The sequence below is a fragment of the Pigmentiphaga sp. NML080357 genome (assembly GCF_002188465.1).
Lineage (GTDB): Bacteria > Pseudomonadota > Gammaproteobacteria > Burkholderiales > Burkholderiaceae_B > Pigmentiphaga.
The window spans coordinates 1-55,037 of record NZ_NINW01000045.1 but is presented as its reverse complement, the minus strand read 5'-3'; the positions used below and the strand labels follow the sequence as shown (position 1 = coordinate 55,037).

The window sequence follows — 55,037 nt, the reverse complement described above, 5'->3', positions numbered from 1 at the left end:
CCGTGCCACGATGGGGTCGGGCGTGCCCGCCGGTGCATACAGCCCCACCCAGACCGCGAGCTGATAATTGGGGTAGCCCAGCTCGGCCAGTGTAGGCACGGCGGGCAAGAGGGGCGAGCGCGCGCCGCCGGTCTGGGCGATGGCCTTGAGCTTGCCGGAGGCGACCAGGGGCCGCGCCGCCTCGATGGGAGCGATCATCATGTTCACGCTGCCCTGGACCACATCCATGATTGCCGTATTGAGGCTGCTGGCGGGAATGTGCCGCATCTTCACGCCAACCATGTTCTGCAGCACCGTGGTGTACAGGTGCGCCGTGGACGCGATGCCCGGCGATGCGTAGGAGGCGTCGTCGCCGCGCGATTTGAGATGAGCGACCAGCTCCTTGAAGTCCCGCGCGGGCGTGGCCGCCCCGGTAATGACGACCTGGGCGCTCTCGGCGATCTGGCCGACGGGGACAAAGCTCTTGACCGGATCGTACGGGGTGGGGCGGAAAGCGGGCGTGATGACGAGTGTCGTCGGTCCGACCATCAGCGTATGGCCGTCCGGCGCCGCGCCCGCCGCGTAGGAGGTGCCGATCACGCCGCTGGCACCGGGCCGGTTCTCCACGTAGACGTTCTGGCCCAGCCGCTGCGAGAGCTGCTCGGCCGCGCGCCGCGCGATGGTGTCGGCGCTCGTTCCGGGGCTGTAGGGGACCACGATCTTGACGGTTCGCCGGGGATAGGACGGCATATCCTGGCTTGCCTGGGCGTGCGCGCTCCCGCAACAGGCGAGCAGCAACGCCGCGGCCAGCGACGGGGCGGCGAGGGGGAATGCGTGTTTCATGCTTGTCTCCTGGTTTTCTCTTTTCCTGCGGCAAGGCTGGCGCAGGTCCACCCGTGGCGGTCCGGTCGGGCAATGCCCCGCCTCCGGGGGCAGCAGGTGCCGTCCGCCATTTAACTATGATATATAATATATATAAATTACAGGAAGGCCAGCGCGTTTGTAAAGCGCGCGCGAGCGCCGGCGGGCCGCCTCCAAGAAGTGGCCCGCCGGCAACTGAAAAAAACGCTAGGGCCCGTGCGAGGCTCTTTTGAATGTGGGAAGACCCTAGTCCGGCACCTGGGAGGCAGGGTCCGCTTCCTGCGACAGCGTCTTGCTGCGCTGATACGCCAGCCGTTCCCGCATGAGGCGCGCTGCTTCGGTGCCGTCGCCCGATTCGATCGCGGCCAGCAGCATCTTGTGATGGCGGACGATGCGCACGGCCGATGAAGGCGTAAGGTTGGGACGCAGCACCGGTTCGAGGACGATGCTCAGGGCATGGAATTGCGCAAGCAGGATGCGGCTGTGGGAGGCTTGCACGATTGCCTCGTGAAAACGCATCGAGGCGTCCGCGAAGCGGTTGAGCTCTCCCTTGAGCGAGGATAGCTCGGCAAGCACCGCGTGCAGGCGTTCCAGGTCGGCGTCTTCGCGCCGCTCGGCGGCCAGTTTGGCGGCCATTTCTTCGATCGCCATCTGGGCATCGAACACTTCGCCCGAGGTGATGCCTATGAGTTTCAGGTGTATGGCCAAGGCATCGGCCAGGCGATCCGGGTTGCCTTGGGCCACCCACACGCCGCCGCGCGCGCCCATCCGGATCTCGACGATGCCAAGCCCTTCCAGCGTGCGAAGGGCATCGCGCGCCGCCATGCGGCTGACGCCGAACTGTTCGGACAGCGCCGCTTCGCTGCCGAGAAATTGACCCGCCACGATCTCCCGGTTGAGAACCGCAGCCCGTATCTGCGCCACGATGCCCCCGGAGAGCGTTTCATTGGGGACGGCTGCCCAGGCACGGGTCGATGGGGAGAACTTGCTGGCCAATCCTGATCCTTTGCGCGCGGTGGTGACGACGTATAGGCCGCATTATAGGTCGCCCCCCGCTGCTGGTTCCTGCCGTCTTGCGCTTCGATCGCCGCGCATCGAGGGAGGGAAGGGTGTGGCCTCGGCACCCTAAGTATGATATATAATATATATAGGCGTTGCGATGTTCAGTGTCGCCCCTGCCGTGTTCCCTTCTGATCTCCGAGTGATTGGCCATGCTGAATCAAGAAAAGAACGAATTGCTGACCCGGGTGGGGCCGGGCACGCCCATGGGCGAGCTGCTGCGGCGCTACTGGATGCCGGTCGCGGGCGTGACCGAATTCGACGGCCGCGCCACCAAGGCCGTGCGCATCATGGGCGAAGACCTGGTGCTCTATCGCGACCTGAGCGGCAACTGGGGCCTCGTCGACCGGCACTGTCCGCACCGCCGGGCGGACCTGAGCCATGGATTCCCCGAAGCCAGGGGACTGCGGTGCAACTATCACGGCTGGTGCTTCGATGGCGACGGCGCCTGCCTGGAGCAGCCCTACGAGGATGTCGCCCATCCGGAGGCCCGCATGAAGGACCGGATACGGATCAAGGCCTACCCCGTCGCCGAAAAGGCCGGCTTGCTGTGGGCGTACATGGGTCCGGCCCCCGCGCCGCTCCTGCCCGACTGGGAGGCGTTCTCGTGGCCCAATGGCTTTCGCCAGATCGTGCTTTCCGAGATTCCCTGCAACTGGTTCCAATGCCAGGAAAATTCCATCGATCCGGTTCATTTCGAATGGATGCATAACAACTGGAGCCTGCGTCAGCGGGGGGTGCTGCATCCCTATTCGCCGTCGCACAAGGAGGTCGGGTTCGAGGAGTTCGAGTACGGCTTCCTCTACAAGCGGATCCGTGGCAACGCAAAGAAGGAAGACCCGCTCTGGGCGGTTGGGCGTGTCTGTCTCTGGCCCAATGCGGTTTTCCTGGGCGATCACTTCGAGTGGCGCGTACCGGTGGACGATGAACGCACGCTCAGCGTCTGCTGGTCTTTCACGAGGGTGCCGAAGGAGCGCGAGCCATACGTGCAGGAGACGATCCCGACCTGGCATGGGCCGATATGCGATGCCGACGGAAACTGGATCACCTCGCACGTCATGAACCAGGATTTCGTGGCCTGGGTGGGGCAGGGCACTATCGCCGATCGCAGCCTCGAGAACCTGAGCGCCAGCGATCGCGGCATCACGATGATCCGCAAGAAGTTCTTCGAGGAACTGGAGGCAGTGGCCGGCGGCGCCGATCCCAAGGGCGTGCTGCGTGATCCGGAGAAAAACCGGCGCGTCGAGTTGCCGCTGGCCTTCCGGGAAGTGCTGACAGAGGGGATGACGTGGGCGGAATTGAAAGCGCATCCGATATTCGGCCGCCATTTGCACGATTACATCTTCCAGGCCGGGCAGCCGGAAGCGGTTGCGCAGGCTTACCGCGAGGCCATGGGTCTGGACGGCGACTCCGGCCTAGGCGGCGGCCATTGAGCCCTCGGCCGCATCGCCGGTGCCGCCGCGAAGTCTACAGGCAGCCCCGTCGCGCCGGTGGTGTCCTGGTGCACGATATGTATAATACTGTATGAGTGTTATCTGACAGGTTCAGCCACATGGAACCCGAAGGCGGACACGGAACGCAGAACGCACGCAGGCGGCGCGAACCCGCCTGACCACGAGGAGACACGACTATGATCATCGATTGCCACGCCCACGTGAGCGCCCCAACCGAACTCTGGGCCTACAAGGCCAGCTTGCTGGCCAGCCGAGGCAGCCACGGGCGCGGGAAGGTCAAGGTCACGGACGACGAGATCCGGGCCGCCGCCAACAAAGCGGAGACCTGGCCCATGGGCCATCTCGACTACCTGAAAAAGCACGGCACCGACCTGCAATTGGTATCGCCGCGGCCCTTCCAACTCATGCAGTCCGAGCGGCCGGCGCGCATCATCGACTGGTTCACCGAGGAGTGCAACAACATCATCTACCGGCAGACCCAGCTCTTTCCCGACACCTTCGCCGGCGTGGCGGGTTTGCCGCAGGTGGCGGGCGAGCCGGTCGAGCGCGTGCTGCCCGAACTCGAGCGCTGCATCCGCGAGCTGGGATTCGCCGGTTGCCTGCTCAATCCCGACCCGTTCGAGAACGGCACCGAGGAGGCGCCGCCGCTGGGCGACCGGTACTGGTATCCCCTGTACGAGAAGCTGTGCGAGCTGGATGTGCCGGCGCACATCCATGGCACGGGGTCCCGATCGGAGCGGGTGCCGTACTCGCTGCATTTCATCAATGAAGAAACGGTGGCGGTGTTCGGGCTGCTCAATTCCAACGTCTACAAGGACTTTCCCGACCTGAAGGTCGTGGTCAGCCACGGCGGCGGAGCCATTCCCTACCAGCTCGGCCGCTTCCAGGCGCCTTCGCTGCGCCGCCCCGAAGGGGAGCGCTTCACGGACCGGATGCAGAAGCTCTATTTCGACACAGTGCTGTACACCGAGGAGGCCTTGCGCCTGCTGATCAAGACCGTGGGCGTTGACCGCTGTCTGTTCGGCACGGAGTGTCCCGGGGTCGGATCGGCGGTCGACCCGGCCACGGGCCGCTCCATGGACGACGTCAAACCGCTGATCGAGGGCTTCGATTGGCTGAGCGCCGGAGACAAGAAGAAGATTTTCGAGGACAACGCCCGCAAGGTCTTCAAGCTGCGGCCGGTCTGAGCGGGGCGAGCCGGCCCGGGATCTGCGAAGTATGGACATGAGCGCAACAGGACGCGAGCCGCCGCAGCGCATTCCGGTCTCGTTGCTGACGGGGTTCCTGGGCAGCGGCAAGACCACGCTGCTCGGCCGCCTCGTCCGGCATCCCGGCATGGCGGATACCGCGGTCGTCATCAACGAGTTCGGCGAGATCGGCCTGGACCACCACCTGGTCGAGGCGGTCGATGGCGAGGCGGTCCTGCTCGCCAGCGGCTGCCTGTGCTGCACGATGCGCGACGATCTGGCCGCCACTTTGTGCGAGCTGCACGACAAGCGCGAACGCGGCGAGATTCCCGCATTCCGCCGCGTGGTGATCGAGACGACCGGCCTTGCCGATCCGGCGCCCGTCATTCATTCCCTGCTCAGGCATGCCGGAGTACGCCAGGCATACGTGCTGGACGGCGTCATCACGACCGTTGACGCGGTGCATGGCGGCACGCAGCTCGACAGGCAGCCCGAGTGCGTGAAACAGGCCGCCGTGGCGGACCGGCTGGTGCTGACCAAGACCGACCTGGCCGATCCGCGGCAGACGGCGGCGCTATTGCGCAGGCTGGCGCACCTGAATCCCCAGGCGGAGGTCATCGTGGCGGAGCAGGGCCAGGTGGATCCGGCGCGGCTGTTCGACGTGGGCGTGCTCCCTTCGCGCAAAGGCCTGGAGGAGCAGCGGGACGAACAGGACGGATCCGAGGGAAGCTATCTTGGGGATTCGGTGCGCCACGTCTGCGGACCGGACTGTGAAAAGGCGCTGGGCGCAGCGCATCACGACGCCGACATCCGCACCTACGCTTTTCGTTTCGAACAGCCCCTGGAGTGGGAGCAGGTCAGCGCCTGGCTCGGGGGGCTGGCGTATTTCCATGGAGATGCGCTCTTGCGGATGAAAGGCATCCTGAACCTCAGGAACGAGACCGCTCCCGTCGCGGTCCATGCCGTGCAGCACCTGTTCCACGAACCCGTGACGCTGTCGGACTGGCCCGACGACGATCGGGCTTCGCGTGTGGTCTTCATTACCAGAGGCCTGGACAGAGAGGTAATCGCCGAAGCATTCGCGGCCTCGGCGATGGCGTAATGATGAGGCGGGCCTTCCTTCGCGCGCATGGCCAGGCCGGTGGGCGCCGGCGGAAAAGGACGGCCGGGCCGGATATCCCGCGCCGCCTAGCCCCCCGCCAGGCGTTTCTCCACCAGCCCCTGCACCGCCTTGTCGTACTCCTGCGCAAAGCCGGAGAACATGGCGTCCGCGCTGATGGTCTTCCACCATTTGCCGAACCTGCCGTTGCCCAGCGTGGGATCCTGCAAGCCGAACATCGGCGCCGCGACGCGCTTAATCTGGACGATGGGAGGCAACAGCGCGCAATCGGCGAGCGATGGCCGGGCGCCGGCCGCGTAGGCCGCATCGGCCATCAGGCGTTCGACATGCCCGAGCCCGGCCGCCAGGCCCGCGAGCGCCGCTTCGCGCGCCTTCGGATCGGCATCGGCAACGCCTATCTGCCGCATCAGGGTCGTGCTGCGCGCCGCCGCGTACAAATCGTAGACGCGGGCGATCAGCCGCGCGCGGGCCTTGTCCGGTGCCGAGCCGGGCAACCCCGGCACGGCCGGATGGACGTCTTCCAGGTATTCGCAGATGACACTCGACTCGGGCAGGAGCTGGCCGTCGTCGGTCTGCAGCACCGGGATCTTGCCGATGGGATTGATGGCCTTGAACTCCGGCGAGTGCAGGCCGCCCGGAGGCGATTCCCGGACCAGGTCGAGTCCCTTGAGCCGCGCGAACAGCATGACGCGCGCGGTGTAGGGAGAAGGCGGAAAGCCGATCAGTTTCATGGAGGTCTCCTGGGAGGCGTGCCTGCCGCGTTGGCTTGCACTTTGTTATATAAACTCATACAGTATGCGTATTAGAACGAAGAAGTCAAGGTAGGGGACAGCCATGCACATCGAGTCCGCCTCGTGCATAGACGACCTGCGGCGCGCGGCGCAGGCCCGCATTCCGCGGTTCGCCTATACGTTCCTGGCCGGCGGCGCGGGCAACGACGCGGGCGTGCGGCGCAACGAGTCGGCGCTGGCCGCCTTGCTGTTCGCACCGCGCAGCATGGCCACCGGCCGCATCGATACCCAGGTCGAACTGTTCGGCAGGCGCTATGCGCAACCCATCGGATTCTCCCCGGTGGGCATGGCCAACCTCGCCTGGGCCGGCTGCGACCTGATGCTGGCCGAGGCGGCCCAGCGCGAAGAGGTGCCCTACGTCATCAGCACGGCCGCGTCCACCGAGATTGAAAGGCTGGCCGAGCAGGCGCCCGATGCCTGCTGGTTCCAGCTCTACATGCTGCGCGACGACGCGTTGAACGCCGCGTTGCTGGACCGGGCGGCCGCGGCCGGAATAGAAGTGCTGGTAGTCACGGTCGACACGCCCGCGCGCTCGCGCCGCAACGGATCCATTCGCGAGCGCTTCGAGCAGCCCTTCCAGGCACATCCGCGCTTCATACTCGACGTGATGCGCCATCCGCACTGGGCCTTGCGCACCGCGCGTCATGGCATGCCCAATCTGAGGAACTACGTCCGTTATGTGGACGGAGACGTCCACAAGGTAGCGGCCTTCATGAAGGAGCAGGCGCGCGGCGGCGTGGGCTGGGACGACATCCGGATGCTGCGCCGGCGCTGGAAGGGGCCGCTCGTCGTCAAGGGCATTCTGGATGCCTGCGATGCGCAACGCGCCGTCGAGGAAGGCGCAGACGCGGTATGGGTGTCCAATCACGGCGGGCGGCAGCTCGAATCGGCGCCGGCGGCCATCACCATGCTCCCGGCGGTGCGGCAGGCCGTCGGAACGAGGCCGGTTCTGTTCGACAGCGGTGTGCGCGGCGGCGAGGACATCGTCAAGGCCGGCGCGCTGGGCGCCACCATGGCGTTCTGCGGGCGTGCGCCCATCTTCGGTGCCGCGGCGTTCGGAGCCGCCGGCGTGGCCAAGGCATTCGCGGTGCTGGCCGACGAGGTCCGGACGACGCTGGCGCAGATCGGCTGCCGCCGGTTCGCGGACCTGTCGCCGGCATTCATTCTCGACCCCGTCGCCGCGGGCCGCATGCCGGAGACGGCCACGCCCGCCGTCCGCGCGGCATGAACGCCGCAATGAAAACAGGAGATAGACATGGCTGAATTGGTGTGCGCGCTGGCGTGTTCGCACGGCCCCCTGCTGGCGACGCCGCCGCAGATGTGGGACCTGCGGGCCGGAGCCGACCGCGAGAACAAGCGGCACTGGTACCGCGGCCGGCAAATGGATTACGCGTCGCTGCTGGCGGCACGGCAGCCGGGGTTTCATGAGGAGGCCAGCCTGGCCGAGCGGCAGCGCCGCTATGACGCCTGCCAGCGGGCGCTGGACGAGATGGCCCGGCGTTTCCGGGCTGCACGGCCGGACGTGGCCATTATCCTGGGCAACGACCAGCGCGAGGTGTTCCGCGAAGACCTCACCGCGGGCTTCACCGTTTATGCCGGCGAGCAGATCCCGAACATCCCCCTGTCCGAGGAGCAGGTACGGCGCCTGCCGCCGGGCGTGGCGGTGGCCGAGGAGGGGCACTGCCCACCCGGCGGCGCGGTCTACCCGGGGGCTCGCGAGGTGGCGGAGGGGCTGGTGGAAACGCTGGTCGGCGAATCCTTCGACGTAGCGGTTTCGTACCGGCTGCCGGGGGGCGTGGATCGCCAGCACGGCATCCCCCACGCCTTCGGTTTCATCTATCGGCGCATCATGGAGGATGCGCCCCCGCCGTCGGTGCCCCTGTTCACCAACGTCGGCGTGCCACCCAACCGGCCGCGCACCCGGCGCTGCCTGCAGATGGGCCATGCCCTGGCCAAGGCCATCCGGGCCATGCCCGAGGGCCTGCGGGTGGCGGTGGTCGCGTCCGGAGGCTTCACCCACTTCGTGGTGGACGAAGAGCTGGACCGGCGGATTCTCGATGCCATGCAGCGTGGCGACGAGGCGGCGCTGGCCGATGTGCCGGAGGCTTACTTCGAAGGCAATACCTGCGAGATCAAGAGCTGGTATCCGCTGGCGGCGGCCATGAACGACCTCGGCAGAAAAATGGAGTTGATCGACTACGTGCCCTGCTACCGGACAGAGGCGGGCACGGGCAGCGGAATGGCATTCGCGTCGTGGCGATAGGCGCGGCGGCATCAGGACAATCGGCGAAGGAAGAATCATGGATAGCAGAGACATCGTGCGGCGCATGCGGCAGATCGACAGCTGCGCGTTTTCGGATGCGCTCGACAAGCTGGGCCTGAAAGGCACGGTCACGGGGTTGCCGCGGCGCTCCGCCCACCGGCGTATTGCCGGCCGGGTCGTCACGCTCAAGCTGGTCGAGGCCAGCCAGGCGCCCAGGCACGACGGACCGCCCCGGCACCTGGGCACCACGGCCATCGAGACCGCCCAGCCCGGCGACATCGTCGTCGTCGAGCAGCGCACCGGACTGGATGCGGGCTCCTGGGGCGGGATCCTTTCGCTGGGCGCGAAGGTGCGGGGCCTGGCCGGCGTGATCGCCGACGGGCCGGTGCGCGACGCGGACGAGGCGCACGAGTACGACTTCCCCATCTATGCCCGGGCCACCACCGCGTTCACCGCGCGCGGCCGCGTGGCCGAGGCAGGCACCAACATACCCGTGCAGATCGGCGACGTGACGGTGGCCCCGGGCGATTATGCGGTGGCCGACAGCAGCGGCGCGGTGTTCATCCCCGCGGCCCAGGCCGAGGCCGTGCTGCGCGTGGCCGAGGACATCGCGGCGCGCGAGGCCGCGATGTCGCGCGCGCTGCTGGCGGGGCGGCCCATCACCGAGGTGATGGGGGCCAATTACGAGAACATGCTGGCCCGCTGAGCGGGCCGCGAGACCGCGAGGTCCTTCCGGCCCGCCATCGCCGCACCGGCGGAAAGGCGGACGAAGGTCTTCGTCGCCAACGACGATCAATCGGGAGACGACATGGATCAAAACGTAGAACGCATCGCGAAACTCGATACCGCGACCCTCAGCGATGCGCTGGACAGGCTGGGCATCGCCGGCCAGTGCCACGGCATCAAGCCGAGGACGACCGATTTCAGGCTGGCCGGCCGCGCATTCACGATTCTTTACGGGCCGGCGTCCAATCCGCCCGGCACGGTGGGCGATTTCATCGACGAGGTGCCGGAAGGCCACGTCATCGTGCTGGACAACGGCGGCCGCGAGGACTGCACCGTGTGGGGCGACATCATGACCGAGATCGCCCATCGCCGCGGGCTGGGAGGCACCGTGATCGACGGCATCTGCCGCGACGTATCGCTGTGCATGCAGCTCGGGTATCCGGTCTTTAGCCGTGGCCACTGGATGCGCACGGGCAAGGATCGGGTACAGGTGGAGGCCAGCAACGTGCCGGTCAACATCGGCCAGGCCCGGGTCGCGCCCGGCGACCTGCTGCGCGGCGATGCCGACGGGCTGGTAGTGGTGCCGCAGGCGCACGAAGCCGCCGTGCTCGACGCCGCGGAAGAGATCGCCATGGTGGAAGACCGCATCCGCGAGGCAGCCCGGGGCGGCATGCGCCTGGACGAGGCGCGCCGCCAGTTCGGTTACCACACCTTGCAGACGAGGAAGAAATGAGCGCCGCCCGTTTTCCGTTCATGTCGCTGCCCACGGTCACCATCGATATCGACCGGCCGACCCCCGAGCAGCTGCGGCAAGCGGCGCAACTGCCCAGCTCGACGCTGCACGAGGCCGCCGGCAAGATCGGCGCACTGCCGTCGGCGATCAAGCCGGTTCATCCTTCGTTCCGCATTTGCGGCCCGGCCGTGACCGTGCAATCGCCGCCGGCGGACAACCTGTGGCTGCACCGCGCCATCGTGGCGGCGCAACCGGGCGACGTGCTGGTCGTGCATGTGGGCGGGCATTACGAAGCCGGCTACTGGGGGGAGGTCATGTCGCAGGCGGCCCGCGCGCGCGGGCTCGCCGGCCTGGTCATCGACGGTTGCGTGCGCGATGGCGCCATCCTCGAGCGCTTCGGGTTTCCGGTCTACGCACGCGGCCTCTGCATACGCGGCACGGGCAAGGACTTCGAGGCCAGGGGCTGGATCAATGCGCCGACGCTGTTCAACGACGTCGTCGTACACCCGGGCGACCTGATCGTGGGCGATACGGACGGCGTGGTGGCGATCCCTCGCACGCGCATCGACGAGGTTCTGGCCAAGGCGCGCCAACGCGAGGAGGACGAGGCACGCATTATCGAACGATTGGCGGCGGGAGAGAATTCGCTGGATATCTACGGCTGGAATAGGTGACCCCCCTACGCCCTGACGGGCGCCCCCCAGGGGGCGATGCGGGTGGACCGGCGGAGCCGGATCCACCGCATCCTGGGTCTAGTAGGGTTATCTTGGGTTGGGGCACCTGTGCTTCGCTGGCTGCCAGCGGTAGCAACGGTGCCATTATCCATGAAAGCCGTACTAGACCCAGGGCGCCCGAAGGCCGCTTGGGGGTGGGCCCTACATCAAGAATACGGTCGCCAAGCCCAGGAAGATGAAAAAGCCCATCGTGTCCGTGGCGAAAGTCAGGAGCACCGACGAGCCGATGGCGGGGTCCTTGCCGAAGCGGCTCCGGGTCAGCGGCACCAGCATGCCTATGCTGGCGCCGACCAGCAAGTTCAGCACCATGGCGGCCATCATGACCAGTCCCAGCGAGTAGCGGCCGGAAATCGCCCACGCGAACAGCGCGGCCACCGCGCCGCCGCCCAGCCCCACCAGAAAGGCGATCTGCAACTCACGCCGCACCAGCTTGCCGACGTTGGCGGCGTTGATGCGGCCCACGGCCAGCGCGCGGATGATGAGCGTCATGGTCTGGTTGCCGGAGTTGCCGCCTATGCCGGCGACGATGGACATCAGGAAAGCCAGGATGACGATGTGCCCGACGGTGTCCTCGAAGCGTGAGGCGACGAAGGCCGCGATCGACGCCGTGCACAGGTTGACCAGCAGCCACGGCGCCCGGTTGCGGATGGCCTGCGCGATCGGCGCGAAGATGTCTTCCTCCTGCAGGCCGGCCTTGGACAGCACCTGCTCGTCGGAGGCTTCGCGGATCACGTCCACCACCTCGTTCACCGTTACGCGCCCGATCAGGCGGCCGACGGCGTCCACCACCGGCGCCGACACCAGGTCGTAGCGCTCGAACGCGGCAGCGGCTTCGTCGGCCTCGTCCAGCGGGGCCAGCGTCAGGATCTCGGTATCCATGACGTCGGTCACCTGCGTCTCGGGATCGCTGACGATGAGGCGATTGATGGGCAGGCTGCCCATCAGCTTGTCGAGCCTGTCCACCACGAAGATCTGGTCGGTGTGGTCGGGCAGTTCCTGCAGGCGGCGCAGATAGCGCAGCACGACTTCCAGCGTCACGTCGTTGCGTACGCGGACCATTTCGAAGTCCATGATGGCGCCCACCGAATCCTCGGGGTAGCTCATGACTTCGGTCAGCCGCGCCCGTTCCTCGTCGGTCAGGCCCTTCTGGACCTCGGCCACCACTTCAGGCGGCAGGTCGGGGGCGAGGTCGGCCAGTTCGTCGGCTTCCAGGTTCTCGGCCGCCGCCACCAGCTCCTGCTGGTCCATGGTGGCGATAAGCGATTCGCGCACCCAATCGGCCACCTCGAGCAGGATCTCGCCTACGCGCTCGGGACGAACGAGTTGCCATACCGCCTGCCGGTCTTCCTTGGGCAGGGATTCGAGGATGAAGGCAATGTCCGCAGGGTGCAGGTCATCCAGCAGCGCGCCGAGTTCGGCTTCGTGCTGTCGATGGACCAAGGCTTCGATCAGGGGGGCCCGGGTATCGCCGGCTTCCTGCCGGTGGACCAGTTCTTCGACCAGGTGCTGGCGTCGCAGCAGCTCCTGGACGTGTTCCAGGGCTTCCTGGGCGTCCTCGGGCTCGAGCCGGTTGCGCTCGAGGGATTTGGGTTGCGTTGCTTGTTCGACCATCGCGCGGGAAAACACAAAACGGCCCCGCACGGGCCTGGGGTCTGGCGCCTGACGCGGGCGGACTCAGATGTGGCTCGAACGGGTGCCGGAAGACAAGGGGCCGGCTGGTAGTAAGGGTCTAGGTCGTGGCTGTGAGGCCATACCGGAAAAACAGTGCGCAGGCACTGCGGAGTTGACGACGCCGCAATTGTACGCGCGCCGAAAGGCATTCGTCAGCGCGCCCGCGCCGCTTGCCGTCTTTGGTTGCAATTGCGTCACGGAATGGCGGTGCCCGGCATCCAGCGCAGCAGCCTGTCGGTGCGCGAGGCGAGGTAGGCCGAGCCCCGGTTCTTGTCGTAGAAGCGCGGCCGGGGCAGCATCGAGGCAAGCCGCGCCGCCTGGTAGGCCGAGAGGTTGGCGGCCGAGGTACGGAAATAATGGCGCGCGGCGGCCTCGGCGCCGAAGACGCCTTCGCCCCACTCCGCGATGTTCAGGTACAGCTCGAGGATGCGCTGCTTGCTCATGACCAGCTCGATCATGTAGGTGATGACCACTTCCTGGCCCTTGCGCAGGTAGTTGCGCGAGTTGGACAGGAACAGGTTCTTGGCGACCTGCTGGGTAATGGTGGAGCCCCCGCGCATGGGCCGCCGGGGCGGCTTGCGGCCCCGCGCCAGCGCCCGTTCCGTGGCCTCGGCCAATTGCCGGTTGTGGGCATAGGCCCGTTCGACCGCATCCCAGTCGATGCCGCCGTGTTCGAGGAAATTGGCGTCTTCGGCCGCGACTGCGGCGCGCTTCAGGTTGTTGCTGATACGGTCGTAGTCCACCCATCGGTAGTCGAGCCGGCGATGCGGGTCGGTTTCCTGCAGGCGGGACAGTTCGGCGCGCATGACCGAGGTCGAGCCGGGAGGCATGTAGGCATACCAGACCACCCAGCCGAACAGCCAGACCTGATACAGCAGCACCAGCGCCACCGCGACCAGACAGAGGCGCAGGCCCGCCACGACGATGCGTGCAGGCACGGAGCGGCGACGGCGAGGCGGTCGGCGGGCGGCCATGTCAGTCCTCCATGACGCTGTGCGCCAGGTGCGACGCAGGAAAGTACGCTGCCCGATCCAGGGCACAGCGGATCCGGCTCCGCCGGTCCGCCAGCAGAGGTCCCCCAGACCCGGATTCGGCAAGAGCCCGACGCTCCATACCGAGAAACTCTCCCAGACCCAGGGCACAGCGGATCCGGCTCCGCCGGTCCGCCAGCAGAGGTCCCCCAGACCCGGATTCGGCAAGAGCCCGACGCTCCATACCGAGCAGCTCTCCCAGACCCAGGGCACAGCGGATCCGGCTCCGCCGGTCCGCCAGCAGAGGTCCCCCAGACCCGGATTCGGCAAGAGCCCGACGCTCCATACCGAGCAGCTCTCTCAGACCCAGGGCACAGCGGATCCGGCTCCGCCGGTCCGCCAGCAGAGGTCCCCCAGACCCGGATTCGGCAAGAGCCCGACGCTCCATACCGAGCAGCTCTCTCAGACCCAGGGCACAGCGGATCCGGCTCCGCCGGTCCGCCAGCAGAGGTCCCCCAGACCCGGATTCGGCAAGAGCCCGACGCTCCACACCGAGAAACTCTCCCAGACCCAGGGCACAGCGGATCCGGCTCCGCCGGTCCGCCAGTGCCGCCCCCTGGGGGGCGCGCGTCAGCGCGTAGGGGGGGGCTTTCATCTCAGGCCAATAGGTCCCGCAAGGCGGCCAGCACCGGGGCCGGATCCGGCCGCACGCCGCGCCAGATGAAGAAGCTCTCGGCCGCCTGTTCCACCAGCATGCCGAGCCCGTCGGCCACGGCGGCCGCGCCGTCGGCCGAGGCCTGGCGCATGAAGGCGGTGGGCCGGGCGGCATACATCAGGTCGTAGGCCAGTGCGCCCGGCGCGTATGCGCCGGCCGGCAGCGGGGGCGCCTCGTCCTCAAGGCTGCTCGCGGTCGCGTTGATGACCAGGTCCCAGTGTCCGTTCGCGGGCAGTTCGGCATAGCTGCTTCCGCGCAGGACGGCCCCCGCCGCAGAAGCGGAGAACGAAGCCGCCAGTTCCACCGCCCGTTGGGGCGTGCGGTTGGCGATGTCTATGCCGGCGCAGCCCGCTTCGACCAGCGGCAGCAGGATGCCGCGCGCCGCTCCCCCGGCTCCCGCCAGCAGCACGCGCGCGCCGGCCAGGCGCGCGCCCAGCCGGCGCAGGTCGTTGAGCAGGCCGACGCCGTCGGTGTTGCAGCCGTGCAGCCGGCCGTCCGCCATCCATAGCGTATTGACCGCGCCGGCGGCCTGGGCGCGCGGGCTCAGGTGGCCGCGCGCCAGGTCGAACGCCTCCAGCTTGAACGGCACGGTGACATTCAGGCCTCCGCCGCCGGCGGCGAAGAAGCCCTCGACTTGCGCCGCGAATCCGTCCACCGGCGCGCAGATCGCCTCATACGTGATCGGCTGCCCGGTCTGCTCGGCGAACCTGGCATGTATCCAGGGAGACTTGCTGTGGGCGACGGGATGGCCGATGACGGCGTAGCGGGTGTGGGAGAGGGAAGGCATCAGCCGGGTTTCGCGAATAGCTTGTCGTTGGTGAAGTACCAGGTGCGCGTGATGGCCAGCACGTCGGTGTCGCGCGCGATCTGGGGCGGAAAAGGCGCGAACGGCGTGGCGAGCGCCACGATGCGCCTGGCGGCATCGTTGAGTATTTTATGTTCCGAAGGCTTGTCGATGTCTATGCTTTCCACCGTGCCGTCGCTGCGTATGTATACCGTCATGCGCAAAGAGCCGTACACCTTTCCGCGCGCGGCCGCGGGATAGTTCTGGGTGCCGAGGGTCTCGATGCGCTCGCGCCATTGCTCGACATAGACCGCGAAACGGTATTCCGAGGTCGAAGGCGCGAAGAAATGCCGGCGCGGCCGCTTGTTGTAGTCCTCGATGCGCTGGGAGATCTCGGCGAACTGGCGCGCGAGCTGCTCGGCCCTGGCCTGCGAGGCGCTGCGTTCGCTTGCCGGCACGCCCAACGGGCCGGGCGGCGTGGGCGCGTGTCCGCGTTGCCGGGAGAGGGCCGCGGCCAGGCGGCGCTGCTCGGCTTCCAGCGCCGCCTGGCGCTGCTCGAGTTCCGCCAGCAGCTTGCCGTTGCGGTCGGCCGCGGCGTGCGGCACGGGCGCCTTGGCATGTCCGGCCATGGCGTCGCCGCCGCCGTCGCTTGCCACCTGGGCGCGCAGTTCGGCCTTGGCCGGCGCCTGCCGCGTGCCGGCATTGAGCAATACGACTTCGAGCCCGGCATCCCGTTCCGGCCGCTGCGGGCGGGGGGCGGTGAAATGCAGGATGAAGAGGATGCCGTGCGCCAGCAGGGAAATCACGATGGCGCTCATCAGGTAGCGCCGTTCGGGCCGGGTCGTCCAGTCTTCCGCCAGCCGGGCGATCATCCATGCAAGGGCGCGCCGGAACCGCGCCGGCAGCGACGTCCGTGCGGCGGCCGGCCGCGTGCCGGAGGCCGGCGCGGGCGGGGTTGTCGAGGGGGAGGGAGGAGCGGGGCGATGCGACACCCCGCGATTGTAAATCGTCAGGCGGCGGCGGTTGCCGCCTGCACGGCAAAGCGCAGCGGGCGGCCGGCCAGCCCATCGCCCAGGCTTTCCAGCATGATCTCTAGCTGTGCCAGCACCGCGGCCGGCGACCGCCCCGAGATGTGCGGCGTTACCACGACGTTGTCCAGCGCGGCCAGCTCCGCCAGCAACGCGGCCGGCGGATCGGGTTCTTCCTCCAGTACGTCCAGGCCGGCGCCGGCCACCGCGCCGCGGCGCAGCGCATCGAGCAAATCGCCCGTTTTCAGGACCGAGCCGCGCGCGACGTTGATGACAAAGCCTGCCGGGCCGAGTGCCTCGAAGACTTCCCGGTTCAACAGGTGGCGCGTGCGGGGGCCGCCGGGACAGCAGGCGAAGAGGAAATCGCTGCGCCGGGCGAGATCGAGCAGGTCGGGACAGTAGACCCCGGGCGCATCGGATTTGGGCGAGGGGTTGTGGTAGGCGATGGTGGCCCCGCATGCGGCGGCTCGCGCCGCGATGAGCCGGCCGATCTGGCCCATGCCGACGATGCCGACCTGGGACTTGTTCAGGCTGGGCCGCGGCGCGCGCAGCGAGGTCCAGCCTTCGCCGCGTGCCAGCCGTTCCGTCAGGGGCCGATAGCCGCGCGCCAGGGCCAGGGCCATGCCCAGCGCGTGATCGGCCACCGTCGCGGCGTTGGCGCCCGGCGCATTGGTGACCTGGATGCCGCGGGCATGGGCGGCGGCGACATCGATGTTCTCGGTGCCTGCGCCCATCGAGCAGACGAGCCGCAGGTTCGGCAGCGCGTCCATCTGGGTAGCGGTAAAGCCGGTCGAACCATTGGTGATCACTGCCCGTACGTCGGCCGGGGAGGCATCGTGCCAGTCGGGCGGGGACGTCGCGCCGTCGTGCAGCCGGTAGTGGCGGGCCAGGCCATCGCGCAGGCCTGGAGGCAGGGCGATGATGGATAACACGTGCAGGGTCATGAACGCTTCCTGGAATGTTCGCGGGCCGCCGCGCCGGGCGGCCACGGCGCGGCCATGAATGGTCAGGCGGGGGTGACTTCCTTCACGGCGCCTTTCCACCCATTTTCCGTGATGTCGAAGACCGTCCCGTCCGGCATCCGGTATTTGACCTCGTAGAACACGTTGGGGTCGGTCTCCTTGCGCCCCGTCAGGTAGGTGCCGCCAGCCTGGGTGATGCGTTTCTCCGCTTCCTCGAGGTTGTCGACCCACATGCCGAAGTGGATCACGCCCCGCACGTCCTTCAGGCCGGCGTAGCCGGGCACCGTTTCGTCGGCGAAGTTGAGCAGCGCGACGTTCATCACGCCGTCCGTCATATAGATGCCACGCATGGCCTTGCCGGCACGCCGCATGCCGAAGGCCTGTTCGAAGAATTGCGCCGCGGCTTCGGGATCTTCGACCGAGAGGGCGATATGCCTGAGTTTTTCCATGAGATCTCCTGGTGGTGAGGGGCGAGAGATGGGGCTTTCCATTTGTTGGTGTTCCATTTTATATTACAGGTATACCAAATACAAAAATTGATTTTTATTAATTGTTATGTGAATACCTAACGTAATTTTGGCATGTAAGTTGCATGGGATGCCGCGTGTGGTCGGTACCTGGGCGCAGCCGCGCCCGCCGGCCATCTAACCAATCGGGAGCTCAGCATGGGAAAGCAACTCAGGTCTTTCGTGGCGGCAGCGGCATTGGCCGTGTCCGCAACGGCGGGGGCGTCGGCCACCGCGGCACCATGGCCGGTACGGCCCATCACTATCGTGGTGCCGTATGCACCCGGGGGGAACACCGACCTGATGGCGCGCCTGATCGGCGAACGCCTGGCCAAGGCGTTCCAGTCGCCCGTGGTGGTGGACAACAAGGCCGGCGCGGCGGGCCTGATCGCGGCGGAGTTCGTGGCGCGTTCGCCCGCCGACGGCTACACCCTGTTCATGGGCACGCTGACCCAGATATCCACGGCGCCCTTCACCAACAAGATCCGCTATGACCCCGTCAAGGATTTCGTGCCCATCGCCAACGTGGGGGGCAACCCGTTCGTAATCACTGTCAATGCGCGCGTGCCTGCGCGCGACGTGCAGGAGCTGGTGGCCTATGCCAAGCGCAATCCCGGCAAGCTGAACATGGGCAACGCCGGCGTCGGCGGCCTCACGCACCTGTCCGGGCTGGTCTTCGCCAAGTACGCAGGCATCGACGTGGTGGAGGTGCCGTACAAGGGCGCGTCGCTCGCGCTGGGCGACGTGGTGGCGGGGCAGATCGACATGTATTCGGGCAACCTCTCCGAGGTCGTGCCCTATGCCGCCGACGCCCGCGTCCGGCTGCTGGGCGTGTCGAGCAAGAACCGGGTCAAGCAGTTGCCCGCCGTGCCGGCGCTGGCCGAATCGCTGCCCGGGATCCCCGTGGTCGAGACCTGGAATGGCCTCTTGGGGCCGGCGGGCATGCCGGCGGACGTGGTGGACAAGATATCGGCCGCGGTGCTGGCCGCCCAGGCGGATCCGGCATTCCGGAAAAAACTCGAGGACGTGGGCATCACTCCGCTGCCCGAGGCCAAAGAGCAGTTCGCCGAACGCATCCAGCGCGATATCGCCGCCTGGAAACCCGTAATCGAAATGGCCGGCATCAGGCCGGAGTGAGGAGACGAGCACCATGACGCAGAAAGACAAGCAGCGCGTGCTTATCGTCGGCGCCGGACCCGTGGGCATGGTCTGCGCGCTGGCGTTGAACAGGCAGGGCATCCCGGTGACGGTGTTCGAGCAGGAGCCCGGTCCCGTCAAGGACCAGCGCGCGGCTTCCATCCATCCGACCACGCTGGCGATGCTGGACGAGCTGGACGTCACGCGCGCCATCGTTCCGCGCGGCCTCGTCTCGGAGACCTACCAATACCGGGACCGGGTCAGCGGCAAGCTCATCGCCGAGTTCGACCTGCGCCGGTTGGCGGACGTATTCAAGTTTCCGTTCGTGCTGCAGTACGAGCAGTACAAGCTGACGCACGACATCGCCGAGCAATACGCCAATGAGTCGGATTTCGACGTGCGCTACGGCCACGCGGTGACCCACATCGAACAGCACGCCGATTATGTGGAGATCGCGGCGAGCGGGCCCGATGGCATCCGGCGCTATCGAGGCGCCTATCTCATCGGCGCCGACGGCGGCCGCAGCACGGTGCGCAAGGCGGCCGACATCGCTTTCGAGGGCTTCACCTACCAGGAGCGATTCATCAAGATCGCCACCACTTTCGATTTCCAGCGGGCGCATCCCGATTACGCCTACCGCAACTACTTCTCCGATCCCGACGAATGGTGCAACCTCTTCAAGGTGCGGGGCGAGGACGGCGAGGGGTTGTGGCGCGCCATCTTTCCCACGCGCGTGGACGAAACCGAAGAGGAAGCGCTCAGCGAAGCGGGCGTTGAGGCCCGCCTGCAGAAATTCTTTCCCAAGGCCGGCCGCTACGAGGTCGCCTATTGCAACGTGTACGGCGTGAACCAGCGCGTGGCGCAGACCTTCCGCCGCGGGCGGGTGCTGCTGGCCGGGGACGCCGCGCACGTCAACAATCCCATCGGCGGCATGGGCATGAACGGCGGCATCCACGACGCCGTCAATCTTGCCGGCAAGCTGGGCGCGGTGCTGACGCGCGGCGCGGACGATGCGCTGCTGGACCTCTACAGCCGCCAGCGGCGCCATGCCGCGGTGGCATTCGTGCAGGCGCAGACCATCGCCAACAAGAAAATGCTGGAAGAAAAGGACGAGCGCAGCCGCCAGGAAAAATTCGAAGAGCTGGCTCGCACCGCGGACGATCCGGCCGGCGCGCGGCAGTACATGCGCCGCGCGTCGCTGCTGGAGAGCCTGGAAACCGCCAACGCGATCACTTGAGGATGACATGATCGATCCCACCCGCACGCTGGGCAGCCTGCCGCCGGAGCAGGCCGCCGAACTGGAGCGCGCAGGCCCCGTCTGGGGCACCGACATCAACCGGTTTCGCGATCGGGTCGTGCAGATGTATACGCCGCTGGTCGCCGCCGCCCCCAAGGAGGGCATCGCGGTCGCGCGCGACCTGCCTTATGGCGGCAGCGCCCGGCAGGTGCTGGACGTGTTCACGCCCGATGGCGCGCGCAACGCCGATGTCGCGGTCTTTGTCCACGGCGGGGCGTTCATTCGCGGTTCCAAGAGCGCCAATGGCCATATCTACGACAACGTCTCGTACTGGTTCGCGCGCCAGGGCCTGGTGGCGGTCAACATGGAATACCGCCTGGCCGCCGAGGCGCCGTTTCCGGGCGGCGCCGACGACGTGGCCGCGGCCGTGCGCTGGCTGGCCCGCCGCGTGGGCGAGTTCGGCGGCAACCCGCGCCGCATGTTCCTGATCGGCCATTCCGCGGGCGGCACGCACGTGGCCACCTATTGCTTCGATCCCCGCCGCGGCTATGCTCCCGATCCAGGCGTGCGCGGCGCGGTTCTCGTCAGTGCGCGCCTGAAGGCCGATACGCTGCCGGGGAATCCGAACGCGAAGGCCGTCGAGGCCTACTTCGGCAGCGACGCGTCCCGCTACGAGGCCGACTCTCCCATGGCGCATGCCGCCGCCTCCGACCTGCCGGTCATGGTCGCCATCGCGCAATACGAAAACCCCTACCTGGACCTGTACGGGCTGGAGTTCTGCCAGCGGCTGGCCCAGGCGCGGGGCTACGTGCCCCGTTTCGTGCAACTGATGCGGCACAACCATACGTCCATCGTCGCCCACTTCGATAGCGGCGAGGAGTCGCTGGGCCGCGAGATCCTGGATTTCTTCCGCAGCGTCCCCTGAGCGCGCCCTTTTTGCCGGGCGGCCGAGGCCATGATCCGCCGAGCCCCGCCGCCCCTCCTTGTTTTCCCTTTTCCTTCAGAGATTCGCCATGAGTGATTCCGCGACGCTGTCCACCCGCGCCCAGCCGCTGGGCAAATATCCTCCCTTCAAGCGGGTGGGCGACTTCATCTACTTGTCGGGCATCAGCGCCCGGATGCCGGACGGTTCCATCGCCGGCACGACGCGGCATGCCGATGGCAGCGTGACGCGCGACGTCGAGGTGCAGACCCGGGTGGTAATCGAGAACGTGCGTGCCACCCTGGCCGAGGCAGGCGCGGACCTGGCCGACTGCGTAGACATCCTGGTATTCCTGACCGATATGCAGGATTTCCCGAAATACAATGCGGTATACGGCGAGTATTTCGAGGCAGGCGGTCCGGCGCGCACCACGGTTGCGGTCAGCGCGCTTCCGCGTCCCGATATGGTCGTCGAGATGAAAGCGGTGGCCTGGCGGCCCCGACCGTGACGACGCATGCGTTCCAGACTAACCAGGTAGTCATGTCTACGATTTCTTCCAGGATTTCCAAGCTGCTGGCCGAGCAGATCATCGACGGCACCTACCCGCCGGGCAGCAAGCTCGAGGAGCGGTCGCTGGCCGAGAAATTCAACGTCTCCCGCACGCCTATCCGCGAGGCCTTGCGCGAACTGGGAAGCCGGGGGCTGGTCGAGGTGATGCCGCGGCGAGGCGTAGTGGTGGCTTCCATCGGCGTCAAGGAGCTGGCCAAGCTGCTCGAGGCCGACTGCGAGCTGGAGGCCTTGTGCGCGCGCCGCGCCGCCGAATGCATGACGGCGATGGAAAAGAAGGAGCTCGAGTTCATCTACGAGCAGAGCGCCGGTTTCGCCGAGAAGGGGGATACCGTGGGCTACCTGGACAACAACCGGCAGTTCCATGCCTTGATCCTGGCCGGCGCGCACAACGAAGTGCTGGCCGACATGGTGGCCGACCTGCGCGAGCGCCTGGCTCCGTTCCGCCAGGCCCAGGCGCAGGTGCACGATAGGCTCACGGTGTCGCACGACGAGCACGAACCCATCGTCAAGGCCATCCTGAGCGGCGACAGCGAGGGCGCGTACAACGCCATGCGCAACCATCACGCCCGCCTCAGCAACAACGTGCTGCGGCTGATCCGCTCGCGCCAGGACGCGGCGGCCTGATACCGGCCCGTCAGGAAGCGGGGGGATCTTCCCCCGGTTCGCCGGAGGCCGGGGCGGTCTCGGCCGAGCCGCCGTCCAGGCGCGCATCCGCGGGATCGGGACCGTCCGCGGCGTCCACTTCGGCTACTTCCGCGCCATCCTGGCCGGACGGTTCGTCCTCGATGTCCTCGTCGCCGGCCGCGGCCTCCACCACATCCAGGAAGCGGCAGTCCAGGCTCAGGTCCAGTTCGTCGTCGCCCATGATCTCCAGCATGACGTGCCGGCCCCGCTCCAGGTCGGGCAGGGTGCCCACGCGCGTATAGAACGGGGCGTCCCTGAGCCTGACCAGGTCCTCGCGCAGCACCACTGCTTCCACCCGGCGCAGGCCTTCCTGCTTGAGCCATCGCAGGCACCAGAACCGTTCCATGGCTTGCTGGAAGTCGGCATAAGCGCCGTACTTGGCCTCGAAGGCGCTGATGATCGCGTACAGGTCGGCCTCGCGAGGCTTGAACGGCGCCACCAGGCGCGCCGATACGCCATGGTCGATGGCCGCGATCAGCTGGCCCTGGTTGACGAGGTCCACGTAGCGCCGCAGCGGCGAGGTGCACCATGCATACTGGGGCACGCCTATGGAGTCGTGGGGCGCGGCCGCCGTCCCCATGCGCACGCGGCCCATCTGCTGGGAACGATAGATGCCCGGCACGCCGCAGGATGCCAGCAGCCCGCCCCACAGGCTATTGGCCAATATCATGTATTCGGCCACCAGGCGGTCCAGCGGAGCGTTGCGCTTGCGCTGCTCGATGCGGACCCGGGCCTCGTCGGGCCGGTCGGGGTCGCCGTCCACGTAGAAGCTGAAATCGGTCCTGTTGTTCGATTCCGGCTTGCCGCGCACCTCGTCGCGCCTGGCGGACAAGGCCTTGGCCAGGCGCCAGAGCGGCCGGAACACGTGGCCGTAAGGCACGTCGGCGGCCGGGTCGTCGAGCTGCGCTTCGCCGACCAGGTCGTCCAGGATGTTGTGGCGCAGGTTCTCGCGCACGACGATGCGTTCGATGCGCGACTCGTGCGACAGCACCTCGCCGGTGTCGGGGTCGGCGACGACGTACAGCGAGACGGCCGGCACGGGCTTGCCGGCGTCCAGCGAGAACGCTTCGATGACCTCGTCCGGCTGCATGGGGATCTTGGCGCCGGGCATGTACACCGTGGACATGCGCGCGCGCGCCAGGGCGTCCAGCCCGCTGTCGCGCGTGACGGCCAGCCCGGGCGCGGCGATGTGGATGCCCACGCGCAGCGTGCCGTCGTCCTGCTGCTGCACCGACAGGGCGTCGTCGATCTCGGTGGTGGTGATGTCGTCCACCGAGTAGGCTTCCACCTCGGCCAGCGGCAGGTCGCGCGCGACGGGCGGGACCTCGGCCGGCGCGAATCCCGTGCCGCGCGGGAAATGCTGGGTGTAGAAGCGGCGCTTGTGGATGGCGATGGCGCTGGGGAAGGCGCCCAGGTTCATCAGCAGCCGCTCGGGCCGCACCTGCAGCTGGGTGCAGGCGGCGTCGAGGGCCTTCCATTCCAGCGTGTTCTTGTCGGGCTTGAACAGCAGCGTCTCGGCCTGCCGGGCCAGCGGTTCGGGCAACGTGCCGGCCTTGATCTCGTCCACCCAGGCCTGCTGCTGCTCGGCCTGGCGCTGCTTTTTCTCGAGCGCGGCCAGCGCGGCAGCGAGGATGTCGGGCGGGGCCGGACGGTACTTGCCCTTGCCGCGGCGATGAAAGTAGACCGGGGCGCTGTGTACGCGCAGCAGCATGGCGGCCTGTTCGACCGGGGTGGGAGGGTGGCCGTAGTATTCCTCGGCCAGCGCCGGTATCTCGAACTCTTCCTTGGGCGCGCATTCCCAGAGGAATTCCAGGTCGAGTTCCTGCGATGCCGCTTCCGCCTGCTTGAGCAGCGCCTCGGGGCCGGGTTGTTCGAACCGCACGATGACCGCGGATTTCTTGATCTTGCTGCGCTTGCCGCTGGCCGCCTCCACCTGGAGGCTGGCGTCGGTTTCGCTCAGGATGGTGGCGGCCTTGAACCCGCCGTCATCCTCATAAAGGACATGCATTGCGTGTTATCCAGGGGAAGATTCGTCGTTCGCGGCATCGGCGAAATCCAGGACCTCGGGCAGGTAGCGGTCGAAATCGCCGATGCCGTGGTCGCTGCCCTCGATGATGTGCTGCCGCGCGCCCGGGTAGTGGTCGCGCATCTCGCGCCAGTCCAGCACCTCGTCGCCAGTGGCCGCCAGTAGATAGTAGCGGCTGGGCCGGGTGATGCGGGCCACTTCGTAGGCCCGCAGTTCTTCCACGTGGGCGGCGGTGAACGTGAAGGGCTGGTCATCGTGGTAGGACCGATGCTCGCCCACCTGCGTGGCCAGGTCGCGCGCGGCATGCACGACCGGGTTGAGCAGCGCGGCGCGGCATCCCAGCCGTTCGGCCAGCCAGGTTGCGTAATAGCCGCCCAGCGACGAGCCGACCAGGGTCAGCTCCCGCCCGGCGGCGCGGTCGTGCGATTGCATGTCGCGCGCCAGCGATTCGGCCAGCGCCATCGCCTCGCGCGGGCTGGCCGGCAACTGCGGGCAGGCCCATTCCCGCTGCCGTCCGCGCCGGGCCATGGCCTGGGCCAGCAGGCGTGCCTTGTACGAGGAAGGCGAGGAGCGAAAACCGTGCAGGTAGAGAATCATGCGTCGCTTCCGGAGCCGCGGCCGGCCAGCGCCTGCAGCAGCTTGCCATGCACGCCGCCGAAACCGCCGTTGCTCATGACCACGATGTGGTCCCCAGGCCGGGCCGCGGCGGCGATCGCCGCGACCATGGCCGGCAGGTCGGACCACGCGCTGGCGCGCTCGCCCAGGGGCGCCAGCGCCTCGGCCGGGTCCCAGCCAAGGGCATGCTTGCCGTCTTTTTCGCCGAAGCAGAAGACCAGGTCGGCGTGCGCCAGCGACCCGGGGAGCTGGGCCTTCATGGCGCCCAGCTTCATCGTATTGGAGCGCGGTTCGAGCACCGCCAGGATGCGTCCATCGGGAGCCCGCGTCCGCAGGCCGGCCAGCGTCGTGGCGATGGCGGTGGGGTGGTGGGCGAAGTCGTCGTACACCCGTATCCCGTTCACCGTGCCGCGCAGTTCCATGCGCCGCTTGACGCCGGCAAATCGGCCGAGCGCCGCCACGGCCTCGGCCGGCGCGACGCCCACGTGCTCCGCGGCGGCCATGGCCGCCAGCGCGTTCATGCGGTTGTGCTCGCCGCTCAGCGCCCAGCCGATGCGGCCGACGGAAGCGCCGCGGTGGACAACCTCGAAAGATCCGTCCGCTTGCTCCGGTCCCGCCTGCCAGACGCCATCTGCGCCGAACGTGACCGCTTCGGACCAGCATCCGCGGGCAAGTACCCGCTCGATCGCCGGGCTGTGCGTGGGTGCCACGATGCGGCCCTGGCTGGGAATGGTGCGGATCAGGTGGTGGAATTGGGTCTCGATCGCCGCCAGATCGGGGAAGATGTCGGCGTGATCGTATTCGAGGTTGTTCAGGATGGCGGTGCGGGGCCGATAGTGGACGAACTTGGAACGCTTGTCGAAAAAAGCCGTGTCGTATTCATCTGCCTCGATCGCGAACACGGGGCGTGCGGCGCCCCGCGCCGGCGAGAGCCGGGCCGAGACGCCGAAGTCCTGCGGCACGCCGCCCACCAGGAACGACGGCGCGAGGCCCGCCGCCTCGAGGATCCAGGCGAGCATCGAGGTCGTCGTGGTCTTGCCGTGCGTGCCCGCCACGGCAAGCACGTGATGGCCGGGCAGCACGTGCTCGCCCAGCCACTGCGGTCCCGATACATAGGGCAGTCCCTCGTTCAGGATGGCTTCCATCAGCGGGTTGCCCCGGCTGACGACGTTCCCCACCACGAACAAATCGGGCTTGAGACGGGTCTGATCTGCATCGTAGCCTTCGACCAGGTCTATGCCTTGCTCCATGAGCTGCGTGCTCATGGGCGGATAGACGCCGGCGTCGCAGCCGGTGACGCGATGGCCGGCCGCCCGCGCGATCAGCGCCAGGCCGCCCATGAAGGTGCCGCAGATGCCGAGGATGTGTAGATGCATGGTTGCCTGCTTCCGGTCGGGGTATGGATTGTAGACGCCCGGGCCGGCGGCGCCGCGGGACACGAAGTATGATGTCGGGGTCACCCCCTTGGAGCAATCATGTCGTTTTCTTCTTTGCGCCAGGAAATCGCCGCTGCCGCGGCCCGGATGATCGCCGAGGACGGGCTGGACTACAGTACCGCCAAGCGCAAGGCGGTCAAGCAGCTGGTGGGGTCGGGCACCCTGCCCAGGGGCGACGTGCTGCCGGACAACGACGAAATTGAAACCGAGGTCCGCGAGTACCAGGCGTTGTTCATGGGCGATACCCAGCCCGCCCGGCTGGCGAGGCTGCGCCGGGTGGCGCTGTCGGTCATGGAACTGCTCGACCGCTTCCAGCCCTACCTGGTCGGCCCCGTCTGGAACGGCACCGCCGGCGAGCATTCCGACATCGCGCTGCAGTGCTTCGCCGACTCTTCCAAGGAAGTCGAGATTTTCCTGATCAACCATGGCATCAAGTACGAAGTGGGCGAACGCCCGGATTTCCGTGGCCGAGGCAAGGTCGAGGCGCTTTATTTCCTGTGGCAGGGGGAAGGCGTCATGTTGAGCATCTATGATGGCCTGGCCCTGCGGGGCGCCCTCAAGCCCGGCGCCGACGGCCGCGCCGAACGCGGCGATGCCCGCGCCGTGGCCCGTCTTCTCGACGACGTCGCGGGAAGCTTGCAGGGGGAGACTGCATGAGCGTTTCCAGCAAGCGCCGACAGCTGCTGCTCTACGGCGGCGCCGGCGTGGCGGCTGCCGTTCTCGGCGGCGGAGTGGCCTGGTGGCGGCTTTCGCCCGGCGCCGCTTCCGACCGGGCCGTCAATATCCTCTATGCGCAGACGCTCGAGGGCCTGGACGGCCGCTCCTACCCCTTCGAGCAATGGCGGGGCCGCCGGCTGGTCGTCAATTTCTGGGCGACCTGGTGCCCGCCATGCGTCGACGAGATGCCCGAGCTCGACATGCTTCACAAAGAATTCGCCAACGAGGCCCAGTTTGTCGGGATCGGCATCGATTCGGCCTCGAACATGCAAAAATTCGTCCAGAAGGTTCCGGTAGGTTATCCTTTGTTGATTGCCGGCAACGTCGGGACCGAGCTGGCGCGCGAGCTGGGCAACACCAGTGGCGGGTTGCCGTTTACCGTTGTAATCGATGAAAAAGGGGCCGTGATCCACCAGTATTCAGGGCGGATCAAGCCGGATGTGCTGCGCGGCGTCCTGGTGCCGGCGTGAGAAACGCCTCTTCCGGCAAGCCGGCCGGGACGTTTTCGGCCTGGCCGGAGCCGCGAATTCGTTACAATTGATAGACAATATGGCGTGTTTTGCGTAAAAATCGCGCCCTTCCATATCGCAACGCAGGCATATGGCCCATCGCATACTGGTTTTGCACGGCCCGAATCTGAATCTGCTCGGCACGCGCGAGCCCGGTATCTATGGTGCGACCACATTGGCCGACATCGATGCCCGCCTGCAGGCGCTGGCGCAGCAGCATGGCGCCTCGCTCGACTCGTTCCAGACCAACCATGAAGGGGCGCTGGTCGACCGCATCCAGGCGGCAGCGGGTGAAGGTGTCGACTTCATCGTGATCAATCCGGCGGCGTTCACGCACACCAGCGTGGCGGTCAGGGATGCGCTGGCTGCGGTGGCGGTGCCTTTCATAGAAGTCCATTTGTCGAACGTGCACAAGCGGGAAGCCTTTCGGCACCGTTCGTATTTTTCCGACCTGGCCGTCGGCGTGATCGCCGGGCTGGGCGCTGATGGTTACGAAGCGGCCGTGCGCTACGCGCTGTCGCATTGAAGAAAATTATTGGGGAAGCCCCATGGATCTTAGAAAACTGAAAACCTTGATCGACCTGGTTGCCGAGTCCGGTATCGCCGAACTCGAGATCACCGAGGGCGAAGGCAAGGTGCGCATCGTCAAATTCGCGCAAGGCGGCCAGGTCGGCGCTGCGCCGGCGGTCCAGGCCTACCAGGTCGTGCCCCAGGCGCCCGCCGCCCCGGCCCCTGCCGCCGAAGCGGCCCCCGCGGCGGCGCCGGCCCCGGTCGTCGCCCAGGGCCACATCGTCAAGTCGCCCATGGTGGGCACCTTCTACCGCGCGCCCAATCCGGGCGCGCCGGCGTTTGTGGACGTCGGCCAGGCGGTCAAGGAAGGCGATCCCCTGTGCATCATCGAGGCCATGAAGCTGCTCAACGAGATCGAAGCCGACAAGGCCGGCACCATCAAGGAAATCCTGGTCGAGAACGGCCAGCCGGTCGAGTTCGGTCAACCTCTGTTCGTGATCGGCTGAATCGGTCGACACCATGCGCATCGACACCCTGCTCGTTGATGCGCCCCACACCGTGTTATCAGTCGGGCGCCCGGACCGGCGCGCCGGAGCCGGCAAGGCGCCTTCCGCCGCGGCCCCGCCGAAGCAAGCCGACCAGATCCGTCGTCCGACTTTTTCAGGACATTCGTTCATGTTTGAAAAGATCCTGATCGCCAATCGCGGGGAAATCGCCCTGCGCATCCAGCGCGCCTGCCGCGAGCTGGGGATCAAGAGTGTGGTCGTGCACTCCGAGGCCGACCGCGAGGCCAAATACGTCAAGCTGGCCGACGAATCGGTATGCATCGGACCCGCGCCTTCGCGCGAGAGCTATCTGAACATGCCGGCCATCATTTCGGCGGCCGAGGTGACCGACGCCGAAGCCATCCATCCCGGCTACGGCTTCCTGTCCGAGAATGCCGATTTCGCCGAACGGGTCGAGAAAAGCGGCTTCGTGTTCATCGGCCCCAAGCCTGAATCCATCCGCCTGATGGGCGACAAGGTCAGCGCCAAGCAGGCCATGATCGCCGCGGGCGTGCCCGTGGTGCCCGGATCCGATGGCGCGTTGCCCGACGATCCCAAGGAAATCATCCAGATTGCCCGCAAGATCGGCTATCCGGTCATCATCAAGGCAGCGGGCGGCGGCGGGGGCCGGGGCATGCGCGTGGTCCATACCGAGGCCGCGCTGCTCAATGCCGTGACCATGACGCGCTCGGAAGCGGGCGCCGCGTTCAACAATCCCGACGTGTACATGGAGAAGTTCCTCGAGAACCCTCGCCACGTCGAGATCCAGGTGCTGGCCGACGGCCAGCGCGGCGCCATCTGGCTGGGCGAGCGCGATTGCTCCATGCAGCGCCGCCACCAGAAAATCATCGAGGAAGCGCCGGCGCCGCACATTCCGCGCCGGCTCATCGACCGCATCGGCGACCGCTGCGCCGACGCCTGCCGCAAGATCGGCTATCGCGGCGCGGGCACGTTCGAGTTCCTGTACGAGAACGGCGAGTTCTATTTCATCGAGATGAACACGCGCATCCAGGTCGAGCATCCCGTGACCGAGGCGATCACCGGCGTGGACCTGGTGCAGGAGCAGATCCGCATCGCCGCCGGCGAGAAGCTGCGGCTGCGCCAGCGCGACATCATTTTCCGCGGCCACGCCATCGAGTGCCGCATCAATGCCGAGGATCCGTTCCGCTTCACGCCCAGCCCGGGCCGCATCACCAATTGGCACGTTCCCGGCGGCCCCGGCATCCGCGTCGATTCGCACGTCTACAATGGGTATTTCGTCCCGCCCAACTACGACTCCATGATCGCCAAGGTGATCGCCTTCGGCGACACGCGCGACCAGGCGCTGGCCCGGATGCGCATCGCGCTGTCGGAAATGGCCGTAGATGGAATTTCGACCAATATCGCGCTGCACCGGGAGTTGCTCCAGGATGCCCGCTTCATCGAGGGCGGCACCAACATCCATTATCTGGAGCATCGTCTGGCGCAGCGTCCGGACTAAGAGCCCGTCATGCGCGAACTGGTGTTCGATTGCGCCGAGCAACTGGCCGAGCCGCTGTCCGACGCGCTGCTGGACGCCGGTGTGCTGTCGGTATCCGTCGAGGATGCCGATTTCGGTACCGACGCGGAACGGCCGCTGTTCGGCGAGCCGGGGCTGGAGCCGGAAACCCAGGCGTGGTCGCGTAATCGCGTCGTGGCGCTGTTGCCCGACGGCGAGGATCCCGCCCAGATGCTGGCCGTCGCTTGCGCCGCCTGCGGGATCCCGGAAGCGCCCGCCTGGCAGTTGCGCGAAGTGCCGGACGCCGATTGGGTCCGGCTGACCCAATCGCAATTCGAGCCGATCGAGATCGAAGGCCGTGTCTGGATCGTGCCGACGTGGCACGAGGTGCCTGACCGTCCCGGGACGGTTTCCATCCGGCTGGACCCGGGGCTGGCTTTCGGCACGGGCAGCCATCCCACCACGCATCTGTGCCTGGCCTGGCTGGCGCGCCACCTGCGCCCCGGTTGCAGCGTGCTCGATTACGGCTGCGGTTCGGGGATCCTGGCGATTGCCGCGCGCAAGCTGGGCGCCGGCGAGACCGTGGGCATCGACATCGACCCGCAGGCGGTGCAAGCCGCCCAGGCCAACGCCACCGCCAACGGCGCGGAGGTCCTGACCGGACTGCCCGATGTGCGCCAGGGCTGGCGCGCTGACGTCGTGGTCGCCAACATCCTGTCCAACCCTCTCAAGGTGCTGGCCCCCATGCTGTGCGATCGCGTGCTGCCGGGCGGCGACCTGATACTGTCCGGCGTGCTCGAGCGCCAGGCCGAGGAAGTGGCGCAGGCCTATGCGCCGTGGCTCTCCCTGACCGTATGGCGCGCGCTCGACGGCTGGGTATGCCTGCACGGACAACGTCCGGCCTGACGGATCCGCCCCATGGTCCTCGCCACTCGCTGCCCCCACTGCGCCACGGCGTTCCGGGTCGTACCGGACCAGGTCAAGCTGCGCGGCGGCTGGGTGCGCTGCGGCGTGTGCAACGAGGCATTCGATAGCAGCGACAGCCTGATCGAGCTCGATCCCGCCGGCGGACCGCCCCGTCCCGTATCGCTCGGCGCGGCGCCCGTGCCAGACTCGTCGGGCGAACCGCTCGTGTTGCGCAAGCGTGGGGAGGGCTGGGTCGCGCCGCCTGCGCACGACGAGGCGGAGCCTCTGTCCATGCTCTATCCGCCGTCGCCCGCCGAGCCGGTGCTTGCGGCGGATCGGACTGCGAGTGAGGACGCGCCTGCGGCACCCGCCGTCCAGCTATCCACCGCCGACCAGCCGGCCGTGCCGGAGACGCCCGAAGCGGCGGCGTACCCGCCGCCCGCAGAGGAACTGCCCGTGGTGTTGCGATCCCGGCGCGTCATGGCGACGGGCGAGGCCGCTTCCTTGCCGGCCCACGACGCCCCGCAAGAGGCCGCGCCCCCGGTCGCGGTCACGACGCCGGATGCCGTGCCGGCCGTGGCCGTCGATCGTCCCCCCGAGCCGTTCGTCGCCGAGGCCAAGACCGGGTTTCCCGCGCCGCCGGATGCCGCGGATTTCCTCGACGACGAGACCCGGCAACGCCGGCGCCGCGCCCAATGGTTGTGGGGGCTCGCAGCCCTGGTCGCGCTGCTGGTCTTGATGGCCCAGGCGCTCTGGATCTTCCGCGCCGAACTGGCGACCCGCGTGCCGCAGCTGCGCCCGCTGCTCGAAGGCATGTGCCAGCGCTTGCAGTGCACGGTGGGTTATCCCCGCGCCCCCGAACTGCTGGTCATCGAGTCCTCGTCCGTCGAGCCTTGGTCGCCGGAGTCCCCCGGGTTCGCCCCGCCCATCGCCGATCCGCAGGACGCCGCCGCGGAGGAGCCTTCCGAGGTGGTGCTGCCGGTGCGCCGGCTGGCGCTTCGCATCGTGCTGCGCAATCGCGCCGCCTTCCCGCAGTCCTGGCCGGCCATCGAGTTGTCGCTGATGGATTTGTCGGACGCGGTGGCGGCCCGCCGCATCCTGCAACCGTCGGTGTATCTGCCGCCGCAGGATTTCGCCAAGCCGCTGGGCCCGCTCGAAGAACGGACCCTGCGGATTCCCATCGAAACCATCGACGCGCACGCCACCGGCTACCGCGTCGCCATTTTCTATCCCTGATCGCCATGGCCCATCCCGAAACCGCCCCCGTCATCATCTGCGGCTCCGTAGCGTTCGATACGATCATGGTGTTCGAGGGCAAGTTCCAGGAACACATCCTGCCCGAGCAGGTGCACGCCCTGAGCGTGTCGTTCCTGGTGCCGTCGATGCGCAAGGAGTATGGCGGCTGCGCGGGTAACATCGCCTACAACCTGCGCCTGCTCGGCGGCACGCCGGTGCCGGTGGCCACGGTCGGAGAAGACTCGGGCGATTATCTGCGCCGGATGCGCGAGCAGGGCATCAACGTCGATTGGGTGAAAGTCGTTCCCGGCACCTTCACCGCGCAGTGCTTCATCACCACCGACCTGGTCGACAACCAGATCACGGCCTTCCATCCGGGCGCCATGTCGGCGGCGGCCAGCAACGACCTGACCGCGGCGCCGGGCGTCTGGGGCATCGTCGCGCCGGACGCCAAGGAGGGGATGTTTGCCCATGCGCGGCGTTTGCACGCGCGGGGAATTCCGTTCATTTTCGACCTTGGCCAGGCGATGCCGCTGTTCGACGGCGACGATCTCGAGGAAATGCTGGCATTGGCGCAGGTGTTGACCGTCAACGACTACGAGGCCCACGTGGTCGAGCAGCGCACCGGCCGCAGCATGGCCGACATCGCGTCGGGCCTGCAGGCGGCCATCGTCACCCGTGGAGAAAAGGGATCGACGCTGCTCACCAATGGCCGCGAGGTCCATATCGATCCGGTCAAGGCCGAGGCCGTGGTCGATCCGACAGGATGCGGCGACGCCTATCGCGCCGGCCTGCTGTACGGCATCACCCTGGATTGGCGCTGGGAAGATTGCTGCAAGCTTGCCAGCCTCATGGGGGCCATCAAGGTGGGCAGCCGCGGGCCGCAGAACCATCACGTCAGCCGCGACGAGATCTCGGCACGGCTTGAGCGCAGCTACGGACTGACACTGCCCAGAGGCTGAGAAGCGTGCCGCCGCCGTCATGGTTTGAAACAACCTTGCCCGCCAGATGCAAGAGTCCGGCGGCCCGAATTCGAACCGGCGCGGTATAAATCCAGTCCAAAGACTTGTTATTCACCAATAAGATAGTGCTGCGGCACCTATCCGCTTTCCCATCAGGATGGCTCTATGAATCGATCTATTTCGTCTATTCCCCAGGCCGCCGGACGCGGCCGCGCCATGGCCGTCGCGGCGGCACTGTCCGCGCTGGCGTTGCTGGCCGGGTGCGCGACGGGTAGCAATTCGGCCTCCGTGTACGAGCGCAACCAGGCCCAGCGTGAGCAGGTGGTGCGGCTTGGCACGGTGGAATCGGTCCGGGAGGTCACCATCGACCGCGGCCAGACCGGTGTCGGCACGGCCGGCGGCGCCATCATCGGCGGAGTGGCCGGCAGCAGCATAGGCGGAGGCCGCGGCCAGATCATCTCCTCGGTCCTCGGCGCCATTGCCGGCGGTATCGCCGGCCAGGCGGTCGAAGGCGGATTGTCCAAGCGTACCGGCCTGGAAATCACCGTCCGCTTCGAGAACGGCGAGGTGCGCTCCATCGTCCAGGAGGCCGACGAGAAGTTCTATGTGGGCGACCGGGTCCGCGTGTTGAGCGGTACCGGCGTGACGCGGGTGACGCACCTGTAGGCTTTCGCCAGGCGCCGGAACAAGACGGGCAGGCCGGGCGGCAGCGATGCCGACCGGCCTGCCCGTCGGTTTTTTGCGAGCCCGAGGCAGGCGCGGGCGCTGCGTCTACAGCCCGAATATGGGCAGCCCGATACGGGACAGCACCATCAACGCGATCTGCGTCAGCAGGAACAGCACCAGCGGCGACAGGTCCAGCCCGCCCAGCGAGGGCAGGATGCGGCGGATCGGATCGAGCAGCGGCGCGGTCAGCGCGTACAGGACCGGCATCGCCGGCGCGCTGGGGTTCACCCACGACAGGATGGCCATCAGCAGCGTTACCCACATGACCAGGTTGATGCCCCATTTGAGCATCAAGAGCAGTGCGATCCACAGTCCATCGGGCAGGATGGACAGCGGGTTGGCGCCGCCCAGCAGCATGACCGCCGCCAGGTAGACCAGCGCCGTCAACCAGGCGGCCGCCACGCAGGCCCAGTCTATGCCCCCTCGGCCGCCGAGCACCCGCCGCAGCGGAATCACGATCCAGTCGGTAACCTGGAACACCGTGCGCGAAACAGGGTTGTACGGCGGCAGCCGGACGAACTGCAGCCACAGCCGCAGCAGCAGCACTGCGCCGTACAGCGTGAAGACGATATTGAGCAGGAATCGGGCAATGTCGCCGAACATGGAAGCTCCGGTTGGCGCCTGTCCCGCAGGCGGAATGGGGGGCTCTGATTGTATAGTACAGTCCCCCCCTACGCCCTTACGGGCGCCCCCGGGGACGATGCGGATCCGGCTTTGCCGGTCCGCCAGCGCCGCCCCCTTGTGGGGGAGCGGCCAAAGGCCGCCAGGGGGTGGGCTTCCTCGGGGAAATAAAAACCCCGCCCAAGCTTGCGCGTGGGCGGGGCCGAATCAGAGCGCAAGGCGCTCCGATTGATCGCTTACGGACGGCTGCCCGTAGGGAAAGGCCAAGCTGCTGCGGGATTGAGGGCCGTTTTTGCGCCCGGCGCTGCCGCGGTGGACGGCGCAGGGGCAGGCTTCTTGGCAGCAGGCTTCTTGGCAGAAGCCTTTTTGGCGGCGGGCTTCTTGGCCGCAGCCTTCTTGGCCGGAGCCTTCTTGGCAGCGGTCTTCTTCACCGCAGCCTTTTTGGCCGGGGCCTTCTTGGCAGCAGTCTTCTTCACCGCGGCTTTCTTGGCCGGAGCCTTCTTGGCAGCGGTCTTCTTCACCGCGGCTTTCTTGGCCGGAGCCTTCTTGGCAGCGGTCTTCTTCACTGCGGCTTTCTTGGCCGGGGCCTTCTTGGCTGCAGTCTTCTTCACTGCGGCTTTCTTGGCCGGAGCCTTCTTCGCCGCTACCTTCTTCACTGCCGCCTTTTTGGCCGGGGCCTTCTTGGCCGGGGCTTTCTTGGCTGCCGCCTTCTTCGCGGCCTTCTTGGCTGTCGCCATGGTCTGCTCCTTTACGAGACGTTCAGGGACCCAGAACACGAACCCGCTCGGACCATCCTCACGGGCTATTCATCGGCGCAAGCCCTACTGATGAACAACTGCCTCAACAGCGGAATCAGTTTGCGCTAATGAATGCTGCACACAGCCATTCGACATAACCCGCAACCGGTGCGACCCATGTCGAATGACTTGGCAAGCGGTTTCCCGCCTGCCGGATGACGTCTCCGTTTGCCCGGCCGCCGCCGCCTTGTGTTCGACAAAGCAGCATGCGCAGGGGCCGGATGGTGCGCTGGGCGGGGGCTCCTGCCCCACGCGCCCGCGTCTGAACATCATCCGGGCCCTGCCGGGCGCCCGAAGGCGCCTGATCCTGTTTACGTGCGTTCTAGTCCCAGCTCAGCGCTCCGCCGGTCTGGTATTCGATCACACGCGTTTCAAAGAAGTTGCGTTCTTTCTTCAAGTCAATCATTTCCGCCATCCACGGGAAGGGGTTCTCTTCCTGCGGGAACAGCGGCTCGATACCGATCTGCTGGCAGCGGCGGTTGGCGATGAAGCGCAGGTACGACTTGAACATCGGCGCATTCAGGCCCAGCACGCCACGCGGCATGGTGTCTTCGGCGTAAGCGTATTCGAGTTCGACCGCTTTGCGGAAGAGGCCGCGAACCTCTTCGCGGAATTCCGGCGTCCAGAGGTGCGGATTTTCGAGCTTGATCGTGTTGATGAGATCGATGCCGAAATTGCAGTGCATGGACTCGTCCCGCAGGATGTACATGTACTGCTCGGCGGCGCCGGTCATCTTGTTCTGCCGGCCCAGCGCCAGGATCTGGGTGAAGCCGACGTAGAAGAACAGGCCTTCCATCAGGCATGCGAAGACGATCAGCGACTTGAGCAGTTTCTGGTCGGCCTCCGGCGTACCCGTCTTGAAGTCCGGGTCGGCGATGGCGTCGATGAAGGGGATCAGGAATTCATCCTTGGCGCGGATAGACGGAACTTCGTTGTAGGCGTTGAAGATTTCCGACTCGTCCAGGTCCAGGCTTTCGACGATGTATTGATAGGCGTGGGTGTGGATCGCCTCCTCGAAGGCCTGGCGCAGCAGGAACTGCCGGCACTCCGGGGCGGTGATGTGGCGATACGTGCCCAGCACGATGTTGTTGGCCGCCAGCGAGTCGGCCGTGACGAAGAATCCCAGGTTGCGCTTGACGATGCGGCGCTCGTCCTCGGTGAGGCCGTTGGGGTTCTTCCACAGCGCGATGTCGCGCGACATGTTGATTTCCTGCGGCATCCAGTGGTTGGCGCAGGTGGCCAGGTATTTCTCCCAGGCCCACTTGTACTTGAACGGGACCAGCTGGTTGACGTCCGTCTGGCCATTGATGATGCGTTTGTCGGCGATGTTGACGCGGCGCGAGGAGGCGGCGCCGGCGGGCGCAGCGGCGCCCGAGGCCAGCGCGACCTCGTCGAATGCGCCGCCCGACTGGCGCGGCGCGGCAGCCCCGGCCGGCTGGGGGGCCGGCGGGGCAGTGTTGGCGGATACTTCTTCGTCCCAAGACAGCATAGATCGACTCCGGTGTTCAGCGGGGGGTTATTGGCAGGCTTCGCACTCTTCGAAGCCAGGATCACCCGGCTTCATGGTGCACACCGCCCCGACGATTTCCGGTTCCGGAAGATTGGTGCCCGCCGCGGACACGCCCGCATTGGACGACGCCATGGGCACGGCGTTCAATTCGCCGCCGCGTCCGGTCGACTTTTCAGCGCTCGTCGCACCCAGGGTGCGCAGGTAGTACGTGGTCTTCAGGCCGCGCTGCCAGGCCAGCTTGTACGTGTCATCGAGTTTCTTGCCCGACGCGCCCGCCATATAGATATTGAGCGATTGCGACTGGTCGATCCATTTCTGGCGCCGCGCCGCGCACTCGACGAGCCAGCGGGGTTCCACCTCGAAGGCCGTCGCGTACAGTTTGCGCAGCTCGGGAGGCACCCGGTCGATCTTGGCGAGACTGCCGTCGAAGTACTTCAAGTCTGCGATCATCACCTCGTCCCACAGCCCGAGCTTCTTGAGATCACGAACCAAGTAATCGTTGACGATCGTGAATTCGCCGGAGAGATTCGATTTGACGTACAAGTTCTGATAAGTCGGTTCAATGCACGCAGATACACCAATGATATTGGAAATCGTTGCCGTCGGGGCAATAGCGATGCAATTGGAATTGCGCATGCCGTGCAGTTTGATGCGCTCACGCAACGCATTCCAGTCCATGGACGCGCTTTCGTCGACGTCGACGTAGCCGCCGCGCTCTTCGCGCAGCAGCTTGATGGAGTCCTGCGGAAGAATGCCGCGGTCCCACAGCGAGCCTTCGAACGACGAGTAGCGGCCGCGTTCCTCGGCCAGTTCGGTCGAGGCGAGGTAGGCGTAGTAGCACACCGCTTCCATCGAGCGGTCGGCGAATTCGATGGCGGCGTCAGAGGCGTAGGGCACGCGCATGATGTGCAGCGCGTCCTGGAAACCCATGATGCCCATGCCGACCGGGCGGTGGCGCAGGTTGGAGTTGCGCGCCTTGTCGACCGCGTAATAGTTGATGTCGATCACGTTGTCGAGCATGCGCATGGCCACGCGAATGGTGCGGCGGAGCTTCTCGTGGTCGAGTTCGACGGTGCCGTCGGCGTTGGTCTTCAGGTGGGCGACCAGGTTGACCGAGCCCAGGTTGCAGACCGCGATTTCCGACTCGTTGGTGTTGAGCGTGATCTCGGTGCACAGGTTGGAGCTGTGGACGACGCCGACGTGCTGCTGGGGCGAGCGGATGTTGCACGGATCCTTGAACGTGATCCACGGATGGCCGGTCTCGAACAGCATCGACAGCATCTTGCGCCACAGGGTGACGGCCGGGATCTTCTTGAACAGCTTCAGTTCGCCGCTGGCGACCTTGGCCTCGTAGCCCAGGTAGGCCTTCTCGAATTCCTTGCCGACCTTGTCGTGCAGGTCCGGGCAGTCGGAGGGCGAGAACAGGGTCCATTCGGCGTTGTCCATGACCCGCTTCATGAACAGGTCGGGAATCCAGTTGGCCGTGTTCATGTCGTGGGTGCGGCGGCGCTCGTCGCCGGTGTTCTTGCGCAGCTCGAGGAATTCCTCGATGTCCAGGTGCCAGGTTTCCAGGTACGTGCAGACGGCACCCTTGCGCTTGCCGCCCTGGTTGACCGCCACCGCGGTGTCGTTGACCACCTTCAGGAAGGGAACGACGCCCTGGCTTTCGCCGTTGGTGCCCTTGATGTGGCTGCGCAGCGCCCGCACCGGGGTCCAGTCGTTGCCGAGGCCGCCGGCATACTTGGCCAGCAGGGCGTTTTCCTTGATGGCGTCGTAGATGCTTTCCAGGCTGTCGGCCACCGTGGTCAGGTAGCACGACGACAGCTGCGAGTGCAGGGTACCCGAGTTGAAAAGGGTCGGCGTCGAGCTCATGAAGTCGAACGACGACAGGATCCGGTAGAACTCGATGGCGCGGGCCTCGCGCTCCTTTTCCTCGATGGCCAGGCCCATGGCGACGCGCATGAAGAAGGCTTGCGGCAGTTCGATGCGCGTGCCCTTGATGTGCAGGAAGTAGCGGTCGTAGAGGGTCTGCAGGCCGAGGTAGGTGAATTGCAGGTCGCGGGTGTGGTCCAGCGCCGCGCCCAGGCGGGCCAGGTCGAAGGTGGCCAGCTTGGGATCGAGCAGGCCGCCTTCGATGCCGCGCGCGATGAACTGCGGGAAATAATCCGCATAGCGGGTTGCCATGGCGTCCTGTTCGACCTCCTCGCCCAACACTTCCTTGCGGATGGTGTGCAGCAAGAGACGTGCCGTGACGGTGCTGTAGGCCGGATCCTTCTCCAGCTGGGAGCGGGCGGCGAGAATGGCGGACTTGAAGATCTCGTCGGTGGAGACGCCGTCGTACAGGTTCTTGACGGTTTCCGCGAAGATGCCTTCGGCGGACACGAATTCTTCCAGGCCCGTGCACGCGGCCTGGATGATGGCCTGCAGGTGCTGCGGGTCCAGCGGGATGCGCAGGCCGTTCTCGGTGGCGTGCAGCACGGGCTGGTCGGGTTCGGTATGCATCAGGGCGCGCTGCTGGGCGCGTTTTTCCCGGTACAGCACATAGGCGCGCGCGACGTCATGCTCGCCGGAGCGCATCAGCGCCAGTTCCACCTGGTCCTGGATGTCTTCGATATGCACGGTGCCGCCGCTGGGCTGGCGCCGGATCAGCGCGTGCACGACTTGCTTGGTGAGGGTCTCGACCAGTTCGCGCACGCGCGCGGACGCTGCGCCCTGGCCGCCGTTGACGGCCAGGAAGGCCTTGGTCAGCGCGATCGAGATCTTGCCGGGCTCGAATCCGACCACGGCGCCGTTGCGCCGGATGACCTTGTAGTCGGAGTACGCGGTTTGTTCGGCCTCGAGCGGTGCGGGCTTGGAAGCGAGCGGCGCAGCGTTCGGTTGGGCCGAGGGAGTCGAGAGTTGCATAAGGCCTCCTGGATGCATGAAGGCGCGGGATGGGGCCGCGCCGGTACTCGGGTGTTCTGGGATTTGATGCGGACTAAAAATTCGGGACTACAAGGGCGTCAGGCCGCGCCGGAGCGCGACTTGGGGCCTAACGACGAAGTGCGAGGCGGCAGCGGCCGCCGCACGTCCGGGCTGGTATGGATAAGCCATGTTTTCCCCTCCCTTGCGGCACGGCACTACATCTAGTGGTGTGTGACCGGCGAGGCACTAATTCTAGGGGGGGGCGAATTTTACGGCAAGTGTCAAAATGTTGCTGTGAGAGAGAATCCGGCGCTCGCATAGGTAAATAGGACACTAATTTTTAGACAGCGAGCAATGGCGCGTGTTTCACGCGGAAAGGCGCAAGAATCGCTCGTGAAATGCGGCATTTGCAGCGCGTGAAACAGCGCTGCCTGGCTTTTGCGCGAGGGCGTGATTCTACAGGCGATGGGTGTCTGCCATGGTGGGGGCTAGGACGGCAGGGCTCGTCCGCTCCATCCGGCTTCCCTACCGTAGCGCGGCCAGTCGAAGGCGGGGCCCGGGTCGGTCTTGCGGCCGGGGGCGATGTGTTCGTGGCCGCGGACGGCATCCAGCGGATAGCGGTCGCGCAGGGCGGGGGTGAGCCAGGCGAGCGACCGGTACTGCGCGTCGGTGAAAGGCCGGGTGTCGCAGCCTTCGAGTTCGACGCCGATGGAGAAGTCGTTGCAGCGTTCCCGGCCGGCGTGGCAGGACACCCCGGCATGCCAGGCCCGCTGCTCGGTGCTGGCGAACTGGACGATGGCGCCGGTCCGGTCGATGAGGAAATGGGCCGAGACCTTGAGGCCGCGCAGGCAATCGAACCAGGGATGGGCGTCGCAATCGAGGGTGTTGGTGAACAGGGCCTCGACGTGGGGGCCGCCGAATTCCCCCGGCGGCAGGCTGATGTTGTGCAGGACCAGCAGCGAAACCTCGGTTCCGGCCGGCCGTTCGTCGACGTTGGGCGACGGCACGATGCGGACGGCCGGGTGGTCGAGCCAGCCGCGCCGGTCGAGGCGGGCCGGCGTGTCGAGCGGGCTCACGGGCGTGGTCCCTTGAGCGAGTGGGCCAGGGTGCAGTAGTTGTAGCCTTTGCGCCGGACCGCCTCGGACGGGGGCAGGTGGATGCCGCAGTGCGCGCAGCGGACCATGCGGTCGGCGGGAAATCGCGTGGTGTCGGTACGCCGGGCCTGGCGGCGATGGCCCTTGACGGCGCTGCGTGCCGCGATGCGGGCCACCAGCAGCGCGACGACGATGACGAAAACCCAGAAAAGAAGCTTGCCCATGGGCGGAAAGGTCACTTCCTCAAGATGAATTCAAGGACGAACCGGGTGCCGGTATAGGCCAGCAGCAGGAAGGCGAAGCCGACGAGCGTCCAGCGCAGCGCGATGCGGCCGCGCCAGCCCCAGATCTGCCGGCCGAGCAGCAGCATTCCGAACGTCATCCATGACAGCAGCGTGAAGACGGTCTTGTGGTCGAGGGGCAGGGCGGTGCCGGACAGCGATTCGGAAATGACGATGCCGGTGACGACGGCCAGCGTCAGCAGCACGAAGCCAACCCAGATCAGGCGGAACAGCAGGCGCTCGAGCACCAGCAGCGGCGGCACGGCTTCGAACAGGCGCGCGTAGACCCGCGCCGAATGGCGGGGCTGGGGCGGGTTGCTGGCGGAGATGTCATGCAGCCGGCGGTCGGCGGAGGCCATCAACAGCGCATGCAGGGCGGCGATGGTGATCATGCTGTAGGCCGCCAGGGCAATGGCCAGGTGCACCCGCAGCCAGCCGCTGTCGGCATGGGCGATGATGCGCCCTTCGGGGAAGACGACCACCAGCAGCGTGCCGACCATGGCCAGCGGCATCAGCCACAGGCGCAGGCCGTCGATCGCGACCCACAGGCTCTCGGCCCAGAACACGACCAGGCCCAGCCACAGCGCGGCCGAGATTCCGAGCGCGAAGCCGAGTTTCAGGTTGCCGTCGCCCAGCATCGCCTGCTGGACCGCGAGGCCGTGCACGATCAGCACCAGCGCCAGCCCCAGGCGTTCGGCGGGGCCGGTCCGGGCTTCGGGGTGCAACGAGACGGCCCGCCATGCGAGCACCGTCAACAAGGCGTAACCGGCCGCGGCCAGTGCGTGCAATACAATTCCCATATCCATATGGAAGTGTAAGCGAATCCCATTCATGCTCGATAACCTTACCGCCCGGCTGTCCCGCGTCGTCAAAACCCTGAAGGGGGAGGCCCGGCTGACCGAGGCGAACACGCAGGAAATGCTGCGCGAAGTGCGCCTGGCCCTGCTCGAGGCGGACGTCTCGCTGCCGGTCGTGCGCGAGTTCATCGCGCGGGTCAAGGAAAAGGCGCTGGGCGAGGACGTCACGGGCAGCCTGACGCCGGGCCAGGCGCTGGTGGGCGTCGTCCACAAGGAATTGACCTCGCTGATGGGCGGCGACCTCGGCCCCCACGCGAGCGAGCTCTCGCTCGCCCAGCAGCCGCCGGCCGTCATCCTGATGGCCGGCCTGCAGGGCTCTGGCAAGACCACCACCACCGGCAAGCTGGCGCGCTGGCTGGCCGAGGGCGGCCATGTGCAGAACGGGCGCAAGACCGGCAAGAAGAAGGTCCTCGTGGTCAGCGCCGACGTCTATCGCCCGGCCGCCATCGAGCAATTGAAGACCGTGGCGGCCCAGGCCGGGGTCGATTTCCTGCCCTCGTCCACCGACCAGACGCCCGAGGCCATCGCCCGCAACGCGCTCGACCATGCCCGCCGCCATCACTACGACGTCCTGATCGTCGACACCGCGGGGCGCCTGGGCATCGACGAAGCGCTGATGAACGAGATCCGCGCCCTGCACGCCCTGCTCGATCCCATCGAGACGCTGTTCGTGGTCGATGCGATGCTGGGGCAGGACGCGGTCAACGTCGCCAAGGCCTTCAACGACGCGCTGCCCCTGACCGGCGTGGTCCTGACCAAGCTCGACGGCGATGCGCGCGGCGGCGCGGCGCTGTCGGTGCGCCACGTGACCGGCAAGCCGCTCAAGTTCGTCGGCGTATCCGAAAAACTCACCGGCCTGGAACCTTTCCATCCCGAGCGCATGGCGCAGCGGGTCCTGGGCATGGGCGACATCCTGTCGCTGGTGGAAGAAGCCCAGCGCGCCATCGACGTCGACGAGGCGCAGAAGCTGGCCGCCAAGCTCAAGTCGGGCGACAAGTTCGACTTGAACGATTTCCGCGCGCAGATCGCGCAGATGAAGAACCTGGGCGACATGGGCTCGCTGCTCGAAAAGCTGCCGGCGCAATTCGCCCAGGCGGCCTCGCAGGTCGACAGCAAGCAGGCCGGCAAGCAGATCCGCCGCATGGAAGGCATCCTGAACTCCATGACCGAGCTCGAGCGCGCAAAGCCCGAGCTCATCAAGGCTTCGCGCAAGCGCCGCATCGCCGCCGGCGCCGGCGTGCAAGTGCAGGAGGTCAACCGCATGCTGTCCCAGTTCGAACAGATGCAGGCCATGATGAAGCAGATGAAAAAGGGCGGCATGGCCAAGATGATGCGCGCCATGGGAGGCATGAAGGCGCTCAAGGGCATGAAAGGCTTGCCCGGATTCAAGTAAAGCGCGGACAATCCCGCTTTCCTCGTCCAGTACCCAGGAGCGATGAGCGCAGCCCCGCAGCCCGGACGTCTGATATGGGACCCCGCCTCCGGCGCCGGCCGCCTTTCGGTCGAGGGCGATTGGACGCTCGCCGGGTTCGAGGCGCTGCGGCGCGAGGCCGGGCGATTCCCCGCCGGCGCGCAGGTTCGCGCGGTCGACCTGAGCAAGCTGGGGGCGCTCGATACCGCGGGCGCCGCGCTGCTGGTCGATCTGCTCGGCGCCGAACGGTTGCCGGCGCTGATCGCTGCCGGGCCGGCCCTGGACGAATCGCGCCGCGCCCTGCTGGCCACCATCATCCAGGCACAGGCCGCCGTCCAGGCGGCCCAGCCGCCCGCGCGGCCGTCGCCGGCGGCCGAATTGCTCGGGCGCATAGGCTGGGCAGCGGAGGTTTTCTGGAAGCATGGCGTGGGCCTGTGCGGCTTCATCGGGCTCACACTGGAAACCCTGCTCCGCTCGCTGTTCCGCCCCCGCTCCTGGCGCGTCACCGCCACGATTGCCCAGATCGAACAGATCGGGCTCAACGCCGTGCCCATCGTGGCGCTGCTCACCTTCCTGGTAGGCGCCGTCGTGGCCTTCCTCGGCGCCACCGTGCTGCGGGATTTCGGCGCCACCCTCTATACGATCAACCTCGTCGGATTTGCCTTCCTGCGCGAATTCGCCGTACTGCTGACCGCCATCCTGATGGCCGGCCGCACCGCCAGCGCCTTCACCGCGCAGATCGGCTCCATGAAGGCCAACGAGGAAATCGACGCCATCCGGGCGCTGGGGCTGGATCCCATCAACATGCTGGTGCTGCCCCGGGTCCTCGCCATGCTGGTCTCGCTGCCGGCGCTGACGTTCATGTCCATGCTGACCGGCATCGCCGGCGGAATGGTCGTGTGCGCATGGAGCCTGGACATCCCGCCGTCGCTGTTCCTGTCCACCTTGCGCGAAAGCCTGGATGTGCGGCACTTCTACGTGGGCATGGTGAAGGCGCCGGTCCTGGCCTTCGTCATCGCCGTCATCGGCTGCCTGGAGGGCTTCAAGGTCAGCGGCAGCGCGCAATCGGTGGGCGAGCACACCACCTCCAGCGTGGTGCAGGCCATCTTCATGGTGATCCTGATCGATGCCCTGGCGGCGTTGTTCTTCATGGAGATGGGATGGTGACCGCGGTCGAACCCATCGTGCAGGTCCGCGGCCTGGTCAACCGGTTCGGGGCCCAGGTCGTGCACGACGGCCTCGACCTGGACATCCGACGCGGGGAAATCCTCGGCGTGGTGGGCGGCTCGGGGTCGGGCAAGTCGGTGCTGCTGCGCTCCATCGTCGGATTGCGCCGGCCGACCGCGGGCAGGGTGACCGTGTTCGGGCAGGAGCTGGGCGGCTTGCCCCCGGCGGACCGGTCCCGGCTGGAGCGCCGCATGGGCGTGCTGTTCCAGCGCGGGGCGCTGTTTTCGTCGCTAAGCGTGACCGAGAACGTCGCCTTGCCGCTGATCGAGCATGCCGGGTTGGCGCGGCCCGAGGCCGAGCGCCTGGCGCGGCTCAAGCTTGCGCTGGCCGGCCTGCCGGTCGACGCGGGCGACAAGGCGCCGGCCGCGCTGTCGGGCGGCATGGTCAAGCGCGCCGCCCTGGCACGGTCGCTGGCGCTGGATCCGGACCTGCTGTTCCTGGACGAGCCGACCGCCGGGCTCGATCCCATCGGCGCGGCCGCCTTCGACAACCTGATCCGTACCCTGCGCGACGCGCTGGGCTTGACCGTTTTTCTCGTGACCCACGATCTGGACACCTTGTACGCCATTTGCGACCGGGTGGCGGTGCTGTCGCAGCGCAAGGTGCTCGTCGTCGACAAGCTGGAAGTGGTGGAGCGGGTCGACGACCCGTGGGTGCAAGAGTATTTCCAGGGGCCGCGCGGACGGGCGGCCGCAGGCGCGGCCCGGGCGCTGCGCAAGGAGACGTAGATGGAAACCCGTGCGCATCATGTCGTGATCGGCCTGTTCCTCGTCATTGCCGTGACGGGAGCGCTGCTGTTCGGGCTCTGGCTGGCCAAGACGCATTCGAACGCCAGCGTGGCGCAATTCGACGTCGTCTTCAACGAGGCCGTCAACGGCCTGTCCGAAGGCAGCGCGGTCATGTACAGCGGCATCAAGGTGGGCGACGTGGCGCGGCTGCGGCTCGATCCCGTCGATCCGCGCAAGGTCGTGGCGCGCATACGCATCGCCGGCGACGTGCCCATCAAGGAAGATACCGTGGCCCGGCTGCGGCTGACCGGCGTGACCGGTACCGCGGTGATCCAGCTGAGCAGCGGCACTCCGCAGAGCCCGCCCCTGCGCGGCAACGGCGACGACGTACCGGTGATCGTCGCCGCGCCGTCGCCCTTCACCCAATTGCTCGCGGGCGGCGAGGACCTGATGCTGAACATCAACGAACTGGTCATCAGCGCCCGGCGCATGATGTCGGTCGAGAACGCGGACCAGTTGACGCGCATCCTGCACAACCTGGAGGAGACCACCGGCGCCCTGGCCGCCCAGCGGGAGGATTTCGGCCGGCTGTCGGCGCAGTTGTCCGAGGTGGGCAAGCAGACGTCGGTCGCCCTGGAGCAGGCCTCGTCGTTGATGCGGCATGCCGACGAGCTGGTCGGCGGGCAGGGCAAGCAGACCATGGCAAGCGCCCAGCAGGCCATGGCGTCGCTGGCCCGGGCCAGCGACAGCATCGACCAGCTGGTGCAGGAAAACCGCGGCGCGCTGGGCAACGGCGCGCAAAGCCTGAACGAACTGGGCGGGGCTCTGCGGGAAATGCAGGCCACGCTGGCATCCCTTAGAAGCATTACGCGGCGCCTGGAGGACAACCCGGCCAATTACCTGCTGGGCCGCGAGCAACCCAAGGAGTTCACCCCATGACGATGACGGGTCTTTTCCTGCGAGGCGCGGGGGCGTGCGTCCTGGCGCTGGCGGCATCGTGCTCGCTGCTGCCGGAACAGAAGATCGTGACCGTCTACCGGCTGCCGACGTCCCTGGCCGCGGCGCAGGCCGGGACCGGCGCGGACACCGGCAAGTCGCTGCGGATCCGGATGCCGCATGCCAGTGCCGTACTGGAAAGCGCGCGCATCGCCGTCATCGTCGAGGGCGACCAGGTCAGCAACTATGGCGGCGCGCGCTGGACCGACGTGCCGCCGGCCCTCGTGCGCGACAAGCTTGCCGCCGCTTTCCGGGCGGACGGACGGATGGCGTCCGTGACCACATCCGACAGCAATGTCCGTGCCGATCTGGAGCTGGATACCGACCTGCGCGCGTTCCAGAGCGAATATCGCGGCTCGGCCCCGTATGCGGTGGTCGGAGTCAATGCCCGGCTGATCTCGCCCTCGACGCGGCGCGTGCTGGCTTCGCGCAGCTTCGAGGCAGCCCTGCCCGCGGAAGGGGTGGAGGTGCCCGCGGTGGTCACGGCTTTCGGCCAGGCCAGCGATGCCGTGGCGGCCGAAATCGTGAAATGGGTGGTGGTCCAGGACACCGGCGGCGATGCCGGCCGCTGACCCCGATGGATGGCCATGTTGTAGATAAGATCAACTATATAGTTGACTTTGGCAATTAGTTGGCCGAGACTCGTCCATGCGGTGACGAGTGGAACCATCCATCGAGGAGACTCCAGAATGACAGGCTTGACCGGCGAGCTTTCGTCGCCGGCGGCGATCGCGCGCGGGCTGGCGGCCGTATGCGCGGGAGCCGCCGCCCTATGCGCGGTTCCGGCCGCGGCCCAGGACTACCCCTCCAGGACCGTGCAGGTCATCGTGCCCTTTCCTCCCGGCGGACTGACCGATGGGCTGGTCAGGCAGCTGGCTGCCGAGCTGAGCCAGAAGTGGAAGCAGAGCGTGGTGGTGGAGAACCGGGGCGGAGGCGGCACCACCATCGGCACCGCGCAGGTGGCCAGGGCCCAGCCCGACGGACATACGCTGCTGTTTACCAGCACGGGGTTCGTGACCAACCAGATCCTGATGAAGTCCCTGCCATACGAGGCCGATGCCCTTGCGCCGGTGGCCATGGGCGGCACCGCGCCCAACGTCCTGTACGTCCATCCCGGCGTGCCGGCCAGGACAGTGGGGGAGCTGGTGGCCCACGCCAAGGCGCATCCCGGCGCCGTGCGGTTCGCCTCGACAGGCAACGGATCCAGCCCGCACCTGACGGCCGAGCTGTTCGCCGCCCGTGCAGGCATTTCCATGCTGCACGTCCCCTATAAGGGAGCCGGCCCGGCCCTGGCCGACCTGCTGGCCGGGCACGTGAATGCGATGTTCCATTTCCCGGCCTCGCTGGCGCTGGCAAGGCAGGGCAAGCTGCGGGCCCTGGCGGTAGCCGCCGACGAACGCATGCCCGATGCGCCGGAAGTACCCTCGGTGGCCGACGCGGGCGTGCCGGGCGTGGTATCGGGAAGCTGGTTCGGGTTCTTCGCGCCGGCCGCCACGCCCGAGGCCGTGAAGGACAAGATCCACAGGGACGTGGCCGAGGCCTTGCAGGCGGAGCCCGTGCAGCGCTATCTGCGGGAGTCCGGCATGGTGTCGCCGCCGATGTCGCGCGCCCGGTTCGGCGAGTTCATCGCCAACGAGCGCCGCAAGTGGGCCGAGATCATCAAGGCGCGCAACATCCGGCTGGAGTAGGGCGGCCGGGCGCGGCCCGGCCGGCGGCTCAGTTCGCCTGTTCCAGCTTGGCCAGCGTGGCGGCCAGTCCCTCGGCAACCGCCACCTTGGCGGCCGCTTCGTCGCCGCGGCCCTGGATCTCGATCTGTCCGTCCTTCAGGCCGCGATCGCCCACGGTCACCCGCACCGGCACGCCTATCAGTTCCCAGTCGGCGAACATCACGCCCGGGCGCTCGTCGCGGTCGTCCAGGATCGCGTCCACGCCCGCTTCCTTCAGTCCCTCGTAGAGCTTGGTGGCCGCTTCGCGCACCGCCTCGCTCTTGCCCCAGCCGACCGGGCAGACCACCACTTCGAAGGGGGCCAGCGCGCGGGGCCAGCGGATGCCGCGGGCATCGTGGTGCTGCTCGATGGCCGCGCCCAGCAGGCGCGTGACGCCTATGCCATAGCAGCCCATTTGCAGCAGGGCCGGCTTGCCGGTCTCGTCCAGGTAGGTCGCCTTCAAGGCTTCCGAGTACTTGGCGCCGAGGAAGAACACGTGGCCCACCTCGATGCCGCGCTGGATCGCCAGGGTGCCGGTGCCGTCGGGGGCCGGGTCGCCTTCGACGACGTTGCGCAGGTCGGCCACGAGGTCCGGCTCGGGCAGGTCGCGTCCCCAGTTGACGCCGGTGTAGTGATGGTCGGCCTGGTTGGCGCCGGTGACGAAATCGTGCATGTTGGCGACCGTGCGGTCGGCCACGACCTTGACCGGCCTGGCGGTGCCGACGGGGCCGATGAAACCCGGCACGCACCCGAAGTGCTCGACGATCTCGGCATCGGTGGCGAAGCGGTAGCCGCGATCCAGGCCGGCGATCTTGCCGGCCTTGATCTCGTTCAGCTCGTGATCGGCGCGCAGCAGCAGGAGCCAGATCTCGGCCGGCCGGCCGGCTTCTTCCGGTTCGGCGGCGAGCACCACCGACTTGACGTGGCGCTCGAGCGGCAGTCCCAGCAGCTCGGCCACGGCCTCGCACTTGGTCGCGCCAGGCGTGGGGACCTTCTGCAGCGGCTGCCCGGCGGCGCCGCGCTCGGCGATCAGGCAGGGGGCCTCGGCCAGCTCGATGTTGGCGGCATATTGGGTGGCGGGGTTATAGACGATGAGGTCTTCGCCGGTATCGGCGATCACCTGGAACTCGTGGCTGCGCGAGCCGCCGATCGAGCCGGTGTCGGCCGCCACGGCGCGGAAGGCCAGCCCCATGCGGGTGAAAATCCTCATGTACGCGTCGTACATCGCGTCATAGCTCTTCTGGGCGCCGGCCTCGTCGCGGTCGAAGGAGTAGGCGTCCTTCATCGTGAACTCGCGGCCCCGCATGACGCCGAAGCGCGGCCGGCGCTCGTCGCGGAACTTGGTCTGGATGTGGTAGAAGTTCTTGGGCAGCTGGCGCCAGCTGTGGATTTCATTGCGGGCGATGTCGGTGATGACTTCTTCCGAGGTGGGCTGCAGCACGAAGTCGCGGCCGTGGCGGTCCTTGATGCGCAGCAGTTCGGGCCCGTACTGTTCCCAGCGGCCGGACTCCATCCACAGCTCGGCCGGCTGGACCACCGGCATCAGCAGTTCGAGCGCGCCGGCCCGGTTCATTTCCTCGCGGATGATGGTCTCGACTTTGCGGATCACGCGCAGGCCGATAGGCATGTAGGTATAAATGCCGCCCGCCAGCTTGCGGATCATGCCCGCGCGGGTCATGAGTTGATGGCTGACGATTTCGGCGTCGGACGGTGCTTCCTTGAGGGTGCCGATATGGAACTGCGATGCGCGCATTGCGTTGCTCACGTGGATGGGTACGGGTTTGGCCCCCTGGGCCTATAATCGACTCAATTGTATGAGAATCGCTGGGGTGGCTCATGCTGGATCGTGAAGGTTACCGTCCCAACGTCGGCATCATCCTCGTCAACCAGAAGAACGAGGTCTTCTGGGGTAAGCGCGTCAACGAACATTCCTGGCAGTTCCCGCAGGGCGGCATCAAGCACGGCGAAAGCCCCGTCCAGGCGATGTTCCGCGAACTCCATGAAGAAGTGGGCCTGCGGCCCGAGCATGTCCGCATATTGGGTCGAACACGCGACTGGTTGCGCTATAACGTGCCCGAACACTTCGTCAGGCGGGAATGGCGCGGGCATTACAAAGGGCAGAAGCAGATCTGGTTCCTGCTTCGCATGCTGGGTCGCGACTGCGATGTCTGCCTGCGCGCGTCCTCGCATCCTGAATTCGACGCGTGGCGCTGGAGCTCCTACTGGGTGCCCCTGGAGTCCGTGATCGAGTTCAAGCGCGACGTCTACACGCTTGCCTTGAACGAGCTGGCGGTGGTCCTGTTTCGCCGCAGCCACGAAACCCGCTATCTGCGCCAGCACGTCGGCTCGCACCGGCGCGGCCAGGCCGAGCCGCAGCCGGCGCTTCCCGGGGAAGTTCAGGAGGGGTGACCCACCCTGCGCGCGGTTCGGGTATCGTGGAAGTTGCGACACGTAGTGGAAGAGGATTATGCATAGTGATTTCGGCGGGCGGCGCGTGGCGCGGTCCGCAAGCCGGGCGGCGGCCTGGATCGGGGCGGGATGCCTGGCCGTGGTTCTTGCCGCCTGCGGCAGCCAGCCTCGCGGCGAAGGCAACTATCTGTTGGACGACATCGATGCCCAGCGCAACCTGCCGGATGCCGGATGGGATGCGCTGAAGTCCAAGCTGCCGCCGGTCCCTACCGAGAAGGACGTCCTGCCCATCGAACCCCTGGCCCGCACCGAGCATTTCCGCTTCGGCGTGGACCCGCGCTCCATCGAGATCGCGCCCGGCCTCATCGTGCGCTATACCCTGCGCGCGGTGAGCGACATGGGGGCGGAGAACATCTCGTACGAGTCGGTCCGCTGCGGTACGCGGGAATGGCGCACCGTGGCCTTGTACCGCCCGGACTCGGGCTGGCAGCGGCCGGTGCACGACGAATGGCGCGGTGTGGCTCACGGTACGGTCCAGCACGTGCTGCGCAACGGCGTCTTCTGCACGGGCGGCGGCCCGGCCGGCGCCAAGCCTGCCGATCTCGCGTATCGGCTGCGCAATTGGGAGCGCTACGCCGACGGCCTGGCCGGACGCAACACGCAATGAGTCCCGGGCGGTTCGCCGCCTGCGGCGCTCAGCACCCCACCAGCGTAACGATGATGCGCCGCCGGTGCGGGCGCAGCCGGTGCTCCTACAGATAGATTCCCTGCCAGGTCCCCAGCGCCAGATCGGCGCCGGTCAGCGGCACCGCCACGCTCACCGCCGTCAGGGCCGCCCGCACGTGGGCGGGCATGTCGTCCGGGCCTTCGGCATCGTGCGCATAGAGCGGGTCGCCATCGGGCACTAGGCGGCCGAAGTAGCGCTCCAGGTCGGCGCGTACGTCGGGATCGGCGTTTTCGGTGATCAGCAGCGAGCAACTGGTATGGCTGGCGAATACGTGCGCCACGCCGGCCTGCATGCCGCTCGCGCGGGCGACGCGCCGGACGGGCTCGGTGATCTCGACGAGGCCGCGGCCGGCGGTATCGACGGTGAATGCGTGCTGGGCCACGGAGGCGGGGGAAGGGGAGGTTTTCATGGCACGGGCGGGGATTGGGCGCGAGAGGCCCAAAACAAAAACGCACAGCTTGAACTGTGCGCTTGCGTGCCTGGCTACAGGCTTTTTTTCGACCAGATGAATGGTCGGGGCGAGAGGATTCGAACCTCCGACTCCTGCGTCCCGAACGCAGTACTCTACCAGGCTGAGCTACGCCCCGACTTGTCGGTCCGGCTTGTCTGCGAAAGCGGGAGGTTGTGCCACCCGCCAAGCGGAAAAACCGTTTTTGCTTTCAGCGATCTCTGTTGATCGCGAAAGCGCAGAATTCTAGCAGAGATTCGCGGAAAGCGGAAACGGGATAGGCCGAAATGGCGGCGATGGCCGCCTGCGCTTCCGTCCGGGCACGGGCCCGGGTGTAATCCAGGGCATCCGAATCCCGGATGGCGGCGGCCACGGCAACGAAATCGCCTTCGCCGTTCTCGATGGCGGTGCGCACCAGCGCCTGCTGCGCCGGGGTGCCCACGTCCAGCAGGCGGATCAGCGGCAGCGTCGGCTTGCCTTCGCGAAGGTCGTCGCCCAGGTTCTTGCCCAGGGCCTCGGCGTCGCCGCTGTAGTCCAGCACGTCGTCGATGAGCTGGAAGGCGGTGCCCGCGCGCCGGCCGTACTCCGCCGCCGCCGCCTCGTGTTCGGGGGTGGCGCCCGCCAGCACTGCGCCGAGCTGGGCGGAGGCCTCGAACAGCCGAGCGGTCTTGTAGCGCACTACCTGCAGGTAGCGTTCCTCGGTGACCAGCGGGTCGTGCACGTTGAGCAGTTGCAGCACTTCGCCTTCGGCGATGACGTTGGTGGCGTCGGCCAGGATCTGCATCACGCGCACCGAGCCGGTCTCGACCATCATCTGGAAGGAGCGGGAGTGCAGGAAATCGCCCACCAGCACGCTGGCGGCATTGCCGAACACCGCGTTGGCGGTCGCCCGCCCCCGCCGCAGGGCCGACTCGTCGACCACGTCGTCGTGCAGCAGGGTGGCGGTATGGATGAATTCCACGACGGCGGCCAGCAAGTGATGCTGTTGCCCCTCGTAACCCAGCGCGCGCGCGATCATCAGCAAGAGGGCCGGGCGCATCCGCTTGCCGCCGGCGCCGATGATGTAGTCGGCAATGGTGCGGATGAGCGGGACGTCGGAATCGAGTCGTGCCCGGATGACGGCATCGACGCTCTTCATGTCGTCGGCGATGGGGGCGAACAGGGTCGGCAGGCTCAAGAGGAATCCGTGGGTAAACTGGCTGGCCGCAGCCAGAAGTGCGACAAATGCCGAAATACGAGGACCGGCGGCGAATTATTCTGGGTAAGACCCGGGTGCGAAGCGTCGGGCGAGACGCCTTTCCCCGGCAGCAACAGAATTATACGAGGCTGGGCGAAGCGCGGCGGATGGGTTGACGCATGGCCGCAATTGATGTTATTTTTTAAAGTTCAGTTCCCCCAGGGTTAGCTATTGGGTCAGCCATTTTTGGGCGGTCCGATCCCCGTGCGGGAGCAGGTTTGCGGTTTTTCTTGCGGTGCGGGAATCCAACCGTCCCTATCCGTAGTTCTTTGTACCTAAGAGGTCATCCCATGTACGCGGTCATAAAAACCGGCGGAAAGCAGTATCGTGTTGCCGCTGGCGAAAAACTCAAGATAGAACAGATACCGGCAGACATCGGGCAGGAAATCACGCTGGACCAGGTCCTGGCAGTGGGCGAAGGCGATCAGATCAAGATCGGCGCGCCGCTTCTGTCCGGTGCCGTGGTCACGGCCAAGGTTCTTGCACACGGTCGCCACGACAAGGTCCGCATCTTCAAGATGCGTCGGCGCAAGCATTACCAGAAGCGCCAAGGCCACCGTCAAAACTACACCGAAATCCAGATCGGCACCATCTCCGCCTGATCGCGAGCCGGCTCGGCCGGCTATCGGACGTAGGCAAGAATCGGTAACTGAACAAGCAGGAGTGCAACATGGCACAGAAAAAAGGCGGCGGTTCCACCCGGAACGGCCGCGATTCCGAAGCGAAACGCCTGGGCGTCAAGGCCTTCGGCGGTGAACTGATCCCCGCCGGCTCGATCATCGTGCGCCAGCGCGGCACGCGTTTCCATCCCGGCGTCAACGTCGGCGTGGGCAAGGACCACACCCTGTTCGCGCTGGTCGACGGTCGCGTGCAGTTCGGCGTGAAAGGCGCCCTGCGCAAGCAGACCGTCTCGATCGATCCGGTCTGATCGGACCCCCTGTCCGTCAGACCCGCGCCGACGCGCTCCCCGGGAGGGCGTCGGCGGACCGGCCAGGCAGGAGCCGCCGGACCTTTGGTGCCGAAGGGCAGTGCCGCCGCGCCCCAAGCGTGGGGGCTTTTTTTTTATGATCGCGCTAGCATGAAGGCTGGCACGATCGGTTCATCAACTGTTTTGGAACCCCGCCGCCGCCCGATCCAGGGTGCGGTGGATCCGGCTTTGCCGGTCCACCCGCACCGTCCCCTGGCGGGCGCGCGCAGCGCGTAGGGGGGGGCATGAAGTTTGTCGACGAAGCCACCATCGAGGTTATTGCCGGTAAAGGCGGCAATGGCGTGGCGAGCTTTCGCCGCGAGAAATTCATTCCTTTCGGGGGACCCGATGGCGGGGACGGCGGCCGGGGCGGCAGCGTGTATGCGGTGGCCGACCGCAACATCAACACGCTGATCGACTACCGCTATGCCCGTATCCACCGGGCCCAGAACGGCGAGCAGGGCAGCGGCTCGGACCGCTACGGCGCAAGCGGCAGCGACATCACGCTGCGCATGCCCGTGGGCACCATGGTATACGACGCCGAGACCAACGAGCTGCTGTTCGACCTCGCCACCCACGGCCAGAAGGTCGTGCTGGCGGCGGGGGGCAACGGGGGCCTGGGCAACCTGCATTTCAAGTCCAGCACCAATCGCGCGCCGCGCCAGTTCACGCACGGTCGTCCCGGCGAGCAGCGCAAGCTGCGGCTCGAGCTCAAGGTGCTGGCCGACGTGGGCCTGCTGGGGATGCCCAACGCAGGCAAGTCCACGCTGATCCGCAAGCTGTCGAATGCGCGGCCCAAGGTGGCGGACTATCCTTTCACCACCCTGCACCCCAACCTGGGCGTGGTGCGCACCGATGCCGAGCGCAGCTTCGTCATTGCCGACATCCCCGGGCTGATCGAAGGGGCGTCCGAAGGAGCGGGCCTGGGCCACCAGTTCCTGCGCCACTTGTCCCGTACGCGCCTGCTGCTGCACCTGGTCGACGTGGCGCCCATGGATCCTTCCGTCGACCCCGTCCATGAAGCGCGCGCCATCGTCGAGGAGCTGCGCCGCTACGATCCGGCCCTGTACGAGAAGCCGCGCTGGCTGGTGCTCAATAAAATCGACATGGTGGACGATCCGCAAGGATTGAAGGAGGCGTTCTGCCTCGAGTTCGGCTGGGAAGGCCCGGTGTTCTGCATCTCCGCCCTGGCCGGGGACGGAACCCAGGAACTGGCCTGGGCCGTCCAGAACTGGCTGGACGAGCAGCGCGAGGCCGAGCAGGGATTCGCCGACGATCCGCGCTTTGCCGCGGCGCAGCGGCCGGCCGAGGCTGCGGCCACGGGCCGCCGGCCCGCGCGGCCAGTGCCGGCCGGCGGC

At 67.0% G+C, this 55,037-nt stretch carries 55 protein-coding genes and 1 tRNA gene (1 of these 56 running past the window's edge); 33 read left to right on the top strand and 23 right to left on the bottom strand.

What is annotated here, in order from left to right; all coding sequences use genetic code 11:
- A protein-coding gene (locus CDO44_RS20530; protein WP_087782150.1) for a tripartite tricarboxylate transporter substrate binding protein crosses the window boundary here: on the bottom strand, window positions 1-822 show its 5' portion. 171 nt of this gene lie to the left of the window's left edge; only the first 822 of its 993 coding nucleotides appear in the window; its start codon is at window positions 820-822; its stop codon lies off the left edge, out of view.
- Between the two features lie 264 nt (window positions 823-1,086).
- Window positions 1,087-1,836, bottom strand: a complete 750-nt coding sequence (locus CDO44_RS20525; protein ID WP_087782149.1) for a FadR/GntR family transcriptional regulator — start codon at window positions 1,834-1,836, stop codon at window positions 1,087-1,089.
- Between the two features lie 215 nt (window positions 1,837-2,051).
- Between CDO44_RS20525 and CDO44_RS20520 the strand changes: the two genes are divergently transcribed.
- The 3 genes from CDO44_RS20520 to CDO44_RS20510 all read left to right on the top strand — a co-directional run bounded on the left by CDO44_RS20520 (window position 2,052) and on the right by CDO44_RS20510 (window position 5,642).
- Window positions 2,052-3,332 (top strand): aromatic ring-hydroxylating dioxygenase subunit alpha, encoded by a 1,281-nt coding sequence (locus tag CDO44_RS20520; protein ID WP_087782148.1) that lies wholly within the window; start codon window positions 2,052-2,054, stop codon window positions 3,330-3,332.
- A 197-nt stretch (window positions 3,333-3,529) separates the two neighbouring features.
- Window positions 3,530-4,540, top strand: a complete 1,011-nt coding sequence (locus CDO44_RS20515) for an amidohydrolase family protein (protein ID WP_087782147.1) — start codon at window positions 3,530-3,532, stop codon at window positions 4,538-4,540.
- 37 nt (window positions 4,541-4,577) lie between these two features.
- Window positions 4,578-5,642: a GTP-binding protein gene (locus CDO44_RS20510; RefSeq protein ID WP_087782209.1), complete on the top strand. Its 1,065-nt coding sequence runs from the start codon at window positions 4,578-4,580 to the stop codon at window positions 5,640-5,642.
- 86 nt (window positions 5,643-5,728) lie between these two features.
- Here the strand turns inward: CDO44_RS20510 and CDO44_RS20505 are convergent, their stop codons facing one another.
- Window positions 5,729-6,391, bottom strand: a complete 663-nt coding sequence (locus tag CDO44_RS20505; protein ID WP_087782146.1) for a glutathione S-transferase family protein — start codon at window positions 6,389-6,391, stop codon at window positions 5,729-5,731.
- A gap of 103 nt (window positions 6,392-6,494) precedes the next feature.
- On the opposite strand from CDO44_RS20505, the gene CDO44_RS20500 reads away from it, so the two are divergent.
- The 5 genes from CDO44_RS20500 to CDO44_RS20480 all read left to right on the top strand — a co-directional run bounded on the left by CDO44_RS20500 (window position 6,495) and on the right by CDO44_RS20480 (window position 10,847).
- A complete protein-coding gene (locus CDO44_RS20500; RefSeq protein ID WP_087782145.1) occupies window positions 6,495-7,679 on the top strand; it encodes an alpha-hydroxy acid oxidase in 1,185 nt (394 codons plus the stop codon).
- 27 nt (window positions 7,680-7,706) lie between these two features.
- The gene (locus CDO44_RS20495) at window positions 7,707-8,714 is read left to right on the top strand and encodes a protocatechuate 3,4-dioxygenase (protein ID WP_087782144.1); all 1,008 of its coding nucleotides are present in this window, start codon (window positions 7,707-7,709) and stop codon (window positions 8,712-8,714) included.
- 37 nt (window positions 8,715-8,751) lie between these two features.
- Window positions 8,752-9,420: an RraA family protein gene (locus tag CDO44_RS20490; protein WP_087782143.1), complete on the top strand. Its 669-nt coding sequence runs from the start codon at window positions 8,752-8,754 to the stop codon at window positions 9,418-9,420.
- 102 nt (window positions 9,421-9,522) lie between these two features.
- Window positions 9,523-10,173, top strand: coding sequence for an RraA family protein (locus tag CDO44_RS20485; RefSeq protein WP_087782142.1), 651 nt, complete (start codon window positions 9,523-9,525; stop codon window positions 10,171-10,173).
- Window positions 10,170-10,847, top strand: coding sequence for a 4-carboxy-4-hydroxy-2-oxoadipate aldolase/oxaloacetate decarboxylase (locus tag CDO44_RS20480; protein ID WP_369824699.1), 678 nt, complete (start codon window positions 10,170-10,172; stop codon window positions 10,845-10,847). The genes CDO44_RS20485 and CDO44_RS20480 overlap by 4 nt, the downstream gene beginning before the upstream one ends.
- A gap of 201 nt (window positions 10,848-11,048) precedes the next feature.
- Here CDO44_RS20480 and mgtE read toward each other — a convergent pair whose 3' ends face one another.
- The 6 genes from mgtE to CDO44_RS20445 form a co-directional block, all read right to left on the bottom strand.
- Window positions 11,049-12,518: a magnesium transporter gene (mgtE, locus tag CDO44_RS20475; RefSeq protein WP_087782141.1), complete on the bottom strand. Its 1,470-nt coding sequence runs from the start codon at window positions 12,516-12,518 to the stop codon at window positions 11,049-11,051.
- 254 nt (window positions 12,519-12,772) lie between these two features.
- Window positions 12,773-13,552: a monofunctional biosynthetic peptidoglycan transglycosylase gene (mtgA, locus tag CDO44_RS20470; protein ID WP_087782140.1), complete on the bottom strand. Its 780-nt coding sequence runs from the start codon at window positions 13,550-13,552 to the stop codon at window positions 12,773-12,775.
- A gap of 653 nt (window positions 13,553-14,205) precedes the next feature.
- Entirely contained in the window at window positions 14,206-15,051 is an 846-nt protein-coding gene (aroE, locus tag CDO44_RS20460; protein ID WP_087782138.1) for a shikimate dehydrogenase, read from the bottom strand.
- The gene (locus CDO44_RS20455) at window positions 15,051-15,920 is read right to left on the bottom strand and encodes an energy transducer TonB (RefSeq protein ID WP_087782137.1); all 870 of its coding nucleotides are present in this window, start codon (window positions 15,918-15,920) and stop codon (window positions 15,051-15,053) included. Before CDO44_RS20455 ends, aroE begins: the two co-directional genes overlap by 1 nt.
- A gap of 137 nt (window positions 15,921-16,057) precedes the next feature.
- Window positions 16,058-17,020, bottom strand: a complete 963-nt coding sequence (locus tag CDO44_RS20450) for an NAD(P)-dependent oxidoreductase (protein ID WP_087782136.1) — start codon at window positions 17,018-17,020, stop codon at window positions 16,058-16,060.
- Between the two features lie 62 nt (window positions 17,021-17,082).
- Window positions 17,083-17,487 (bottom strand): VOC family protein, encoded by a 405-nt coding sequence (locus tag CDO44_RS20445; RefSeq protein ID WP_087782135.1) that lies wholly within the window; start codon window positions 17,485-17,487, stop codon window positions 17,083-17,085.
- 216 nt (window positions 17,488-17,703) lie between these two features.
- On the opposite strand from CDO44_RS20445, the gene CDO44_RS20440 reads away from it, so the two are divergent.
- The 5 genes from CDO44_RS20440 to CDO44_RS20420 all read left to right on the top strand — a co-directional run bounded on the left by CDO44_RS20440 (window position 17,704) and on the right by CDO44_RS20420 (window position 22,034).
- On the top strand, window positions 17,704-18,681 hold the full coding sequence (locus tag CDO44_RS20440) for a tripartite tricarboxylate transporter substrate binding protein (protein ID WP_087782134.1): 978 nt from the start codon (window positions 17,704-17,706) through the stop codon (window positions 18,679-18,681).
- A gap of 13 nt (window positions 18,682-18,694) precedes the next feature.
- Window positions 18,695-19,918, top strand: coding sequence for an NAD(P)/FAD-dependent oxidoreductase (locus CDO44_RS20435; protein ID WP_087782133.1), 1,224 nt, complete (start codon window positions 18,695-18,697; stop codon window positions 19,916-19,918).
- A gap of 7 nt (window positions 19,919-19,925) precedes the next feature.
- Window positions 19,926-20,843 (top strand): alpha/beta hydrolase, encoded by a 918-nt coding sequence (locus tag CDO44_RS20430; protein WP_087782132.1) that lies wholly within the window; start codon window positions 19,926-19,928, stop codon window positions 20,841-20,843.
- A gap of 88 nt (window positions 20,844-20,931) precedes the next feature.
- Window positions 20,932-21,348, top strand: a complete 417-nt coding sequence (locus CDO44_RS20425) for a RidA family protein (RefSeq protein WP_087782131.1) — start codon at window positions 20,932-20,934, stop codon at window positions 21,346-21,348.
- 32 nt (window positions 21,349-21,380) lie between these two features.
- Window positions 21,381-22,034 carry a GntR family transcriptional regulator gene (locus tag CDO44_RS20420; protein ID WP_087782207.1) on the top strand — a complete coding sequence of 218 codons (654 nt, stop codon included), beginning with the start codon at window positions 21,381-21,383 and terminating at the stop codon, window positions 22,032-22,034.
- Between the two features lie 10 nt (window positions 22,035-22,044).
- On the opposite strand, the gene CDO44_RS20415 is transcribed toward CDO44_RS20420, so the two are convergent.
- From CDO44_RS20415 to mpl, 3 genes are read right to left on the bottom strand one after another with little or no spacing between them, the layout of a single operon-like run.
- Window positions 22,045-24,102 carry a ribonuclease catalytic domain-containing protein gene (locus CDO44_RS20415; protein ID WP_087782130.1) on the bottom strand — a complete coding sequence of 686 codons (2,058 nt, stop codon included), beginning with the start codon at window positions 24,100-24,102 and terminating at the stop codon, window positions 22,045-22,047.
- 6 nt (window positions 24,103-24,108) lie between these two features.
- Window positions 24,109-24,717: a YqiA/YcfP family alpha/beta fold hydrolase gene (locus CDO44_RS20410; RefSeq protein WP_087782129.1), complete on the bottom strand. Its 609-nt coding sequence runs from the start codon at window positions 24,715-24,717 to the stop codon at window positions 24,109-24,111.
- Window positions 24,714-26,111 carry a UDP-N-acetylmuramate:L-alanyl-gamma-D-glutamyl-meso-diaminopimelate ligase gene (mpl, locus tag CDO44_RS20405; RefSeq protein ID WP_087782128.1) on the bottom strand — a complete coding sequence of 466 codons (1,398 nt, stop codon included), beginning with the start codon at window positions 26,109-26,111 and terminating at the stop codon, window positions 24,714-24,716. The genes CDO44_RS20410 and mpl overlap by 4 nt, the downstream gene beginning before the upstream one ends.
- Before the next feature lie 99 nt (window positions 26,112-26,210).
- Between mpl and CDO44_RS20400 the strand changes: the two genes are divergently transcribed.
- From CDO44_RS20400 to CDO44_RS20360, 9 genes are all read left to right on the top strand, one after another.
- The gene (locus CDO44_RS20400; protein WP_087782127.1) at window positions 26,211-26,828 is read left to right on the top strand and encodes a hypothetical protein; all 618 of its coding nucleotides are present in this window, start codon (window positions 26,211-26,213) and stop codon (window positions 26,826-26,828) included.
- Window positions 26,825-27,358, top strand: a complete 534-nt coding sequence (locus CDO44_RS20395; protein WP_087782126.1) for a TlpA disulfide reductase family protein — start codon at window positions 26,825-26,827, stop codon at window positions 27,356-27,358. Before CDO44_RS20400 ends, CDO44_RS20395 begins: the two co-directional genes overlap by 4 nt.
- A 130-nt stretch (window positions 27,359-27,488) precedes the next feature.
- Complete coding sequence (aroQ, locus tag CDO44_RS20390) at window positions 27,489-27,923, top strand: type II 3-dehydroquinate dehydratase (protein ID WP_087782125.1); 435 nt, start codon at window positions 27,489-27,491, stop codon at window positions 27,921-27,923.
- Between the two features lie 22 nt (window positions 27,924-27,945).
- On the top strand, window positions 27,946-28,413 hold the full coding sequence (gene accB / locus CDO44_RS20385) for an acetyl-CoA carboxylase biotin carboxyl carrier protein (protein WP_087782124.1): 468 nt from the start codon (window positions 27,946-27,948) through the stop codon (window positions 28,411-28,413).
- Between the two features lie 169 nt (window positions 28,414-28,582).
- Window positions 28,583-29,932, top strand: coding sequence for an acetyl-CoA carboxylase biotin carboxylase subunit (gene accC / locus CDO44_RS20380; RefSeq protein ID WP_087782123.1), 1,350 nt, complete (start codon window positions 28,583-28,585; stop codon window positions 29,930-29,932).
- A gap of 9 nt (window positions 29,933-29,941) precedes the next feature.
- Window positions 29,942-30,835: a 50S ribosomal protein L11 methyltransferase gene (gene prmA, locus CDO44_RS20375; protein ID WP_087782122.1), complete on the top strand. Its 894-nt coding sequence runs from the start codon at window positions 29,942-29,944 to the stop codon at window positions 30,833-30,835.
- 12 nt (window positions 30,836-30,847) lie between these two features.
- Window positions 30,848-32,071 carry a zinc-ribbon and DUF3426 domain-containing protein gene (locus tag CDO44_RS20370; RefSeq protein WP_087782121.1) on the top strand — a complete coding sequence of 408 codons (1,224 nt, stop codon included), beginning with the start codon at window positions 30,848-30,850 and terminating at the stop codon, window positions 32,069-32,071.
- A gap of 5 nt (window positions 32,072-32,076) precedes the next feature.
- On the top strand, window positions 32,077-33,033 hold the full coding sequence (locus CDO44_RS20365; RefSeq protein ID WP_087782120.1) for a carbohydrate kinase family protein: 957 nt from the start codon (window positions 32,077-32,079) through the stop codon (window positions 33,031-33,033).
- A 165-nt stretch (window positions 33,034-33,198) separates the two neighbouring features.
- Window positions 33,199-33,699 (top strand): glycine zipper 2TM domain-containing protein, encoded by a 501-nt coding sequence (locus CDO44_RS20360; RefSeq protein ID WP_369824698.1) that lies wholly within the window; start codon window positions 33,199-33,201, stop codon window positions 33,697-33,699.
- A gap of 105 nt (window positions 33,700-33,804) precedes the next feature.
- Here the strand turns inward: CDO44_RS20360 and CDO44_RS20355 are convergent, their stop codons facing one another.
- The 7 genes from CDO44_RS20355 to CDO44_RS20325 all read right to left on the bottom strand — a co-directional run bounded on the left by CDO44_RS20355 (window position 33,805) and on the right by CDO44_RS20325 (window position 41,772).
- Window positions 33,805-34,362, bottom strand: coding sequence for a YggT family protein (locus tag CDO44_RS20355; protein WP_087782118.1), 558 nt, complete (start codon window positions 34,360-34,362; stop codon window positions 33,805-33,807).
- A 254-nt stretch (window positions 34,363-34,616) separates the two neighbouring features.
- Entirely contained in the window at window positions 34,617-35,117 is a 501-nt protein-coding gene (locus CDO44_RS20350) for a histone H1-like DNA-binding protein (RefSeq protein WP_087782117.1), read from the bottom strand.
- A 382-nt stretch (window positions 35,118-35,499) separates the two neighbouring features.
- Window positions 35,500-36,666: a ribonucleotide-diphosphate reductase subunit beta gene (locus tag CDO44_RS20345; RefSeq protein ID WP_087782116.1), complete on the bottom strand. Its 1,167-nt coding sequence runs from the start codon at window positions 36,664-36,666 to the stop codon at window positions 35,500-35,502.
- 27 nt (window positions 36,667-36,693) lie between these two features.
- A complete protein-coding gene (locus CDO44_RS20340) occupies window positions 36,694-39,591 on the bottom strand; it encodes a ribonucleoside-diphosphate reductase subunit alpha (protein WP_087782115.1) in 2,898 nt (965 codons plus the stop codon).
- A 488-nt stretch (window positions 39,592-40,079) separates the two neighbouring features.
- The gene (gene ampD, locus CDO44_RS20335; protein WP_087782114.1) at window positions 40,080-40,667 is read right to left on the bottom strand and encodes a 1,6-anhydro-N-acetylmuramyl-L-alanine amidase AmpD; all 588 of its coding nucleotides are present in this window, start codon (window positions 40,665-40,667) and stop codon (window positions 40,080-40,082) included.
- Window positions 40,664-40,909 (bottom strand): PP0621 family protein, encoded by a 246-nt coding sequence (locus CDO44_RS20330; protein ID WP_087782113.1) that lies wholly within the window; start codon window positions 40,907-40,909, stop codon window positions 40,664-40,666. The genes ampD and CDO44_RS20330 overlap by 4 nt, the downstream gene beginning before the upstream one ends.
- Before the next feature lie 11 nt (window positions 40,910-40,920).
- On the bottom strand, window positions 40,921-41,772 hold the full coding sequence (locus tag CDO44_RS20325; protein ID WP_087782112.1) for an inner membrane protein YpjD: 852 nt from the start codon (window positions 41,770-41,772) through the stop codon (window positions 40,921-40,923).
- Between the two features lie 25 nt (window positions 41,773-41,797).
- Here CDO44_RS20325 and ffh point away from each other — a divergent pair, with 25 nt between their 5' ends.
- The 6 genes from ffh (at window position 41,798) to CDO44_RS20295 (ending at window position 47,873) form a co-directional block, all read left to right on the top strand.
- A complete protein-coding gene (gene ffh, locus CDO44_RS20320; RefSeq protein WP_087782111.1) occupies window positions 41,798-43,216 on the top strand; it encodes a signal recognition particle protein in 1,419 nt (472 codons plus the stop codon).
- 42 nt (window positions 43,217-43,258) lie between these two features.
- Entirely contained in the window at window positions 43,259-44,401 is a 1,143-nt protein-coding gene (locus CDO44_RS20315) for an ABC transporter permease (RefSeq protein ID WP_087782110.1), read from the top strand.
- A complete protein-coding gene (locus CDO44_RS20310; RefSeq protein WP_087782109.1) occupies window positions 44,395-45,189 on the top strand; it encodes an ABC transporter ATP-binding protein in 795 nt (264 codons plus the stop codon). Before CDO44_RS20315 ends, CDO44_RS20310 begins: the two co-directional genes overlap by 7 nt.
- Window positions 45,190-46,128, top strand: coding sequence for an MlaD family protein (locus tag CDO44_RS20305; RefSeq protein ID WP_087782108.1), 939 nt, complete (start codon window positions 45,190-45,192; stop codon window positions 46,126-46,128). It begins immediately after the preceding gene.
- Window positions 46,125-46,757, top strand: coding sequence for an ABC-type transport auxiliary lipoprotein family protein (locus CDO44_RS20300; protein WP_087782107.1), 633 nt, complete (start codon window positions 46,125-46,127; stop codon window positions 46,755-46,757). The genes CDO44_RS20305 and CDO44_RS20300 overlap by 4 nt, the downstream gene beginning before the upstream one ends.
- A gap of 117 nt (window positions 46,758-46,874) precedes the next feature.
- Window positions 46,875-47,873, top strand: coding sequence for a tripartite tricarboxylate transporter substrate binding protein (locus tag CDO44_RS20295; protein ID WP_087782106.1), 999 nt, complete (start codon window positions 46,875-46,877; stop codon window positions 47,871-47,873).
- Window positions 47,874-47,901: 28 nt separating this feature from the next.
- On the opposite strand, the gene CDO44_RS20290 is transcribed toward CDO44_RS20295, so the two are convergent.
- Window positions 47,902-49,644 carry a proline--tRNA ligase gene (locus tag CDO44_RS20290; protein WP_087782105.1) on the bottom strand — a complete coding sequence of 581 codons (1,743 nt, stop codon included), beginning with the start codon at window positions 49,642-49,644 and terminating at the stop codon, window positions 47,902-47,904.
- Between the two features lie 83 nt (window positions 49,645-49,727).
- Between CDO44_RS20290 and CDO44_RS20285 the strand changes: the two genes are divergently transcribed.
- A complete protein-coding gene (locus tag CDO44_RS20285) occupies window positions 49,728-50,300 on the top strand; it encodes an RNA pyrophosphohydrolase (RefSeq protein WP_087782104.1) in 573 nt (190 codons plus the stop codon).
- A 58-nt stretch (window positions 50,301-50,358) separates the two neighbouring features.
- Entirely contained in the window at window positions 50,359-50,967 is a 609-nt protein-coding gene (locus CDO44_RS20280) for a CNP1-like family protein (RefSeq protein WP_087782103.1), read from the top strand.
- 85 nt (window positions 50,968-51,052) lie between these two features.
- Here CDO44_RS20280 and CDO44_RS20275 read toward each other — a convergent pair whose 3' ends face one another.
- From CDO44_RS20275 to ispB, 3 genes are all read right to left on the bottom strand, one after another.
- Complete coding sequence (locus tag CDO44_RS20275; protein ID WP_087782102.1) at window positions 51,053-51,436, bottom strand: secondary thiamine-phosphate synthase enzyme YjbQ; 384 nt, start codon at window positions 51,434-51,436, stop codon at window positions 51,053-51,055.
- A 101-nt stretch (window positions 51,437-51,537) separates the two neighbouring features.
- Window positions 51,538-51,614, bottom strand: a tRNA-Pro gene (locus CDO44_RS20270).
- Window positions 51,615-51,686: 72 nt separating this feature from the next.
- The gene (ispB, locus tag CDO44_RS20265; protein WP_087782101.1) at window positions 51,687-52,652 is read right to left on the bottom strand and encodes an octaprenyl diphosphate synthase; all 966 of its coding nucleotides are present in this window, start codon (window positions 52,650-52,652) and stop codon (window positions 51,687-51,689) included.
- 350 nt (window positions 52,653-53,002) lie between these two features.
- On the opposite strand from ispB, the gene rplU reads away from it, so the two are divergent.
- From rplU to obgE, 3 genes are all read left to right on the top strand, one after another.
- Window positions 53,003-53,314 carry a 50S ribosomal protein L21 gene (rplU, locus tag CDO44_RS20260; RefSeq protein WP_087782100.1) on the top strand — a complete coding sequence of 104 codons (312 nt, stop codon included), beginning with the start codon at window positions 53,003-53,005 and terminating at the stop codon, window positions 53,312-53,314.
- A 68-nt stretch (window positions 53,315-53,382) separates the two neighbouring features.
- On the top strand, window positions 53,383-53,640 hold the full coding sequence (gene rpmA, locus CDO44_RS20255) for a 50S ribosomal protein L27 (RefSeq protein WP_087782099.1): 258 nt from the start codon (window positions 53,383-53,385) through the stop codon (window positions 53,638-53,640).
- Window positions 53,641-53,924: 284 nt separating this feature from the next.
- Window positions 53,925-55,037 (top strand): GTPase ObgE (obgE, locus tag CDO44_RS20250; protein ID WP_144389560.1); only part of this gene is annotated, 1,113 nt, incomplete at its 3' end.

Excerpts from the sequence above, each read along its gene's own strand:
- CDO44_RS20520 (WP_087782148.1), top strand. The coding sequence starts at position 2,052 with ATGCTGAATCAAGAAAAGAACGAATTGCTGACCCGGGTGGGGCCGGGC.
- CDO44_RS20515 (WP_087782147.1), top strand. The coding sequence starts at position 3,530 with ATGATCATCGATTGCCACGCCCACGTGAGCGCCCCAACCGAACTCTGG.
- CDO44_RS20510 (WP_087782209.1), top strand. The coding sequence starts at position 4,578 with ATGAGCGCAACAGGACGCGAGCCGCCGCAGCGCATTCCGGTCTCGTTG.
- CDO44_RS20505 (WP_087782146.1), bottom strand. The coding sequence starts at position 6,391 with ATGAAACTGATCGGCTTTCCGCCTTCTCCCTACACCGCGCGCGTCATG.
- CDO44_RS20500 (WP_087782145.1), top strand. The coding sequence starts at position 6,495 with ATGCACATCGAGTCCGCCTCGTGCATAGACGACCTGCGGCGCGCGGCG.
- CDO44_RS20495 (WP_087782144.1), top strand. The coding sequence starts at position 7,707 with ATGGCTGAATTGGTGTGCGCGCTGGCGTGTTCGCACGGCCCCCTGCTG.
- CDO44_RS20490 (WP_087782143.1), top strand. The coding sequence starts at position 8,752 with ATGGATAGCAGAGACATCGTGCGGCGCATGCGGCAGATCGACAGCTGC.
- CDO44_RS20485 (WP_087782142.1), top strand. The coding sequence starts at position 9,523 with ATGGATCAAAACGTAGAACGCATCGCGAAACTCGATACCGCGACCCTC.
- CDO44_RS20480 (WP_369824699.1), top strand. The coding sequence starts at position 10,170 with ATGAGCGCCGCCCGTTTTCCGTTCATGTCGCTGCCCACGGTCACCATC.
- mgtE (WP_087782141.1), bottom strand. The coding sequence starts at position 12,518 with ATGGTCGAACAAGCAACGCAACCCAAATCCCTCGAGCGCAACCGGCTC.
- mtgA (WP_087782140.1), bottom strand. The coding sequence starts at position 13,552 with ATGGCCGCCCGCCGACCGCCTCGCCGTCGCCGCTCCGTGCCTGCACGC.
- aroE (WP_087782138.1), bottom strand. The coding sequence starts at position 15,051 with ATGCCTTCCCTCTCCCACACCCGCTACGCCGTCATCGGCCATCCCGTC.
- CDO44_RS20455 (WP_087782137.1), bottom strand. The coding sequence starts at position 15,920 with ATGATCGCCCGGCTGGCGGAAGACTGGACGACCCGGCCCGAACGGCGC.
- CDO44_RS20450 (WP_087782136.1), bottom strand. The coding sequence starts at position 17,020 with ATGACCCTGCACGTGTTATCCATCATCGCCCTGCCTCCAGGCCTGCGC.
- CDO44_RS20445 (WP_087782135.1), bottom strand. The coding sequence starts at position 17,487 with ATGGAAAAACTCAGGCATATCGCCCTCTCGGTCGAAGATCCCGAAGCC.
- CDO44_RS20440 (WP_087782134.1), top strand. The coding sequence starts at position 17,704 with ATGGGAAAGCAACTCAGGTCTTTCGTGGCGGCAGCGGCATTGGCCGTG.
- CDO44_RS20435 (WP_087782133.1), top strand. The coding sequence starts at position 18,695 with ATGACGCAGAAAGACAAGCAGCGCGTGCTTATCGTCGGCGCCGGACCC.
- CDO44_RS20430 (WP_087782132.1), top strand. The coding sequence starts at position 19,926 with ATGATCGATCCCACCCGCACGCTGGGCAGCCTGCCGCCGGAGCAGGCC.
- CDO44_RS20425 (WP_087782131.1), top strand. The coding sequence starts at position 20,932 with ATGAGTGATTCCGCGACGCTGTCCACCCGCGCCCAGCCGCTGGGCAAA.
- CDO44_RS20420 (WP_087782207.1), top strand. The coding sequence starts at position 21,381 with ATGTCTACGATTTCTTCCAGGATTTCCAAGCTGCTGGCCGAGCAGATC.
- CDO44_RS20415 (WP_087782130.1), bottom strand. The coding sequence starts at position 24,102 with ATGCATGTCCTTTATGAGGATGACGGCGGGTTCAAGGCCGCCACCATC.
- CDO44_RS20410 (WP_087782129.1), bottom strand. The coding sequence starts at position 24,717 with ATGATTCTCTACCTGCACGGTTTTCGCTCCTCGCCTTCCTCGTACAAG.
- mpl (WP_087782128.1), bottom strand. The coding sequence starts at position 26,111 with ATGCATCTACACATCCTCGGCATCTGCGGCACCTTCATGGGCGGCCTG.
- CDO44_RS20400 (WP_087782127.1), top strand. The coding sequence starts at position 26,211 with ATGTCGTTTTCTTCTTTGCGCCAGGAAATCGCCGCTGCCGCGGCCCGG.
- CDO44_RS20395 (WP_087782126.1), top strand. The coding sequence starts at position 26,825 with ATGAGCGTTTCCAGCAAGCGCCGACAGCTGCTGCTCTACGGCGGCGCC.
- aroQ (WP_087782125.1), top strand. The coding sequence starts at position 27,489 with ATGGCCCATCGCATACTGGTTTTGCACGGCCCGAATCTGAATCTGCTC.
- accB (WP_087782124.1), top strand. The coding sequence starts at position 27,946 with ATGGATCTTAGAAAACTGAAAACCTTGATCGACCTGGTTGCCGAGTCC.
- accC (WP_087782123.1), top strand. The coding sequence starts at position 28,583 with ATGTTTGAAAAGATCCTGATCGCCAATCGCGGGGAAATCGCCCTGCGC.
- prmA (WP_087782122.1), top strand. The coding sequence starts at position 29,942 with ATGCGCGAACTGGTGTTCGATTGCGCCGAGCAACTGGCCGAGCCGCTG.
- CDO44_RS20370 (WP_087782121.1), top strand. The coding sequence starts at position 30,848 with ATGGTCCTCGCCACTCGCTGCCCCCACTGCGCCACGGCGTTCCGGGTC.
- CDO44_RS20365 (WP_087782120.1), top strand. The coding sequence starts at position 32,077 with ATGGCCCATCCCGAAACCGCCCCCGTCATCATCTGCGGCTCCGTAGCG.
- CDO44_RS20360 (WP_369824698.1), top strand. The coding sequence starts at position 33,199 with ATGAATCGATCTATTTCGTCTATTCCCCAGGCCGCCGGACGCGGCCGC.
- CDO44_RS20355 (WP_087782118.1), bottom strand. The coding sequence starts at position 34,362 with ATGTTCGGCGACATTGCCCGATTCCTGCTCAATATCGTCTTCACGCTG.
- CDO44_RS20350 (WP_087782117.1), bottom strand. The coding sequence starts at position 35,117 with ATGGCGACAGCCAAGAAGGCCGCGAAGAAGGCGGCAGCCAAGAAAGCC.
- CDO44_RS20345 (WP_087782116.1), bottom strand. The coding sequence starts at position 36,666 with ATGCTGTCTTGGGACGAAGAAGTATCCGCCAACACTGCCCCGCCGGCC.
- CDO44_RS20340 (WP_087782115.1), bottom strand. The coding sequence starts at position 39,591 with ATGCAACTCTCGACTCCCTCGGCCCAACCGAACGCTGCGCCGCTCGCT.
- CDO44_RS20330 (WP_087782113.1), bottom strand. The coding sequence starts at position 40,909 with ATGGGCAAGCTTCTTTTCTGGGTTTTCGTCATCGTCGTCGCGCTGCTG.
- CDO44_RS20325 (WP_087782112.1), bottom strand. The coding sequence starts at position 41,772 with ATGGATATGGGAATTGTATTGCACGCACTGGCCGCGGCCGGTTACGCC.
- ffh (WP_087782111.1), top strand. The coding sequence starts at position 41,798 with ATGCTCGATAACCTTACCGCCCGGCTGTCCCGCGTCGTCAAAACCCTG.
- CDO44_RS20315 (WP_087782110.1), top strand. The coding sequence starts at position 43,259 with ATGAGCGCAGCCCCGCAGCCCGGACGTCTGATATGGGACCCCGCCTCC.
- CDO44_RS20310 (WP_087782109.1), top strand. The coding sequence starts at position 44,395 with ATGGTGACCGCGGTCGAACCCATCGTGCAGGTCCGCGGCCTGGTCAAC.
- CDO44_RS20305 (WP_087782108.1), top strand. The coding sequence starts at position 45,190 with ATGGAAACCCGTGCGCATCATGTCGTGATCGGCCTGTTCCTCGTCATT.
- CDO44_RS20300 (WP_087782107.1), top strand. The coding sequence starts at position 46,125 with ATGACGATGACGGGTCTTTTCCTGCGAGGCGCGGGGGCGTGCGTCCTG.
- CDO44_RS20295 (WP_087782106.1), top strand. The coding sequence starts at position 46,875 with ATGACAGGCTTGACCGGCGAGCTTTCGTCGCCGGCGGCGATCGCGCGC.
- CDO44_RS20290 (WP_087782105.1), bottom strand. The coding sequence starts at position 49,644 with ATGCGCGCATCGCAGTTCCATATCGGCACCCTCAAGGAAGCACCGTCC.
- CDO44_RS20285 (WP_087782104.1), top strand. The coding sequence starts at position 49,728 with ATGCTGGATCGTGAAGGTTACCGTCCCAACGTCGGCATCATCCTCGTC.
- CDO44_RS20280 (WP_087782103.1), top strand. The coding sequence starts at position 50,359 with ATGCATAGTGATTTCGGCGGGCGGCGCGTGGCGCGGTCCGCAAGCCGG.
- CDO44_RS20275 (WP_087782102.1), bottom strand. The coding sequence starts at position 51,436 with ATGAAAACCTCCCCTTCCCCCGCCTCCGTGGCCCAGCACGCATTCACC.
- rplU (WP_087782100.1), top strand. The coding sequence starts at position 53,003 with ATGTACGCGGTCATAAAAACCGGCGGAAAGCAGTATCGTGTTGCCGCT.
- rpmA (WP_087782099.1), top strand. The coding sequence starts at position 53,383 with ATGGCACAGAAAAAAGGCGGCGGTTCCACCCGGAACGGCCGCGATTCC.